Source organism: Bradyrhizobium sp. AZCC 1577 (genome assembly GCF_036924575.1).
GTDB lineage: Bacteria > Pseudomonadota > Alphaproteobacteria > Rhizobiales > Xanthobacteraceae > Bradyrhizobium.
The window spans coordinates 7103190-7159924 of record NZ_JAZHRQ010000001.1 but is presented as its reverse complement, the minus strand read 5'-3'; the positions used below and the strand labels follow the sequence as shown (position 1 = coordinate 7159924).

Genomic DNA, 56735 nt, shown 5'->3' with positions numbered 1-56735 from the left:
GGTGTCGCGGGCGATGTCGAGCAGCGCCTGCTTGACGAACCAGGATACCATGCCGGGATTGGCACCGCAGGTGGAGACGGCGGTCGTGCCGCCCGGACTCTTGTGCTTTGCGGCGAGCAAGGTCTCGCGCAGGGCGTAGTTGGAGCGCTTTTCGGGACCGATGTTCTTGTCGAAATAGAAACCCGCCCAGGGCTCCACCACGGTATCGATGTAGAGCGCGCCGATCTCCCGGCACATCGTCATGATGTCGACCGAGGAGGTGTCGACGGAGAGGTTGACGCAGAAGCCCTGGCCGCCGCCTTCGGTAAGCAGCGGGATCAGGAATTCGCGATAATTGTCGCGGGTCACGGCTTGCTTGATGAAGCGCACGCCGTGTTTCTTGGCGAGCTCGCCATCCTCATGCGGATCGATGATGACGAAGCGCGACTTGTCATAGTCGAAATGGCGCTCGATCAAGGGCAGCGTGCCCTTGCCGATCGAACCGAAGCCGATCATCACGATGGGGCCAGTGACTTTCGCGTGAATTTTTGCGAGGGCGTTCATCAGTTGGTCTCCGGAAACAGAAATTCGTGGGAATGGAGGGATCAGGCGGTGCGGCGTTTCGCGGTCACTTCGATCTCGATCTTCATCTCGGGCTTGTAGAGCCCCGCGACGACGAGGAGCGTTGTGGCCGGGCGGATCTCGCTAAAAACTTCGCCGCAGACCGCAAAGAAGGCGTCCGCATCGGCGAGGTCGGTGATGTAGTAGGTGGCGCGGACGATGTCGGCCATCGCGAAGCCGCCTTCCTTGAGCGCCGCCTCGATGTTCCTAAAGCAGTTGCGCGCCTGGCTTGTGACATCGGCGGGAATGACCATGGTCCTGTAGTCGTAGCCGGTGGTGCCGGCGACGAAGGCGAAATCGCCGTCGATGACGGCGCGGCTGTAGCCGGCGGTCTTCTCGAACGGCGAGCCGGTGGAAATCAGGCGGCGGGGCATGGGAACCTCGGTCTTGGGAACGATCCTGGGAATGGTCCGGCGGCGGGATGGGCGCGGTTTAAGGGCTTTTCCCCGGCGTGCGCAACCCCTGGCGATGTCACCGTGAATGCCAGGTGAAGTCGGAGGCCGGCGGCGCGCCGGCGCTCCAGCGACGCACGAGAATGTCCCTGACGATCATGACCGAGATGATGACCAGGAGGACCGTCGTGACAACGCTGCGCCAGCGCGGGCGCACGGCGGCGGGAGGGCACTCCGACATCGCTTTCAGGCCACGCGCGGCAGGAGCAAGGTCTTCGCCTTCCTGGTCCGCACTGCCTTTGTTTTCGGCGAGCGTGCACCGGTCGGAACGATCATCCCCGAGGCGCCATCGAGCGCGCCTTCGCAAAACTCCAGGCCGAGCAGCCGGTCGCGCTCGAAAGCGCCCGGCAGCGACAGCTCGCCGGTCTTCGCGGCCCAGAAGCCGAAGCGGGAGTAGTACGGCGCATCGCCCAGCAGGACTACCGCGCGATGGCCACGCGCCTTCGCCGCCGCGAGCGCGTGGTCCATCAGCGCAGCCCCGACCCCGAGCTGGCGGGAGGAAGCCTCCACCGCCAGCGGGCCGAGCATGAGCGCCGGGATGCCCCCGGCGCTGACGTGCCACAACCGCAACGTACCGACCAGCCGGCCCCTGCTCACAGTCGAAAGGCTAAGGCCTTCGGCGGGCGCGCGTCCGTCGCGCAGGCGCTGGCAGGCGCGCATATGGCGGTTGTCGCCAAAGCAGGCATCCAGCAGCGCCTCGCGCGCGGCGACGTCCGAGGCCCGCTCGCTGCGGATCGCAAACGGAGCGGCATCGGGGATGAGGGCAACGGTGGTCTTCCGCAAAGCAGTCATGGCACGTCAGTCCCCGCTCGCAACGGCAAACTTGCCGCGCAAAGCGTTGTCAAAAATTCGCAAATGACGGGGAGGGAGCCGGCGCACCGGCTCCCGCTATTCGAGCCTCAAAAAGAGGCAGCTCAGATGTGGTAGGTCCTGAGCGGCGGGATGCCGTTGAACGCCACCGACGAGTAGGTCGACGTGTAGGCCCCGGTGCCTTCGATCAACAGCTTGTCGCCGATCTCGAGCGTCACCGGAAGCGGGTACGGCATCTTCTCGTACAGCACGTCGGCGCTATCGCAGGTGGGACCTGCGAGCACGCACGGCGTCATCTCCGCACCGTCATGCGGCGTGCGGATGGCGTAGCGGATCGACTCGTCCATCGTCTCGGCGAGACCGCCGAACTTGCCGATGTCGAGATACACCCAGCGCACCTCGTCCTCGTCGCTCTTCCTGGAGATCAGGACGACTTCGGTCTCGATGATGCCGGCGTTGCCGACCATGCCGCGGCCCGGCTCGATGATGGTCTCCGGGATCTGGTTGCCGAAGTGCTTGCGCAGCGCACGGAAGATCGACCGGCCGTACTGCACGACCGGAGGAACGTCCTTGAGGTACTTGGTCGGGAAGCCGCCGCCCATGTTGACCATGGACAGGTTGATCCCTCGCTCCGCGCAGTCCCGAAACACCGTCGAGGCCATTGCCAGCGCGCGGTCCCACGCCTTCACCTTGCGCTGCTGCGAGCCGACATGAAACGAGATGCCGACCGGCTCCAGCCCCAGACGCTTGGCGAGGTCGAGCACCTCGACCGCCATCTCCGGGTCGCAGCCGAACTTCCGCGACAGCGGCCATTCGGCGCCGGCGCAGTCATAAAGGATGCGGCAGAACACCTTTGCGCCGGGAGCGGCACGCGCGATCTTCTCGACTTCGGCGGCGCAGTCGACTGCGAACAGGCGAATGCCGAGCGCGAAGGCGCGCGCGATGTCGCGCTCCTTCTTGATCGTGTTGCCAAAGGAGATACGGTCCGGCGTCGCACCGGCAGCCATCGCCATTTCGATTTCGGCAACGGTTGCGGTGTCGAAGCAGGAGCCCATGGAGGCGAGCAGCGACAGCACTTCGGGCGCAGGATTGGCCTTCACCGCGTAGAACACGCGGCTGTCGGGCAGCGCCTTGGCGAAGGTCTGGTAGTTGTCGCGCACGACTTCGAGGTCGACGACGAGGCACGGCTCGGTGTCCTGGCCCTCGCTGCGGCGGTTACGCAGGAATTCCTGAATACGTTCGGTCATAGCACCCCTCCAAACGGCCCAGCGACGGGTCCCGTTCAAATTTGATCTCGGACGTGAGTGCTTTGGCGTTGTCGCACGATGGAGACGCGACGAAGCCTCGAACTCAAGAACCGAATTGTGCTGCCGTGGATTGGTTGGGAATCTTCCCGCCCGCTCACCTGGCAATGAAGGACAAGCCTTTTCAGTAGCCCGCGCCGGCGGTGGAATGCCGGTAGAGACCAAAAAAGCCCGATCCGTCGTTGCTTTAAGTCGCGTCCCCCGTTGAGAGCGGGGTGCGCCGGTTCGCCTCCGGCTGCCAGTCACGGTTGCAAAGGATGGAGAGACCTTCAACGGCATCTCTTGAGAGAGATGCTGGCCGCTTCGAAAAACGACCCTCGGTTCTTCATCCCTTGGCGGCTGTCCGGCCTCTTGTCCGGATACCTACCGACTGACACACGACCACAGGCACGTGCGAAATTGGGCAAGGCTGGAAATAAGTCTTTTGAATCGGCTTCGCAAGAATTTTTTTAGGCTGGGGACAAATTTCCCCGACGTGTGCTTACGAAAGCGTTCGCAGCGCGCACGGCTCACGACAAACATGAATGGAAGTTAAGATTTTCTCAGGCAGGCGATGAATGCTTCAGCGCCTGTGCCGCAGCGCTTTCTTGAACGCGCGTCAGGCGCGCTTGGAGAACGGCTCGATGCGCTGCGCGCCGCGGATGAACGCCACCATGACCAGCACGCCGATGCCGAACAGCACCGCCTGGAGAATGTGCGCGCTGGTGTCGTTGAGATCGAACAGGATCGCGAGCGCCCAGCCGCCGGCAAACGCCGCGCCGAACACTTCCGCGCCGATCAGGATCGCAGCCGAAATGACGGTGATGACGCTCGGCCAGACGATCCGGCGGGAGGATGTGGAGGCGGGCTGTGGGCTCATGAAAAAGGTCCTGTTCAAGGGGCGCAATCTCTCCGAAAAGGCCCCATCTATCAAGCGCAAAAGGCCCAAAAATGCCGCATCGCGTGCTATAGATTGCCGCATCTTCTGGAGCGGTTTTCGAGCGAAATCGGTACCGGTTTCAGCTCGAGAAAACGAGCCACGAAAACGAGGCAAAAACGGGAATTGTGATGTCAGAAACCCTGCAGACGGCGGCCCCTTCGGAAGCTGGCGAAAACCCGCTGCTCCGGCCGTGGCAGACGCCATTCGAGACACCGCCCTTCAGCGAGATCCAGCCGGAACACTTCCTGCCCGCCTTCGAGCAGGCCTTTGCCGATCACGCCGCCGAGATCGCGGCGATCACCCATGATCCCTCGGTGCCGGACTTCGCCAACACCATCACGGCGCTGGAGCGCTCGGGCAAGCTGCTCGCGAAGGTCTCTGCCGTGTTCTACGACCTGGTCTCGGCGCACTCCAATCCGGCGATCCTGGAGATCGACAAGGAAGTCTCCTTGCGGATGGCGCGGCACTGGAACCCGATCATGATGAACGCGGTGCTGTTCGGCCGCATTGCGCTGCTGCACGAGAACCGCGCCACGCTCGGCCTGACCGGCGAACAGATGCGGCTCCTGGAGCGCACCTACACCAACTTCCACCGCGCCGGCGCCGGCCTCGACGAGGTCGCCAAGAAGCGCCGGGCCGAGATCAACGAGCGGCTGGCCCAGCTCGGCACCTCGTTCAGCCACCATCTGCTCGGCGACGAGCAGGACTGGTTCATGGAGCTCGGCGAGGACGATCGTGACGGCCTTCCCGAGGCCTTCGTCACCGCGGCCAAGGCCGCCGCTGAAGAGCGCGGCATGGCGGGCAAGGCGATTGTGACGCTGTCACGCTCTTCGGTCGAGCCGTTCCTGAAGAGCTCCTCCCGCCGCGACCTGCGCGAGAAGGTCTTCAAGGCCTTCACCGCGCGCGGCGACAATGGCAACGCCAACGACAACAACGCCACCATCGTCGAGATCCTCGCGCTCCGCGAGGAGGCCGCCAAGATCATGGGCTTTCCGACCTACGCCGCCTACCGGCTGGAGGATTCCATGGCCAAGACGCCGGAGGCGGTGCGCAGCCTCCTGGAGCGGGTCTGGAAGCCCGCCCGGGCCCAGGCGCTCGCCGACCGCGACGCGCTGCAGGCGCTGATCGCGGAGGAGGGCGGCAACTTCGCGCTGGCGCCGTGGGATTGGCGCTACTACGCCGAAAAGCTGCGGCAGCGGCGGGCCGATTTCGACGACGCGGCGATAAAGCCCTATCTGGTGCTCGACCACATGATCGAGGCCGCCTTCGACTGCGCCACCCGCCTGTTCGGGATCACCTTCTCCGAGCGCAAGGACATTCCGGTCTGGCATCCGGATGTCCGAGTCTGGGAGGTCAAGGACGCCGCCGGCAAGCACAAGGCGCTGTTCTATGGCGATTATTTCGCCAGACCCTCAAAGCGCTCCGGCGCCTGGATGACCTCGCTGCGGGACCAGCAGAAGCTCGACGTCGATATCGCCCCGCTGATCATCAATGTCTGCAATTTCGCCAAGGGCGCGGACGGCCAGCCGTCGCTGCTGTCGCCCGACGATGCGCGCACCCTGTTCCACGAGTTCGGCCACGGCCTGCACGGCATGCTGTCCAACGTCACTTATCCCTCGCTGTCGGGGACATCCGTGTTCACCGATTTCGTCGAGCTGCCCTCGCAGCTCTACGAGCATTGGCAGGAGCAGCCGCAGGTGCTGCGGCAGTTCGCCAAGCACTACCAAACCGGCGAGCCGCTGCCGGACGACCTGCTGCAGCGCTTCCTCGCCGCGCGAAAATTCAACCAGGGCTTTGCCACCGTGGAGTTCGTCTCCTCGGCGCTGGTCGATCTCGAATTCCACACCCAGCCGGCCGCTGCCAGCCGCGACGTGGCGGCGTTCGAAAAGGCGGAGCTGGAGAAGATCGGCATGCCCGCCGAAATCGCGCTGCGCCACCGGCCGACCCAATTCGGCCACATCTTCTCCGGCGATCATTACGCATCGGGCTATTACAGCTACATGTGGTCGGAAGTGATGGACGCCGACGCCTTCGGCGCGTTCGAGGAGGCCGGCGACATCTTCGATCCCGCGGTGGCAAAACGCCTGCACGATGACATCTATTCGTCGGGCGGCTCGCGCGACCCCGAGGACGCCTATGTCGCCTTCCGCGGCCGCGAGCCGGAGGCCGACGCGCTGTTGCGCCGTCGCGGCCTGCTCGAAGCAACGCCGGCGGCCTGATCAGCCGGCGCCGCTTCCACGAGTCGTCCCTGCGAACGCAGGGACCTATAACCTCTGATGTTCGTTGTGAAGGAATAGCCTTTGCCACATTGCCAAAATGAGACGACACGGCGTATCGGTCCCCGCCTTCGGAGGGATGACGTGTTACGTAGAATGTTCGGTTTGTTAGGCTTGATCGTCGCGTTGTCGCTCGGCTCTGCCGCGGCCGAGGCCCATCCCCATGTCTGGATCACCGCCAGGAGCGAGGTGGTCTACGCGCCCAACGGCGCGATGACGGGCGTGCGTCACGCCTGGACGTTCGATGACATGTTCTCGACCTATGCGCTGCAGGGTGTCGCGACCAAGACCAAGGGCGTCTACACCCGCGAGGAACTGGCGCCGCTGGCACAAACCAATGTCGAGTCGCTGAAGGACTTCGCCTATTTCACCTTCGCCAAAGCCGACGGCAAGAAGGCGAAGTTCGAGGAGCCGGTCGACTATTATCTCGAATACAAGGACAGCGCGCTGACGCTGCATTTCGTGCTGCCGCTGAAGGCGCCGGCGAGCTCGAAGCAGTTGGCGCTGGAAGTGTTCGACCCCTCCTACTTCATCGACTTCAAGTTCGACGACAAGGACCCGATCAAGCTGATCGGTGCGCCCGCCGCCTGCCAGATGCAGTTCCAGCGGCCGAACGACGAGACCGCCAACACCCAGCGCCTGAACGAGCAGAATTTCTTGAACGGCGACAATTCCAATTATGGCGCGATGTTCGCCAACAAGGTCACGGTGAACTGCCCATGAGGCGGATGCTCCCCACGAGCCTCGCGCGAGGTATCGCAATGACGGCCGCGGCGATCGCGGCCGTTGTGATTTTCGATGCTGCCTTGCATGCGCTGATGGCGCAGAATCCGTTCGGCGGTCCACGTCCCGCGGCCGAGCCGCAGGTCGGCGGCGTGATCGGATGGATTTTGGCCAAGCAATCCGAGTTCTACCGCGAAATGTCCGCCACCATCCGCGCGGCGAAATCGGACGGCAGCGCGGTCTGGACGCTGCTTGGAATCTCCTTTGCTTACGGCATTTTTCATGCCGCCGGCCCCGGCCACGGCAAGGCGGTGATCTCGTCCTATCTTGTCGCCAATGAGGAAACCGCGCGGCGCGGCATCGTGCTGTCGTTCGCCTCGGCGTTGTTGCAGGCGTTAGTGGCAGTCGCGATCGTGGCCGTCTTCGCCTGGCTGCTCTCTTCCACGGCCAAGACGATGTGCTCTGCGGAGAAGGCGATCGAGATCGTCAGCTACGCGCTGATCGCCGCGTTAGGCGCCCGGCTGGTCTGGACCAAGGGCGGCGGCTTTATGCGCGCGCTGCAGGCGAAGCCGGAGCTGGCGATGGCATCGGCCACGGCTCATCGTCACGATCATGACCACGCCCATCACCATCACCATGATCACGGCGATCATCACGGCCATGCCCATGTTCATGACGAGCATTGCGGCCATTCGCACGGGCCGACACCGGACCAACTCGCCGGTCCCGGCGGCTGGCGGCGCGGCTTGGGAACGATCTTTGCGGTAGGCATGCGGCCGTGCTCGGGTGCCATCCTGGTGCTGGTATTCTCGCTGGCGCAGGGCCTGTTCCTGGCCGGCATCGCCGCGACCTTCGTGATGGGCCTCGGGACTGCGATCACGGTCGCCACCATCGCCGTGATCGCCGTATCGGCGAAGGGTCTGGCAAAGCGGCTGAGCGCCGGGCGCGAGGGCGGCGGCGCACTGGTCATGCGCGGCATCGAATTCGGCGCCGCCGGCCTGGTGCTCTTGTTCGGCTTGGGCCTGTTGTTCGGCTATCTCGCCGCCGAACGCGCGACGTGTTTGTGATCCACGCTACGAACTGTCGTCCTTGCCTCCGTGCGCAATCGCGCACTCGGCGCATGGACCCATACCGCGTGATCTATCGAGGAAGCGCGGTGGCAGACACCTTATCACACAACAAAAGCCGGTGGTTATGGGGCCCCTGCTTTCGCAGGGGCGACAAGTTGAGAGGTTCTCGCCTCTATCCCGTCGTCCCTGCGAACGCGGGGACCCATAACCACAGGATCAAGTTGGTGGATGAAAGCCGTCGAACAGGATTTCTTAAAACTTGCGGCACGGCGTATGGACCACAATCTACCGCGTTAGATTCCGCAACTCTATTTCGGTAACGCAAGTTGCCGGCTTTATGAAATTGGTTCGCTGCGCTATTCAAGCGCCCGAACACGCAAAGCCGGGAACCCCATGTCACGCGAGCAATTCTGGTTCTTCCACCCGTTCCGGGTGCGCTACTCCGAGATCGACGGCCAGGGCGTCGTCTTCAACGCGCATTACCTGACCTATTTCGACACCACCATCACCGAATATTTTCGCGCGCTCGGCTATGACCAATATGCCGACGCCAAGAAATCCGGCGTCGATTTCCACGTCGTCAAATCCGTCATCGAATACAAGGCGCCGGTCCGGTTCGACTGGGAGCTCGACGTCGGCGCGCGGGTGGCGCGGATCGGCAATTCGAGCCTCACCTTCGAACTCGCGATCTTCCTGAAAGGTGCCGGTGATGCGCTCGTGACCGGCGAGAGCGTCTGGGTCAACACCGATCAGAAGACGCATCGCCCGGTCCCGATATCAAAGGAGATTCGGGATTTGATCGCGACGCGGGAGCGGCATCTGGGCTGAGCCAAGTCGTCCTCGACATCGTAGGGTGGGCAAAGGCGCGATAGCGCCGTGCCCACCATCTATCGGCGATCACTCTTCTCTGATGCCCCTGCGAACGCAGGGACCCATACGCCGCGGCGGATGTTGTCTTGCGGGGATGGTCGACGACTTTCCCGCAACGATCAGCAGCGGTGGTTATGGGTCCCTGCGTTCGCAGGGACGACGGGACGCCAACCTCATACCGGCAAATACTCCTTGATCGCCGGCAGAAAGAAGATCGCGATATTGATCGCGAAGCCGATGCTCCAGAGGATCGAGCGCAGCGTTGGGCGGTTGCCGAGATAGGTGAAGACATAGGCGATCCGCACGATCACGAACAGAATCGCGAGTTCGTCGATCAGGCGCTGCGGCCCGAGCCGAAATTCCGCCAGCAGCACGGCGACTGCGAAGAACGGAAACGCCTCGATGCCGTTTTGATGCGCGCCAAGTGCACGGGCGCGGATCGGGTCCTGGTAGAAGGCGGGATCGCGCGGCTTGGCATTGTCGAAACGGCCGTAGGCGGCCCATTTGACCGATGCGATCGTCAGCAGATACAGCAGCACCGTTCCGAAAACGCACCATTCGGCGATCGTCATGGTTCCTCCCCGCGCACGCGCGCCCCGCGGCCATTTGGCAAGCGTAGCGAACCGGCGGTTATCTTGACAAGGATAGTGCAACGCGCGAAGCCATCGAAATCATGACCGCGGTCGTCCCCCTTGGCAATGCAACGGCACCGGCAGCCCTAGAGCAACGCATCGGCGTGCTGCTGGTCAATCTCGGCACGCCTGATACCGCCGATGCCCAGGGGGTGCGGGTCTATCTGAAGGAATTCCTCTCCGACCCCCGCGTGATCGAGGATCAGGGCCTCGTCTGGAAAGCGATCCTCAACGGCATCATTCTGCGGGTGCGTCCGGCCAGAAAGGCGCGCGACTACCAGAAGATCTGGAACGCCGAGAGAGGCGAATCCCCGCTCAAGACCATCACCCGGTCGCAGGCCGAAAAGCTCGCGGCGGCGATCGCCGATCGCGAGCACGTCGTGGTCGATTGGGCGATGCGCTATGGCAATCCATCGATCCGCTCGCGGATCGATGCCCTGGCTGCGCAAGGCTGCGATCGCCTGCTGGTGGTGCCGCTCTATCCGCAATATTCTGCGGCGACCTCGGCGACGGTCTGCGACGAGGTGTTTCGCGCGCTCGCCGACATGCGCGCGCAGCCGACGCTGCGGGTGAGCCCGCCTTATTACGACAATCCCGAGTACATCGAAGCGCTCGCCGTCTCGATGTCAGAACATCTGGCGGCCCTGCCGTTCCAGCCCGAACTTATCGTGGCGTCGTTTCACGGTATGCCGCAGAAATATGTCGACAAGGGCGATCCTTACTACACGCAGTGCGTCGCAACGACGGAAAGCTTGCGCAAGCGGTTGGGCCTTGATGCCGCCAAGCTGATCCTGACATTTCAATCGCGCTTCGGCAGCGACGAGTGGCTGCAGCCCTACACCGACAAGACCATCGAAAAATTGGCGAAAGATGGCGTGAAACGCATTGTGGTGGTGACGCCCGGCTTCTCCGCCGATTGCCTGGAGACGCTGGAGGAGATCGCGCAGGAAAACGCCGAGATCTTCAGGCACAACGGCGGCGAGCAGTTTTCCGCAATTCCCTGTCTGAACGACAGCGAGCCCGGCATGGACGTCATCCGCCAACTCGTTTTGCGCGAGCTTCAAGGCTGGATTTAACCACATCAACAACCACTCGCCGTTCGGAGCCCAAGAACATCTGGTGGCCCGCAAACTATTCCCTAGCTATATAGCCATAAACTGAGAACCGCCGGCTGAACCGGCGCCGCGCCGTTGCAGACAAATGAGAGATCGCGCCGGGCAACGCACCTTGCCGGCTTTGGAGGGACTTTATGAGTGGCTTCGACATTTTCGCGATTGCCTTTGTTCTACTTGTCATTGCCACATTGTTCGCGGGCGTCAAAACGGTGCCGCAGGGCTATGATTGGACCATCGAGCGGTTCGGCAAATACACCCGCACGCTGTCGCCGGGGTTGAACCTCATCATTCCCTATTTCGACCGCGTCGGCCGCAAGATGAACATGATGGAGCAGGTGATCAACATTCCCGAGCAGGAGGTGATCACCAAGGACAACGCCACCGTGACGGTGGATGGCGTCGCGTTCTTCCAGGTGTTCGACGCCGCGAAAGCGAGCTACGAGGTCGCCAATCTCGAGCAGGCCATCATCGTGCTGACCATGACCAACATCCGCTCGGTGATGGGCTCGATGGACCTCGACCAGGTGCTGTCGCATCGCGACGAGATCAACGAGCGGCTGCTGCGCGTGGTCGACGCAGCCGTCTCGCCATGGGGGCTCAAGGTCAACCGCATCGAGATCAAGGACATCGTGCCGCCGGCCGACCTGGTGGAAGCGATGGGCCGGCAGATGAAGGCCGAGCGCGTCAAGCGCGCCGACATTCTGCAGGCCGAGGGCCAGCGCCAGTCGGAAATTTTGCGGGCGGAAGGCGCCAAACAGGGTCAGATTTTGCAGGCCGAAGGCCGCCGCGAAGCCGCCTTCCGCGACGCCGAAGCGCGCGAGCGCCTGGCGGAGGCGGAAGCCAAGGCGACGCAGATGGTCTCCGAGTCCATCGCCAAGGGCGATGTCGCAGCGTTGAACTATTTTATCGCCGACAAGTACATCAAGGCGTTCGGACAGTTCGCGGATTCGCCGAACCAGAAGATCCTGATGATCCCGCTGGAAGCAACCAGCGTGCTGTCCTCGCTCGCCGGCATCGGGGAGATCGCCAAGGCGACGTTTGGCGAGAGCGCAGCTTCCGCTGCGGCCGCCGCACGGCGGACATCGTCGGTGCCGAACACCGGTCCCACCCCACCGCCGGTCACGCCGCAGCGGTGAGAGCTTGATCTGGAAGATCGATTAGAGGTTCGTGTCATGACCGACATATTTTCGACGTTAGGCACCTGGAATTGGCTGATCTTCGGCTTCGTCCTGATGGCGCTGGAGTTGCTCGCGCCGGGAGTCTTCATGTTCTGGCTCGGGCTCGCGGCGCTATTGGTCGGGCTCGTGTCGTTTGCGATCAGCCCGTCCTGGCAGACGCAACTCCTGATGTTTGCCGTGTTCGCGGTTGCCGCGGTACCGGCATGGCGGCACTTTGCGCGCAGCGAGGGCAGCCGCAGCCTGAGCAACCCGTTTCTCAACAACCGGACCAAGGCGCTGATCGGCCGGGAATTCACGCTGGAAAAGCCGATCGTCGGCGGCACCGGCACCGTGCGGATCGACGACACGGTCTGGCGCGTCGCCGGCCCTGACGCGCCGGCCGGCAGCCGGGTCAGGGTGGTGCAGGCCGATGGCGCCAGCCTGACGGTGGCGGCTGCTTAGCGCTCCATCATCTCCTTGCATTATGCTACCAAAAGTGTAGCATTGCTACTGTATTAGTAGCAATGGAGGTTGGCCGTGTCACAATCCGTGCCGCGCATCGCGCCACTTGAGCCGCCTTATGCACCTGACATTGCCGAGCAGTTCGACCGCATCATGCGCGGCGCGCCGCCGCTGGTGCTGTTTCGCGTCATGGCGGGCAATGCGCGGGCCTGGGAGAAATTCCGCGCCGGCAGCCTGCTGGATCGCGGCCCGCTCAGTTTGCGGGAGCGCGAGATCGTCATCGACCGTACCTGCGCGCGAACAGGCTGCGAGTACGAATGGGGCGTGCATGTTACGACGTTCGCGGAGGCCGCGCATCTGACGGAAGCGCAGATCCGCGCCACCGTGCTCGGCGCCGCCACCGACGCATGCTGGTCGCCAGCGGAGCAGGCCCTGATCGCCGCGGTCGACGCGCTGCACGAGCGCGCCACGCTTGATGAAGCCGAATTCGCGGTGCTGTCGGCGCATTACGACGAGGCGAAAATATTCGAGACCATCCTGCTGTGCGGATTCTATCGCACCGTGTCGTATCTCGCGAACGGACTGGCACTGCCGCTGGAGGAGAACGCGGTGCGGTTTCCGAAGGCCTAACCCCGTCATTGCGAACCACCGGGTCGCGCGAATGCGCGCCCGATGACAGGCTCCGCGAAGCAATCCATCTCGCGGCATAACGGATAGGTGGATTGCTTCGTCGCTTGCGCTCCTCGCAATGACGTGGAGAGGTCGGGAGTTACGCCACTCCCGCGCGCAGGAAATCGTGCAGGTGCACGATGCCGATCGGCTTGCTGGCGTCGGTCACGATCAGCGTCGTGATCTTCGAGGAGTTGAGGATCTCCAGCGCCTCGCCGGCCAGCACGTCGCGGTCGATCGTCTTCGGATTCCTCGTCATTACCTCGTCGACGGTGGCCGACATGAGCTGCGGCCCCATATGGCGGCGCAGGTCACCGTCGGTGACAATGCCGACGATGTGTCCGCGTGCGTCGACAATACCGACACAGCCAAAGCCCTTGGACGTCATCTCGACCAGCGCCTCGGACATGCTGGTGCCGAGCGGCTTCAGCGGCACCGCGTCGCCGGTATGCATGAGGTCGCGGGTGTATTTCAGGAGCGCGCCGAGCTTGCCGCCGGGATGCAGCACGCTGAAATCGACCGAGGTAAAGCCGCGGCCTTCCAGCAATGCGATCGCCAGCGCGTCGCCGAGCGCCAGCATCATCAGGGAGGAGGTGGTCGGCGCGAGATTGTGCGGGCAGGCCTCACGGGCCTTCGGCAGCGTCAGCGCGATGCCGGCCGCCTTGGCGAGGGAAGATTCGCGCTCCGCCGTCATGGCGATCACGGGAATGCGGAAGCGCTTGGCATAGGTGATCAGATTCTTCATCTCCGGCTGCTCGCCGGACCACGATAGCGCTAGGATGACGTCGTCCGGCGTGATCATGCCGAGGTCGCCATGGCTCGCTTCGGCCGCATGGACAAAAAAGGCGGGCGTGCCGGTGGAGGCGAAGGTCGCGGCGATCTTGCGGCCGATATGGCCCGACTTGCCGAGCCCGGTGACGATCAGCCGTCCCTTGGCGTTCCGGATCAGATCGACGGCAGCGACAAAGGGTGCGCGAAGGTCGGACTGCAGCGCCGCCGCAATCGCGGCGATGCCGCTGCCCTCGGCATCGAGCGTGCGCAGCGCCGATTGGACGGCGGCATCAGCGGGTCCAGAGCCGGATGATTGTACCATCAGCGGATTCGGGTTGGCCATGTCTGTCCCAGGGAAGGAGGGGCTTCGCGCCCCGAACCCTGCATAGCATGGGCCGTCCGGCGAAGCGACGCGGGGCTGCCGCCCTCAACGGCTCATTAACCATAATTGTTTTAACTCCATTAACGACGTGTTCCGCGAGCGTTCGGCGTTCGTCCACCAAGTATCTGTTTTTGTTGGGGTATATTTTATCGTGATGGCGGGGCCAGCATCGGGCCGGAACGGCCGCGCGCGCCTCTTCCGCGCAGCCTTGCCGTGCCTTGCGCTGATCGTCCTGACCGGAACCGCAGCGCGAGCGCAAACCCTCACGCCGGACCTGTTCAGCTCAAGGCGGACCAGTCAGATGCTGCCGCCGGATTCGCCGCTGCACCGGACGGCGGCGGAGGTGAACGATCCCCTCAACAGCCCGAAGCTGCAAGAGAGCGACAAGCCCGCGCCGTCGCGGATCGGACAGATCCCGAAATACGGTCTGCCGGCCGCGAGCGGCGCCGCCGACATCGGCTACGATTCGCTGAACCGCAAGCGCAAGAAGCCGAAATATTATCCGGGGCAGGCGAAGCCGAAGCCGCCGGTCGGACCCGGTAGTCCGCCGTCGCCGATTGCGTCGAACACGCGGCTGCGGCTGTCGATTGCCCCATCGGAATCAGCGTACAAAACCCCCATCCCACCGGCGATGGCGGGCACGGTCGTGGGACAGCCGCCGCGCAAGCGTCTCAGGATCGATGACGATCCGTTTGGCGCAGTCGGCGATTACGCCGGCAGCTTCCTGATCAAGTCGGCGGTCGAATTCTCCGGCGGCTACGATACCAATCCCGGCCGGCTCGCCCCGGCGCAAGGCAAGCCGTTCTATGTGATCGCGCCGGAATTTTTGGTGATCTCCGACTGGGAGCGCCATGCGCTGGTGGCCGATCTCCGCGGCTCCTTCACTGGCTATACCAGCAACCTCACGCCGAACGCCGACGGCACGCCGCTGTCGGCGCCGCTCGATGTCGACCGGCCCAACTTCCTCGGCCATGTCGACGGCCGGCTCGACGTCAGCCAGAACACGAGGCTGACCGCGCAGGGACGCTTGTTCGTCTCGACCGACAATCCCGGCAGCCCGAACGTGCAGGCCGGTCTCGCCAGATATCCGATCCTCACCACGGTTGGCACGACTATCGGCGTCGACCAGAGCTTCAACCGGCTGCAGGTTTCCGCCGGCGCCACTGTCGACCGCACCGACTATACCAATTCAAAGCTCACCGACGGCACTTCAACGACCAACGACGACCGCAATTTCAGCCAGTACGGCGGCGTCGGCCGCGCCAGCTATGACTTGAAGCCGGGCATAAAGCCGTTCGTGGAAGTGCAGGGCGACAGCCGCGTGCATGACGTCAGGCTCGACCGCAGCGGATTTGCGCGCGATTCCAGTGGCGGCTATGTCAAGGGCGGCACCAGCGTCGAATTCTCGCGGCTATTGACCGGCGAAATCGCCGTCGGCTATGCCGCGCGCGACTATGTCGATCCGAGGCTCGATCGCCTGGAAGGCCTGCTCGTCTCGTCCTCGCTGGTCTGGACCGCGACGCCGCTGACGACGGCAAAATTCTATTCCGACACCACGATCACGGAGACCACGCTGCCAGGCACGTCGGGCGTCCTGACGCATGTCTACACCGTCGAAGTCGACCACGACTTCCGCCGCTGGCTGACCGCGATCGGCAAGTTCACCTGGGGCTCGCTCGACTATCAGGGCAATCCCAGGCGCGACAAGATCTACGCGGTGTCGGGCGAGGCCATCTACAAGATGAACCGCAACGTCTGGCTCAGGGGCACGCTGCGGCGCGACTGGCTGGATTCGAACCTGGTGGGGAATAGCACGGCGTCGACTGTGGTGATGCTGGGGGTGCGGCTGCAGAACTAGGCGCTCGGCTCTCCGCGTGCGTTCCCCGGATGCTGCGCAGCACGAAGTGATGCGCTGCTGATCCGGGGTCCATGCGAGCGGCGCCATGGGTCCCGGCTCTGCGGAGCAGCGTTACACGCTGCACCGCGTCCGGGGCACGAGGTAACACAAAAAAGCTTTGGGTGTTGTGCTACCGCGGCAGCGTCGTCGTCCCCATCAAATACTGATCGATCGCTCGCGCGCACAGACGCCCCTCACGGATTGCCCACACCACCAGCGATTGCCCGCGGCGCATGTCGCCGGCGGAGAAGACGTTCGGCAGCGAGGTCTTGTAGTCGGCCATGTTGGCGCGGACGTTGCCGCGCTGGTCGAGGTCGACGCCGAGCGTCTTCAGCATGCCTTCGTGCACCGGGTGCACGAAGCCCATGGCGAGCAGCACGAGCTGCGCTTCGAGCTCGAATTCGGTGCCCGCAATCGGCTTGAACTTGTCGTCGACCTTCACGCAGTGCAGCTTTTGCACCTTGCCGTCGACGCCCGAGAATTTTTGCGTCAGCACCGCGTATTCGCGGCTCGCGCCCTCGGCCTGGCTCGACGAGGTCCGCATCTTCAAGGGCCAGTTCGGCCAGGTCACGCCCTTGTTCTCGTGCTCGGGCGGCGCCGGCATGATCTCGAGCTGGGTCACGGACTTCGCACCCTGCCGGAACGAAGTTCCGATGCAGTCGGAACCGGTGTCGCCACCGCCGATCACGACGACATGCTTGCCGCCGGCCAGGATATCCTTGACGTCGCCGAGCGGCTCGGAGGAGACGCGGCGGTTCTGCTGCGGCAGGAAGTCCATCGCAAAATGGATGCCGTCGAGATCGCGGCCGGGGATCGGCAGATCGCGGCCGGCTTCGGCGCCGCCGGTCAAGGCTACCGCGTCATACTGGTTGAGCAGCTCGCGCGGATCGATCGCGCCTTGTGAAGTGCCGCCGATATGGACGCCGTAATGGAACGTCACGCCCTCGGCCTCCATCTGCGCCACGCGGCGGTCGATGATATGCTTTTCCATCTTGAAGTCGGGAATGCCGTAACGAAGCAATCCGCCGGCCTTGGCGAACTTCTCGTAGACATGGACGTCATGGCCGGCTCGCGCGAGTTGCTGCGCGGCCGCAAGGCCCGCAGGTCCGGAGCCGACGATCGCGACCTTCTTGCCGGTCTTGGCCTGCGCGACTTCCGGCTTCAGCCAGCCATTGTCCCAGGCGCGGTCGACGATCGCGCATTCGATCGTCTTGATGGTGACCGGGTTGTCGTCGATGTTGAGCGTGCAGGACGCCTCGCACGGCGCCGGGCAGATGCGGCCGGTGAACTCCGGGAAATTGTTGGTCGAGTGCAGGTTGCGCGAGGCTTCTTCCCAGTTGCCCTGATAAACGAGGTCGTTGAAATCGGGGATCTGGTTATTGACCGGGCAGCCCGGCGTGCCCGGCGCCACCGAGCCGGTGCCGTGGCAATAGGGGATGCCGCAGTTCATGCAGCGCGCGGCCTGGTCGCGGGTGTCCTTCTCGCTCAGGGGAATGACGAATTCGCGATAATGCTTCAACCGCTCGGCGACCGGCACATACTTGCGTTCGTTCCGGTCGATCTCGAGGAAACCTGTGATCTTGCCCATTAAACCTGATGCCCCTGCATCTCTCGTTCGCATCTATCTGTTTCCGTCACCCTCCGTCACTGCGAGGAGCGTGAGCCGCGAAGCAATCCATGGTTCGGCTCGTCGCGCTATGGATTGCTTCGCTGCGCTCGCAATGACGGGCTGGTGTAACTAAGCCCCGATCGCGATTTTCGGTTCGGCGTCGGCGTCGACCTTCAATTCCTTCAGCGCGCGGCGGTATTCCACCGGCATCACCTTGCGGAATTTAGGCAGCCAGGCCTTCCAGTTCGCGAGGATCTCGGCGGCCTTCTTCGACCCAGCCAGTTTGGCGTGGCGCGTGATCAGCACGTGCAGCCGCTCGATGTCGGAGTCGAGCAGGTTCTGGAACACGTCGACCCGGCCATGCTGCTCGAGATCGCCGGAATGGTGGTAGGTGTTCTGGTTGATCATCTCTTCCGAGAGCACCGGTTCCAGTTCGACCATCGCCATGTTGCAGAGCTTTGCGAAGTCGCCGGCCTCGTCGAGCACATAGGCGATGCCGCCGGACATGCCGGCTGCGAAGTTGCGGCCGGTCTTGCCCAGCACCACGACGATGCCGCCGGTCATATATTCGCAGCAATGATCGCCGGCGCCTTCGACGACCGCGATCGCGCCGGAGTTGCGCACCGCAAAGCGTTCGCCGGCGATGCCGCGGAAGTAGCATTCGCCCTCGATCGCGCCGTACATCACCGTATTGCCGACGATGATGGACTCCTCCGGCACGATGCCGGAATTCTTCGGCGGCTTGACGACGATGCGGCCGCCCGACAGGCCCTTGCCGACGTAATCGTTGCCTTCGCCTTCGAGCTCGAAGGTGACGCCCTTGGCCAGCCACGCGCCGAACGCCTGGCCTGCGGTGCCCTTCAGGCTAACATGAATGGTGTCATGCGGCAGCCCGGCATGGCCGTAGATCTTCGCCACGGCTCCGGACAGCATCGCACCGGCGGAGCGGTCGGTGTTGTTGATCTCTTCCTCGATTTTCACCGGCGCGCCGCGGTCGAGCGCGGCCTGCGCCTTCTCGATCAGGCGGCGGTCGAGCACCTTCTCCAGATGATGGTTCTGGGCTTCGGCGTGATAGATCTTCTGGCCCTTCTCTTCCTTCTGACGGACGAAGAGTTTTGAGAAATCGAGCCCCTTGGCCTTCCAGTGCGCCACCAGCGTGGACTGGTCGAGCATCTGGGTCTGGCCGACCATTTCGTCGAACTTCCTGTAGCCGAGCTGCGCCATGATCTCGCGCACTTCCTCGGCGACGAAGAAGAAATAGTTGATGACGTGCTCGGGCTGGCCGGTGAAGCGCTTGCGCAGCACCGGATCCTGGGTCGCGACGCCGACCGGGCAGGTGTTGAGATGGCACTTGCGCATCATGATGCAGCCGGCCGCGATCAGCGGCGCGGTGGCGAAGCCGAACTCGTCGGCGCCGAGAAGCGCGCCGATCACGACGTCGCGCCCGGTGCGGAAGCCGCCGTCGACCTGGACCACGATGCGGCTACGCAGCCGCTCGCGCACCAGCGTCTGGTGGGTCTCGGCAAGGCCGATCTCCCACGGGCTGCCGGCGTGCTTGATCGAGGTGAGGGGGGAGGCACCGGTGCCGCCCTCGAAGCCCGCAATGGTGACATGGTCGGCGCGTGCTTTCGCAACGCCCGCGGCCACCGTGCCGACGCCGATTTCGGAAACCAGCTTGACCGAGACCTGACCGTCCGGATTGACGTTCTTGAGATCGTAGATGAGCTGCGCCAGATCCTCGATCGAATAGATGTCGTGATGCGGCGGCGGCGAGATTAGGCCAACGCCGGGGGTCGAATGCCGCACGCGCGCGATCGTCGCGTCGACCTTGTGGCCAGGCAATTGGCCGCCTTCGCCGGGCTTGGCGCCCTGGGCCATCTTGATCTGCATCATGTCGGAGTTGACGAGATATTCCGTCGTCACGCCGAAGCGGCCCGAGGCGACCTGCTTGATCGCCGAGCGCATTGAATCGCCGTTCGGCATCGGCTTGAACCGATCGGCCTCTTCGCCGCCTTCGCCGGTGTTCGACTTGCCGCCGATCCGGTTCATCGCGATCGCCAGCGTGGTGTGCGCCTCGCGCGAGATCGAGCCGAAGCTCATCGCACCCGTGGCGAAACGCTTGACGATTTCGGAGGCTGGCTCGACCTGGTCGAGCTTCACCGGCTTGCGCTTCTCGTCCTCGGCGGTCTTGATCCGGAACAGGCCGCGCAGCGTCAACAGCCGCTCCGACTGCTCGTTGAGGATCTTCGCGAACGCGCGATAGCGCTCCTGCGAGTTGCCGCGCACGGCATGCTGCAGCGCTGAGACGGACTCGGCCGTCCAGGCGTGATCCTCGCCGCGGGTGCGGTAGGCGTATTCGCCGCCGACATCGAGCGCGGTCTTGTAGACCTGCGCGTCTCCGAATGCATCCGTATGGCGCCGCACCGTTTCCTCGGCGATTTCGACCAGGCCCACGCCCTCGATGCGGGTGTGGGTGCCGGCAAAATACTTCGCGACGAAATCGGCCTTCAGCCCGACGGCGTCAAAAATCTGCGCGCCGCAATAGGACTGGTAGGTCGAGATGCCCATCTTGGACATCACCTTGAGCAGGCCCTTGCCGATCGACTTGATGTAGCGCTTGACGATTTCATAGTCGTCGAGCGCGCCCGGCAGGCGGTCCTTCATCGCGATGATGGTTTCGAACGCCAGATACGGATTGATCGCCTCGGCGCCGTAGCCGGCCAGGCATGCGAAATGATGCACCTCGCGCGGCTCGCCGGATTCGACGACGATGCCGACCGAGGTGCGCAAGCCGGTGCGGATCAGATGATGATGCACGGCGGCGCAGGCGAGCAGCGAGGGGATCGGAATCCGGTCCGTGCCCGCCATGCGGTCGGACAGGATGATGATGTTGACGCCTTCGCGCACCGCGCCTTCGGCGCGCGCGCAGAGTTCGTCGAGCACCTGCTCCATCCCCGCCGCGCCGAAGCCGGCATGGAATGTGGTGTCGAGCGTGCGTGACTTGAAATGGGTGTCAGCGACATCGGAGATCGAGCGGATCTTCTCCAGGTCCGCATCGGTCAGGATCGGCTGGCGCACCTCGAGCCGCTTGGTCGAGGCCATGCCCTGCAGGTCGAACAGGTTCGGCCGCGGCCCGATGATCGAGACGAGGCTCATGACGAGTTCCTCGCGGATCGGGTCGATCGGCGGGTTGGTGACCTGCGCGAAGTTCTGCTTGAAATAGGTGAACAACGGCTTGGGCCGGTCCGACAGCGCCGAGATCGGCGTATCGTTGCCCATCGAGCCGGCGGCTTCCTCGCCGGTCGCCGCCATCGGCGTCATCAGGATGTTGATGTCTTCCTGCGAATAGCCGAACGCCTGCTGCCGGTCGAGCAACGGCAGGTTCGAACGCATGCCCTTGACGGGCGCATCGGGCAATTCCTCCAGCACGAGCTGGGTGCGATGCAGCCAGTCGCTGTAGGGGTGGCTCTTGGCCAGCGTCGCCTTGATCTCGGCGTCGGGAATGAGGCGTCCCTGTTCGAGGTCGACCAAAAGCATCTTGCCGGGTTGCAGCCGCCACTTGGTGACGATCTCATCCTCCGGGATCTTCAGTACGCCCATTTCGGACGCCATCACGATGCGGTCGTCCTTGGTGACGAGATAGCGCGCGGGACGGAGCCCGTTGCGGTCGAGCGTGGCGCCGATCTGGCGGCCGTCGGTGAACGCGATCGCGGCAGGGCCGTCCCACGGCTCCATCAGCGCGGCGTGATATTCGTAGAAAGCGCGGCGCTGCTCATCCATCAGGGGATTGCCAGCCCACGCTTCCGGAATCATCATCATGACGGCGTGCGGCAGCGAGTAACCGCCCTGCACCAGGAATTCGAGTGCATTGTCGAAGCAGGCGGTGTCGCTCTGGCCTTCGTAGGAGATCGGCCAGAGGCGGCTGATGTCCTTGCCGTAGAGCTCCGAGTGAACGGAAGCCTGCCGCGCCGCCATCCAGTTGACGTTGCCGCGCAGCGTGTTGATTTCGCCGTTGTGGGCGATCATCCGGTACGGATGCGCCAGCGACCAGGTCGGGAAGGTGTTGGTCGAGAAGCGCTGATGCACCAGCGCCAGCGCGCTCTCGAAATCCGCTTCGTGCAGATCGGGATAGTACTTGCCGAGCTGGTCGGCGAGGAACATGCCCTTATAGATCACGGTGCGGCATGACAGCGAGACCGGGTAATAGCCGGCGAGCCCGCGGTCGCGGCGCTGGTAGATCGCCTGCGAGATCGACTTGCGCAGGATGTAGAGCCTGCGCTCGAACTCGTCCTCGGTCTTTGCCGTGCCGTTGCGGCCGATGAAGACCTGCATGTGGTAGGGTTCGGTCGGCTTGACGGTTTCGCCGAGCGAAGCGTTGTCGGACGGCACATCGCGCCAGCCGAGCAGCACGAGGCCCTCTTCCTTGATCTGTTCGGCGATGATGCTCTGGATCACTTTTCGCCACGCCGTCTCCTTCGGCATGAACAGCGCGCCGATCGCGTAGTGGCCGGGCTCCGGCAGCTTGAAGCCGAGCTCGGCGGTCTTGCGCGAAAAGAACGCGTGCGGGATCTGCACCAGAATGCCGGCACCGTCGCCGGCGCGCGGATCGGCGCCGACCGCGCCGCGATGTTCGAGGTTGCAGAGAATGCTGATCGCGTCGGAGACGATCTGATGCGACTTGCGGCCCTTGATGTTGGCGATGAAGCCGACGCCGCAGGAATCCTTCTCCATGCCGAGGTCGTACAGGCCCTCGGCCGGCGGGCGCCAGTCATGCTCGCGCGCAATGTCGGCCGGTTTCGAAGCCGCGGTCGCCGACAGGGTTTCTGTCACGATGTTTTCGCGCTCGAATTCCGACCCGCTCATCTCATTCCTCTCAAAAAGGCTAAGGGCCTCACCGCATCGTCGGCGCACCTTGGACGCTTGCGGCACCCACCGGGCCACCGCTCGTCCGCCGCGAGCCGCAATTTCTTAAATTCAGGCTTGGGCGTTCAACGTCCCTGAGGAACGGCCTTGCCTGCACTGCCCTGGAGCTCGTGTCGCCACGGTTTCGTTGCAATCCCTGTGCCGGGACGGCTCCGCAATTGAGACAGTGATACTGTCCTAACTTCGACCATGCCAAATTTTTCTTTATCACACAAGCGCGTGAAAGTCCTCGCCCGCATGCGGATCGGCGTCTGGTGGCCCGGGGGAAAAGCCAGCCGCTGGAGTTTGCGGCAGCGGCGCCCCGATCCGGCCCAAGGACCGCCGGATTTCGCAATGAAATTCGCCCTGGGCCGTCGGTGAGTGAGCAAAATGCTCCGGTTACGGTCCGGAGGCTGCGGGGTTTACAGGAGCTTTCGGTGATGAAGTTGTTCACGGGATCTTTGGCGGCGGGACTGGTCCTTCTTGTGGGCGGCGCGCAGGCGCAGGTGCCCGGGCCTTATGAGATCGGGCGCTCGCCATACAGGGCGGCATCGGATTTCGACGCTCCCTATGCGGTGGCACCGCAACCGGTTCCCGGGCCGTACGACGAGCCCGGGCCGCGCTACGGAGCCGCGCCCCAGTATGGATACGGTCCGGGACTGATGCCGTCGACGGAAGTCTATTCCGTGCTGCGCGATAACGGATTCTCGCCGCTTGGTATCCCGAGGCTGCGCGGCATCGTTTACACGATTGCGGCGCTCGACCGCGGCGGCGAGGACGGCCGGCTGGTGATCGACGCACGCAACGGCCGGATCATCCGTTTCGTGCCGTCCTCCCGGATGGGCGACAATTTCTACGAAGAGCACAGCGCGCTTCCGGCAACTCAGGGGGCTCCGCCGCCGCAGGCCCATGCGCCGGCCACCCCGGCCAATGTCCAGGCCGCGCCGCGGCCGCAGCGGCCGGCTTCCCAGGCGTCAAGCCGCGCGGTGCCGATGCCGAAGGTCAGTCCGATTGCCGCCAAACCTGCATCGGCGCCGGTCAAGCAGGCCGCCGCGCCTGCGCCGAAGCCGACCGAAGCGCAGGCCGCAGCGTCGCCGGCGGTGACGGGTTCGGTCCCGGCCAAGCCCGCGCCGCAGATTGCGCCGACGCAGGCGATGCCTGACGTGCAGGGGCTGGAGTAACTCTCTGGAGTAACTCTATCGTCGTCCCTGCGAACGCAGGGACCCATAACCACCAGCGGTCGTTTTGCGAAGGGCGTCTGCCATATCGGCTAATTGATAGATCACACGGTATGGGTCCCTGCGTTCGCAGGCAATACAAAAACGCCCCGGTCTCCCCGGGGCGTTTTTCATTGCGATGCGCTATTCGTGCTGGCCGGCGGCGGCTAGGATCAGGTCGGCGACCTTGTCGGCCTGAGAGACTAGCGACAGGTGGCCGGCCTCCAGTTCGACCGTCGTGGCATTCATCCGCTTGGCGAGATACCGCTCGAGATCGGGATTGATAGTGTAGTCCTGCTTCGACACGGCGTACCAGCTCGGCTTGCTGCGCCAGGCGGCCGCGGTGGTGCGGCTGGCGAACAGGGATGCCGCGGTCGGCTCCTGCACGGCGTAGAGGACTTCCGCCGTCTTCCGGTCGACGCCGTTGGCGAAATATTTCAGGAACGCGTCCTCGGACAATTTGGTGAAGCCGTCATGCTCCTGAACGCCGGCCCGCGCCGGCCCCGTTGGAAATTTCTGCGAGAGCGCCACGAAGTCCTCGCCCGCATCGGGCGCGCGGGCCGCGATATAGACCAGCCCCGTGACCTTCGGGTCGGTGCCGACTTCACTGATCACGGTGCCGCCCCAGGAATGCGCCACCAGCACGGTCGGCCCGTCCTGCTGCGCCAGCGCGCGGCGCGTGGCGGCTACGGAATCTTCCAGTGACGTCAGCGGATTTTGGACGGCCGTAACGTGAAGTCCCGCTGCCTGCAGCCGCGGAATGACTTTCGACCAACTCGATCCGTCGGCCCAGGCGCCGTGCACCAGCACGACATTTTTCACTTTGACCGGTGCCGCGGCCTGCGCCGGCGCGGTGAGTACGCCAAACGATCCTGCAAACACACTGGCGGCGAGCGCCGCAACGATTCGTAACCTTGTCATCGATCTCTCCTGATTTGATACGTCTGTTGAAGCGCTGGGTGCAAAGGTGAATACGTCGTCGAACTGCAAACGTTACCCGTCTCGGTCCCGCCGGTGCCGGGGCACGCGGTCAAATAGTCGTTGCAGAAGCGGACATCAGTTAAATTCGCTGTTAATGAGCGGAGCCGGATTGCGCCGTCTTCGTTATGCGCGCACAAAAAAACGCCCCGGGTGCCCGGGGCGTTTTCGCGTTCAGCCAATACCGGCTGAACCTACCGTGTTACGCGGCGACGGAAGCGTCGACCACCTGCGGGGCCTGCGCGCCCGAATTGATCGGAATGCTGCGCGGCTTCTTGGCCTCGGGGATCTCGCGGACGAGATCGACGTGGAGCAGGCCGTTCTCCAGCGAGGCGTTCTTTACCTGCACGAAATCGGCAAGCTGGAAGACGCGCTCGAAGGCGCGCGCGGCGATGCCGCGGTAGAGCACTTCGGATTTGTCCTTGCCGTTCTCGTTGGCGGTTTTCTCGCCCTTGATCGTCAGCGTGTTTTCCTTCGCGACGATCGAAAGCTCGCCCTGCGAGAAGCCGGAAACCGCAACGCTGATGCGGTAGGCGTTCTCACCGGTGCGCTCGATGTTGTAGGGCGGATAACCGGGGCTGCCGTCGGAGGTCACCTGATCGAGCAGGTTGAAGAAGCGGTCGAAGCCGACGGTGGAACGATAAAACGGGGTAAGATCGTAGGTACGCATAGGATAGTCCTCCATTGAGCGACTGTTGCAATAACCCGCCCGCCATTGGGCCGGGCTTTAGTCCCGTGCAGCCTCAGTCTTTGGAGCCTTGGGCTTTGGTTCCGAAACACTGGCAGTGGCCTGCACAGAAGTGATATGGGAGGGGTGAAACGGCGTTCAAGAGGGGCGAAACAGGCCCTTTTTTACGCTCCCGCCTTGATTTTTAGCCCTTTTCACCTAGCCGGTTCCCGTCATGACGCTTGTCTCCATCCCCGCCAATCCGGTTCCGGAGGACGTCGTCTCGGGCATCATCAAGACGCCCGACGGCGCGGAACTGAGGTTCGCGCGCTGGGCGCCGCCGGCGGGGCGCAAGGGCACGGTCTGCGTCTTCACCGGGCGCAGCGAGCAGATCGAGAAATATTTCGAGACGGTGCGGGACTTGCGCGATCGCGGCTTTGCAGTGGCGATGATCGACTGGCGCGGCCAGGGGCATTCCTCGCGCCGCCTGCGTGATCCGCGCAAAGGCTATGTCCGCGACTTCTCCGATTTCGAAGTGGACGTCGAGACCTTCGTGCAGCAGGTGGTGCTGCCGGATTGTCCGCCGCCTTATTTCGCGCTGGCGCATTCGATGGGCGGCGCGGTCATGCTGCGGGTGGCGCATGCGGGAAAGCGCTGGTTCGACCGCATGGTGCTGTCGGCGCCGATGATCGATCTGCCGGGGCGCACGACGTCGTTTCCGACCCGGGCGCTGCTTCGGATCATGCGGCTGATGGGGCAAGGCGGCCGCTACGTGCCCGGCGGCAGCGATGCGCTGACCGGCACGGAATCCTTCATCAACAACCCCTTCACCAGCGATCCCGTGCGCTACGCCCGCAACGCCGCGATCCTGGAAGAAGACCCGACGCTGGGCATTGGCTCGCCGACGGTGGCCTGGGCCGATACCGCGTTCAGGGCAATGAATACCTTTCGCGGCGTGAACTACCCGTCCGAAATCCGCCAACCGATCCTGATGCTCGCCGCCAGCAACGACACCATCGTTTCAACGGCGGCGATCGAGGAATTCGCCTATCACTTACGCGCCGGCTCGCATTTGGTGATCGCAGGCTCCAAGCACGAGATCCTGCAGGAGCAGGACCGCTATCGCTCGCAATTCTGGGCGGCGTTCGATGCGTTCGTGCCGGGCACGCCGCTGTTCAAGTGATTGCGCAAGTACGCGCCGGCGTGCCCCGGATGCTGCGCAGCGCCATAAGCGCGTTCACGCGCGTCTTCAACGCGCTATGGCGAGCGGCGTGGTGCGCTGCCGATCCGGGGTCCATAAGTAGGTCCCGGCGCTGCGGAGCAGCGTTACACGCCGCACCGCGTCCGGGACACGAGAGCTCACATCTTGGCGGCCGCCGGCTTCGGCAGCCGTGCCGTGATCCGCTCGGGCAGCCGCTTCTCGACGAACAGCGTTCTGACCTCGGCGACGCTGAGGTAGCGCGCCTCGCCTTCGCCCTTGCCGAGGATTTTCAACAGGACCGGCCACTCGCCCTTCATCAGGATCGGGAAGTACCAGCGCGCTGCATCGCCGTCGCGCTTGATATTGTCTGCAATGAAGGCCTCGATCTCCTTCGCTGTCAGCCCGATCTCGATGCCTCCAGCGGGATCTTTGCAGTCCTTGCTGAAACTGGCGAGCCGTTCGATTTGGTCTTCGTGGACGTTCGCTTCGGCGTCGAGAATGCGTGAACCGCCGCCATGCTTGTCGAGCGGGCCGTTGCGCAACTCGTCGAGCACGGCGCCAGACGTTGCGCTCTTGAGTACGCGCAGCGGCCCGAGGCCGTTGGCAATGACGGCGACCATCCAGGCTTTCCGCCGCACCTCTTTTTGGGCCGAGCCGGTTTCGCCGCTGGCCAATCCGATCATTTCGGAGAGTTGCGAGAGCGGCACGACGTGGCCGTCGATATAGCCGTTGGCGACCAAGGCGCGCAGGAAGGGACAGGGATTATTGGGCGAAACGGGAGACTGCCCGGCAGGCGCAGCGCCCGGGGCGGTGGCAATGTGGTGGTCTGACATGGCTCAAATCCTCAAAGGCGCCGAATATGAAAAATGGCCTGTCACCGACGCGGAGCGGATGACGGTTTTGAAAAGAAAATTCGGCGGGGGCGCTACTTCAGGGTGTGGCAAGTTTTGGCGGAATTCGACGCTGTGTCAACCGACCGGCTCACACACGCTCAGGAATCTGCGGCAAGCTTTGGCGAGGATTCGACGAGGGTCAATCTGGTGAAGGGGATGCCGGCTTTCACAAGGCCGTCGCGGTAGTGCGCGACGTCGGCCGCCGACTTCCAATGAAAGTTCCGCAAGTACCGGTCGACGGTCAGGTTTGGATAGTTGCTCAGCAGAACCTTGGCCGCGCTCTCGGCTTCCGCGGTTCGTCCCAACTGCGCGAGCGCTGCCGCCCGTATCGCCAGCGCCTGGAGATGATTGGGATTGACATAAAGCTCTTCGCGCGACCAGGACAGCGAAGCGTCGTATTGCCCGAGCAGGTAATGGCTGAACGCGTTGACGGCGGCCCACTGATATCGAGGGTCGTTGTTGCCTTGCTGCGCCGCCATCGTAAACAGTTCGATGGCTTGCCGGTGTTCGCCACTCATCAGATGACAAAAGCCGAGCACGCCGCGAGCACCCATGTCGTACGGATTGAGCCCGACTGCGCGCTTTGCGGCATCCATTGCCGCCTCGTAGTGTCCTTCGACAGCGTGCAGATAGGCCAGAATCTGAAACGCGAAAGACGAGCGGGGATCGAGCCGGACGCTGCTCTCCGCAAGACACATCGCGGAGTCCCACAATTCGCGCGTGCTCTTGATCCATCCGAACTGAATGCCCTGGATCTGGATGGTAGCGAGATAGGCGCGTGCGATCGACAGCGTCGGATCGAGCGCGATGGCTTCCTTGAACAGGCTGATCGAGGTTTCGTAGTCTGCCTTGGTGTGCAGGTAGTAGTAGGACAGCCCCTTGAGGAAGCGATCCCAGGCGGTGATGTCGTTCGAAGAGGAGCGGGGCGGGGCGGACGCTTCCGCCCGGTAGATTTCGGCCGCGATCGCCGCCGACAGGCTGGTGGTGAGCTCGTCCTGCATCGCGAACAGATCGCCCATGTCGCGGTCGAACCGGCCGGTCCATAACTGCTCGCCGGTTTCGGGCGCGATCAAGTCGGCGGTGACGCGGATCTTGTTGGCGGCGCGGCGCACCGAGCCCTGGATCAGGTAGGTGGCATCGATCTCGCGCGCGATCAGGCGCGTGCTCACATTCTTGCCCTTGAACGAGAACGTCGAGTTGCGGCTCAGTACCCGATAGAACGATTGCAGTGATAGCGCGTGGATCAGGTCCTCGGTCAGCCCGTCGGAAAAATACTCGTCCGCGCTTTCGCTCAAGTTCGTGAACGGCAGCACGCCCACGATCGCGGTGCGATATTGGGCAGGCAGGTTGGTAGCCGATGTCTCGGACGCGGCCTTGGGTGCCGGGCCGACGGCATCGGCCCCCCCGGGCTGCCAGGTCCAGACATGGATCGGCTCCTCGATGTTCTTGAACCGGTAGGGACCGGCGTCGACGAATGTGACGCTGAGGCGCTTGCCCGCTTCATGGCAGGCCTTGCCCGAAACCGCCACGCCGCCGGGGGCGGCAACCGATTCGAGGCGGACCGCAATGTTGACGTCATCGCCGAACACCTCGTCCTCGTCGGCCATCACGTCGCCCATGTGGATGCCCATGCGAAACTGCATGGCGCGATCGGCGGGCAGGTGCTCGTTGCGTTCCGCCATCACCATCTGCATCGCGACCGCGGCCTCGATGGCGCCGACGATAGAGGGAAACTCCAGGAGGAAGCCGTCGCCGGTGTTCTTCACCAGACGGCCGCCGTGATTGAGGATGATCGGATAGATCGCGCTTCGATGGGCCTTGAACGTGGCGTGCGTCCCCGCCTCGTCGGCTCCCATCATTCGGGAGTAGCCGGCGACGTCAGCGCAGACGATGGCTGCCAGGCGTCTTTCCATATCCCCACTATATCCCCAATGACACCCGAACGGGCAGGATAACCACTACGCGGTCAGCCAACCAATTCCAATGTTTATAAAATATGCGCAATCTGGTGGAAGCCCGATTTGCTCATGATAGTACTGCAATCCCTAAGGGATTGGCATGTGCGCAACAGGGTTGCTGGCGCCAAGGGAACCGTCAAATGATGATAGAGATGCTCGGCATTCACCAACTCTGGCTATTCATCCTCTCGGGCCTGTTGCTCAATATCACCCCGGGGCCGGACACGGCCTACATTATCGGTCGCAGCATCCAGTTCGGATGGCGCGGCGGGGCGGCGGCAGCGACCGGAATCAGTGCCGGCTGCCTCGTTCACGTGTTCGGCGCCGCCATCGGCCTGTCGGCGCTGTTGATGGCGTCGTCCGCGGCCTTTGCGGTCCTGAAATGGGTCGGCGCCGCCTATCTGCTGTTTACGGGTGTCCAGATGCTGCTATCGCGTTCGCGCCCGCTGGCGGAGGCGGGACTGGCAGGCAATGGCTCGGCAGGCAGCGAGACATCGCTTGCCCGCGTGTTCTGGCAGGGCGCCCTGACCAACGTGCTCAATCCGAAGGTGGCGCTGTTCTTTCTGGCGTTCCTGCCGCAGTTCGTGGCGGCGGAGTCGGCCCACAAGACCTTGGCGTTTCTGGTGCTCGGTCTGATCTTCATCACCAGCGGCACGTTGTGGTGCTTTTGCATCGCCGCCTTCGCGGCCCGGGCCGCGGGCCGCATCCGGCAATCGGCCGGCGCGGTGGCGTGGATCAACCGCGCACTCGGCGGGCTGTTCGTCTATCTCGGTATCCGCGTGGCGATGCTGGAGGCGCGCTGATGCTTCAGCCGTGGATTTTCACGAAGGCGCTGCCGGCGAGATAGAGGCCGAGCAAGATCATCGCGATCAGGAACCAGCGGCGGAACACGTCCGGCTGCATGCGATTCCGCACCGCCTGTCCGATGAACATGCCGGCAAAGGACGCCACCATCGCGACCGCGCCGGGTAGCGCAGTTGCCGCCGTCAGCAAGCCCGCGGTGGTGAGATTGAAGGCGAGCGCCACCGTGGCGACGGTAAAGAACACGCCGAGCGCCTGCACCAGTTCGTCCTTTTCCATCCCGATCGCCTGCAGATAAGGCATCGACGGAATCACTTGAACGCCGGTTGCGGCCGACACCACGCCGGTGATCAGACCGACGATGCCGCCGATCCATTTCTCGTCGCGGCGTGCGACCTTGAAGTGAAGCTTGCTGAGACCGAGGATCGCGTAGATCACCAGCAGCGTGCCGAGAACGACGGTGCCATAGGGCGCGTACGGGCCGGTCAAAAGTCCAGCGTTCAGCCAGATACCGGCGACGGTGCCGGCCATCAGCGGCCATAGCCGCCGCATGATGTCGCGCAAATACGGGCCGCCAAAAGTCTGCCAGATATTGGTGACGATCGCCGGCACGATCACGATCGCAATCGCCTGCGCCGGCGGCATCGTCACCGCAAGCAGGCCCATCGATACCGTCGGCAGGCCGAGCCCGATCACGCCCTTGATGAAACCGGCCAGCAGGAAGGCCGTGGCGATGAGAATGAGCATGGAATCGAACATGGGTCGGACCTTGACCTGTTGGCGCATCGGGCACAATCTGGAGATTACGGAGACAGCCTTCGGGAAAAGCGAATGCTGTCTGGTCTCCGTCATTGCGAGGAGCGATAGCGACGAAGCAATCCATCCATCCCCGTGTGGAGAAGTGGATTGCTTCGCTCGCAATGACGGCTCCACAAGGAATCCCCATGCGTTTCGATCTGGTCGATCTTCAGCTCTTCATAGCGGTCGCCGAGACGCGAAGCATCACCAATGGCGCGCAACGGGTCCATCTCGCGCTGGCGTCGGCGAGTGAACGGATCAAGGGCCTGGAAGAAGCGCTCGGTGTTTCGCTGCTGAGGCGCGGCCGCCGCGGCGTCGAGTTGACGCCGGCCGGCGAAAGCCTGCTCGACCATGCCAGGATCGTGCTCCACAACATCGAGACCATGCGCGGCGATCTCGCCGACTTTGCCCGCGGCATGAAGGCCACCGTCCGCTTCCTCGCCAACACGTCGGGGCTTTCGGAATATCTGCCGAAGACGTTGGCGGGCTTTCTGGCTGCACATCCTCACATTTCGATCGATGTCGAGGAACGCGAAAGCAGCGAAATTGCACGCGCCATCGTCATCGGTGCCGCCGATCTCGGGCTTGCCGCCGAACACGCGCTTGCAGACAATATCGAGCGGATGCCGTTCAGCGAGGATCGGTTGGTGCTGGTTGCCGCGCGGAACGACGAACTGGCTAATCGGCGGCAGGTCGATTTCGCGGAAGTTGTCGAGCGCGATTTCGTCGGCTTGATCAGTTCGATCGCGCTGCACGCCCATGTCAGCGGACACGCCGCGCATCTCGGTGCGAGGCTGCGCTTTCGCGCGCGGCTCAACAGTTTCGATGCGATCGGCCAGATGGTCGCCGCCGGCATCGGGATTGGCGTGATGCCTGAAGTCGCGGCAAAGCGATGCGCGCGATCGATGAAGATCAATGTCATCAGGATCAGGGACTCCTGGGCCAACCGGCGGCTCGTGATCTGCGCCCGGAGCTTTCGGGCGCTGCCCAAGCCCGCGCAGCAATTGGCCGAGCACTTGCGCAAATCTGCGCCACGTTGAACTTGTGAGGGAGCGCGAATGCTGAAGGTCTGGGGAAGCTCGGCGTTACTTGCCGGTGGCGAGGCCGGCAGCCTTGATGACGCGCGCCCACTTTTGGGCCTCGGTTCCGATGTAGTCGCGAAAATGCCCCGGCGTGTTGCCGGCGACTGCCAGGCCTTGATCTGCAAGCTTCTGCTTCACCTGCGGATCATTCATCGCCTCATTGGCGACGCGGTTCAGGGTGGCGACGATCGCCTCTGGCACTCCGGCCGGCGCGATCATGCCGTACCAGTTTTCGATCAGGAGATCCGGCATGCCGACTTCCGCGGTGGTCGGCACCTCAGGTGAGGTGGACGCACGTTTCGGCGCGCCAAGGGCAATCGGGCGCAGGCTGCCCGCCTTGATATGCGGCAGCAGCACCGGCAGATCGAGGAACGCCATCTGCACCTGCTGGCCGAGCAGATCGTTGATGGCGGGCGCGGCGCCCCGGTAGGGCACGTGCACGATGTCGATTCCGGCTGTCTGCTTGAGCAGTTCACCGGCAAGGTGCGGCATGCCGCCGACACCGGCGGATGCAAAATTGAGTTTTCCAGGCTGTGCCTTGGCGAGCGCGATCAGTTCCTTCATGTCGCCGGCGGGCACGTTGCTGGCGACGACCAGCATCTCCGGCACCGTCGTCACCAGCGTGACCGGCGCAAAATCCTTCGCCACGTCGTAGGGCACCTTTTCCATCGCCGGGTTGATGACCAGCGCGCTCGCGCTCACGATGCCGATCGTGTAGCCGTCGCGCGCCGCCTTTGCGACCGCATCCGTGCCGAGCACGCCGCCCTGGCCGCCGCGATTGTCGATCACGATCGGCTGCTTTGTGATTTCCGACATGCGCTGGCCGACCAGCCGCGCGATGATGTCGTTGGGACCGCCGGCCGGGAACGGCACGATCAGCTTGATCGGTTTGCTCGGGAAATCCTGCGCTGAGGACAGCGTCGGCAACAGCAGCAGCAGCGCCAGTCCGGCAAGCAGCTTGCTCAGCGGTCTCATGAGTGCTCCCGATCCCGCATCTGACGTGCGTGTTCGGGGCATCGTACGCGATGAAGCGCTCAATACAAGGTCCCGTCGATTGCAGCGGGAGCAAAGCAGCAGTTCGTCGGTACGCGCGCGCCTTACCAAACGCTGGGTGGAGCCGTCTCTAGCTATTCAGCAACTTCAGCGTGGCCTCGTGCACCCGGGCGTCGCCGGCGGCGACGATGCGGCCGCCGCGCTGGGCGGGTCCGCCCTCCCAATTGGTGACGACGCCGCCGGCGCCGGTGACGATCGGGATCAATGCCGCGATGTCATAGGGCTTGAGTTCGGTCTCGACCACGAGGTCGAGATGGCCGGCCGCCAGCATGCAATAGGAGTAGCAGTCGCCGCCATAGCGCGACAGCTTCACCGCATTTTCGACCCGGCCGAAGATCTCGCGGTCGGCGGCGTTCATCAGCAGCGGACTGGTCGTGAAGGAGGTCGCCTCGTTCAGCGACCCGCAGCGGCGCACCGTCAGCCGGCGCTCGCCGGATGGCCCGGAATAATGCGCTGAGCCGCTATCGCCGGAAAAGCGCTCGCCGATATAGGGCTGGTGCATCATGCCGAACACCGGCGTGCCCTTGTGCAGCAGCGCGATCAGGGTGCCCCAGATCGGAAATCCCGCGATGAACGATTTGGTGCCGTCGATGGGATCGAGCACCCAGACATAGTCGGCATCCTCGCGCTCGTTGCCGAATTCCTCGCCGACGATGCCGTGCTGGGGGAAATTGGCTTTGATCAGGCGGCGCATGACCGCCTCGGCGGCGCGGTCGGCCTCGGTGACCGGATCGAAATCGCTGGCGCTCTTGTTGTCGATCGAGAGTGAGGTTCGGAAGAACGGCAGGATGGTCTCGCCCGAAGCGGTAGCAAGGCGCCCGATAAACGCTGTAAAATCGATGACCGTCACGGCTGTCCCTTACCGCACTAGAAATGCCGTCTCTTGCCTAGCCCAATCCGGGCTGCCGCGCATCGCCAACGGCACGTTATTCCCATTCGTCTTGCCAACGGACTTTCGAATCGGCTTTCGAAAAGGCTTCGTTTCAGGCGTGGATTTTTGGTTAGCGCGGCCATCACGAAGTTGCGATTTTTGGCATACCAGCACTGCAATAAGCACGGAACTGACGCGACCCTTGCCTTAAGTGCTTGATATTGTTTAGCTAAAAGACAATACTCGCCGGTGTTGCCGATTGGCCAGACTGACCCGGTTTGCACCGGAAGAGATCCGAAAACCCTTGCCTTTTGTGCAGCGCGGTCGCATATTGTTGCGGTGCGGTAGCGCCTCGCGCTATCGCTGCCCTCCTTGGGCGTTTCCTCCCTAGACTTGGGCCGCTTGTTCATTCAAGCGGCCCTTTTTTCTTTTGGGGTAGACGTCATTCCGGGGCGCGAAGCGAACTCAGATGCGCAATCGCGCATCCTGGAATCTCGAGATTCCCCGATGCGCAATTGCGCATCTGAGGCCTGGTCCTTTCGGACCATCCCGGAATGACAATCTGACTTCTACTCCGCCGCCGCCTGGAACGGGCCGAGGTCGCCGAGCGGCACCTGTGCCAGCGCGTCCGCCAACATCGCGAAATCAGTGACCACCTGGGCAAAGCGCGGGCTGCGCTCCCTGCGCCGCTCGTCCATGTAGATCGCACGGTTGAGTTCGAGCTGCACGGTGTGCAGGCCGCTCGCAGGGTTGCCGTAGTGCTCGGTAATGAAGCCGCCGGCATAGGGCTTGTTGCGGCCGATCGAATAGCCAAGCCCGCTCATGATGTGCTCGACGACATCGGGCAAAAGGCTCGCGCAACTGGTGCCATAGCGATCGCCGATCACGATATCGGGCCGCCGCGGCTCGTCTCTGGACACGCCGACCGACGGCATCGAGTGGCAATCGACCAGGATCACGGTCCCGAACGCCTGATGGGCCTTGTTGATCAGCCGCCGCAGCGCGCGGTGGTACGGCTTGTAGAGCGCCTCGATCCGCCTCAGCGCGTCATCGACGGAAAGCCGCTCGCGATAGATTTCCTGCCCGTCGCCGACCACGCGCGGGATGGTGCCGAGGCCGCCGGCCACCCGCATCGAGCGGGTATTGGCAAAGCTCGGCAGGCGGCCGGTGAACATCCGTGGATCGAGTTCATAGGGCTCGCGGTTCACGTCGACATAGGAGCGGGGGAAATTGACCCGCACCGTCGGAAAGCCCTGGTCGCTCAGACCACCGATCAATTCGTCCATGAACGAATCCTCGGAGCGGCGCAGCGCGGCGAGGTCGATTCGGGAGGCGTTGAGGAATTCGGACGGGTAGACCGAGCCGGAATGCGGCGAGTTGAAGATGATCGGCGCCCGCCAGCGCTCCGGCTCCACGATCTCGAAGGGAGGCGACAGTTCGCCATCAAACTGGGTCATCGTCGGGCGCCGTCCCTTGAATGTCCGCATTTCCCCTCGGCCGGCCGGTCATGCGACCAATTCTGCCGGAAGGGCGGGTATTGTAAGGATGCATTGTCCGTAATCGTAATCATTCTGCCAAGCGAAAAAAGCCACGGTTCTTCTGGAAGGTGTCGTAAACGCCTGAAAAGCGCCGCCTTGATCGATCCTGATGCGCGCCGCTACAAAAATAGCACCGCCCGCTGCCGCCAAGAAGCCGTTACCTTTCACCCGAAATTTACCCTCTGTCGGGCTTAGTGGGCGCAATGATCCTCCAAGCCAGGTTCGACGACTGACCGCCATGCACAAGATCCTCCTCGCCGAAGACGACAACGACATGCGACGTTTCCTGGTCAAGGCGCTGGAAAACGCCGGGTTTCAGGTCTCGCCCCACGATAACGGCATGTCGGCCTATCAGCGGCTGCGCGAGGAGCCGTTCGAGATGCTGCTGACCGATATCGTGATGCCCGAAATGGACGGCATCGAGCTGGCGCGCCGCGCCTCGGAACTCGACCCCGACATCAAAATCATGTTCATCACCGGCTTTGCCGCGGTCGCCCTGAATTCCGATTCGGAGGCACCCAAGAACGCCAAGGTGCTGGCCAAGCCGGTTCACCTCCGCGAACTGGTCAGCGAAGTGAACAAGATGCTGGCGGCCTGATTCGGCGGCTATTTCGTTCGAAAAGGCACCAGAAATTAGTCCCGAGCATCCTTGCCCGGGCGCTTTGGAGCCGATATACGGACCCCACCCAATACGAATAAAGCTGGAGCGGGATGACAGGTCATCCCATTCCGGGGCGCGTAGCTCAGCGGGAGAGCACTACCTTGACATGGTAGGGGTCACAGGTTCGATCCCTGTCGCGCCCACCAGCCTTCGCTTGCTTCGCAAGCTACGGCTCGGCAAGCCACGCGGAGACCGTCAGGTCGAAGCGTGTCGGGCGCAGCTTGAACAAAGTGAAAGCGAAGATGGACTGCTAGTCGCAACCTCACGCCGGTAATCCGGCCTTGAGCAGGCCCGCCTCGTGACGCGCCCGATCGGCCTCATGCTTGTAGTGCTGGGTCGCAAGATAGGCGGTCACCGAGAAGCCGGGCTCGAGCTTCACGACCTCTGCGGCATGCGCGCCGGCCGCAACGGCGTCGCCCATCTGCGCGAAGATGGCGGCGAGGAAGGCGTGATGGGTGAAGTCGGGCCGCGTGATCCGCGCGAATGCCTCTGCGGCTTCGGCAAATTTCTCCGCGCAATAATACGCGCGACCGAGGTGGCTCCAGAAACGCTCGGGGTGGAACGGGTTGAGGCGCATCGCCTTCTTGATCCAGTCGATCCCTTCTTCCGGCCGCCCCAGCCAGGTCAGAAACTCGCCCTGCTGCACCACGACGATATCGTAGTTGGGATTGAGCGCGAGTGCCCGCTCCTGATGGTAGGCCGCCCTGTCATGATCGTCGCGCGTCAAGTTCACGGCGGCCAGGATGCGGTGAACGTCGCTGTCATTGTCATCGAGCGCCAGCGCAATCTGCAACTCGTCAGCTACCTGCTGGAAGGTGGCGTCGCGATCCTCGCACCATCCGTAGACCCAGGTCTGGCCCAGCACGCACGCCTTCCAGGCGTGGGCGTGCGCATAATTCGGATCGAGCGCGATGGCGCGGTCGAGCAGGATCTGGGCCTGCGCATTGTCTTCACGCCGTGAGCGGTGGTGCAGGACTTTGGCGGCGAGCACGCATTCATAGGCTGCCATGTTGTCCGGCCGCTTGCGCTTCGCCCGTTCCTGCGTGGCGGCCTCGACGCGGCCGGGAAGCGTGGCAACGATCGCCCCGGTCACCTCATCCTGGATGGCGAAGATATCCTCGAGCTTGCGATCATAGCGTTCGGCCCAGACATGCCGGTCGGTTTGCGCGTCGATCAACTGCACGGTGACACGGACGCGATCGCCGACCTTGCGTACGCTGCCCTCCAGGACATATTCGACGTCGAGTTCGCGCGCGACCTCCTGCACCTTTACGGCTTTGCCCTTGTGCACGAAGGTCGAGTTCCGCGAGATGACGAGAAGGTCGCGGAAGCGCGACAGTTCGGTGATGATGTCCTCGGTGAGGCCGTCGGCAAAGAATTCCTGCTCCGGATCACCGCTCATGTTGACCAGCGGAAGCACAGCGATGGACGGCTTTCTGGTAACGGACGTCGCCGCCGAGCTATCCTTGCCACTCTCGGTCGCTGTGGTTGCTGGCTCAAGCCGCACCCGAAAGACGTGGATCGGGCGGCTGATATTCTTGACGCTCTGCTCGCCGAGATCCTCAAATGCGATCTCGTCGAGCCGATCACCGACTTGGTCGCGCACCGCCCCCGAGACGCATATGCCGCCCGGCTCGGCGAGCACCTCGAGCCGCGCCGCGACATTGACGCCGTCGCCAAAAATGTCGTTTTCCTCGATGATGACGTCGCCCAGATTGATGCCGATGCGGAACTGAATCCACCGTGCCGGCGACACGTCGGCATTGCGCCGCATCATCCTGCGCTGGACTTCGGCGGCGCACAGCACTGCGTCGGCAACACTATGGAATTCGACCAGCAGGCCATCGCCGGTAGTCTTGATAATGCGACCGCGATTCTTGGCGATGGCCGGATCAATCAGTTCAAGCCGGTGGGTCTTCAGGCGTGCGAGGGTCCCTGCCTCGTCGACCTCCATCAGCCGGCTAAAGCCGACCATGTCGGCGGCAAGGATTGCTGCGAGCCTTCGCTCGGGTCCAGGCGTTTCCATTTTTTCGCCTCGCTGGCGGGCAGTCTAGCAGATTTGCCGTGCCGGCCAAGACTGGACGGCCGCCAGCCTCATCCCGGTCGATCACCCACTCTAGATTGCAATGATGAGGGAAAACTTCGGAAGGAGTTCGTCTCACGCTCGATGATCGGGCAACGCCAACAAGCCTGTAAGAACCGCCGGCGCATTGAGCACCGCGAACTTCTCGCGCGGGCTCAGAAACCCCGCCGCCTCCTCGAACGTTTCGGCATCTTCGATCTTCGCGCGCGCGATCGCGAGATGCGGATCGACGTCGCCGCGCTTCCGCGGCTTTTGTCCGGAGAGGTTGTTCAGGTGTGCTTCGAGCAGGCGAGCATCGTCGAGCAATTCGCGCAGCGGGCAGGGGAGCGACGAATGCGGCGCGCCCGCGAGCTCATTGGCGCGCGCCAGCACCGGCGGCGGCGCCGTCTGCTCGGGGGTTCTGAACAATCCGGACCTGCGGTTTGCACCCGGCGACGACGACAGCATCGCGATCGGAATGGAAAGCAACAGCCCGAGGATCACCGGCGTCATCCACAGCAGCAACGAAAGCGACACGGCATAGGCGCTGATGGCCATGGCGATGCCAATCAATGTTGGCACCGAATAGGTGCTGATGATGTCGCGCTGCGCGACCGCGCCATCGTCCCGGCGCTGAACCTGCCATCCTGCGTCGCGCCCGAATAGGATTTCGCCGACAGCGGACGACTGGAAGATCATCATGACAGGCGCGGTCAAACCGGAAAGGATTGTCTCGGCCCCGATGCCGGCAAACACCAGCAGGCCGCCGCCGAACTTCCTGCGCGTGTCGCGATCGGCAAGGAGCACGATGAAGGCCAATAGCTTCGGCACGATCAGCATTCCCATCGTGCCGGCAAATACCCATGCTGCCAGGACCGGATCCTGCGCCGGCCATTGCGGAAACAACGAATATCCTTTCGGAAAATATTCGGGCCGTACGAACTGTGCTTGCAACGAGACCAGGATTCCGAAAACAAGAAAGATCAGCCAGAGCGGCGCGGTGAGATATGATCCTATCCCCGTCAGCAGATGAAGCCGCGAGACCCAGTGAAAGCCGCGGGTCGGCAGCAGCGCCAGATGCTGCAGATTGCCCTGGCACCAGCGACGGTCGCGCGCGGCAAAATCTGAAAGTGTGGGCGGAGATTCCTCGTAACTGCCGCGGAGCGTCGGTGCCATGTGGATGGCCCAGCCACCGCGCCGCATCAGCGCTGCCTCAATGAAGTCATGGCTCATGATATGGCCGCCGAACGGCTTGCGTCCGCTGAGTTCGGGCAGCCCTGCATGTTGCGCAAAGGCGCGGACGCGAATGATGGCGTTGTGGCCCCAGTAATTGCCTTCCGAGCCATGCCACCATGCGATCCCCGCGGCCAGCATCGGACCGTACAGGCGGCCTGCGAATTGCTGCCAGCGCGCGAACAGCGATCTTGCATTGACGATGACCGGTAGCGTCTGGATCAGCGCGGCCTTCGGATGCGCCTCCATCGCGGCAACGAGCCGAACGATGCTGTCGCCCGTCATCAAGCTGTCGGCGTCCAGGATCAGCATGCATTCATATTTGGAGCCGAACCGCCTGACCCACTCCTCGATATTGCCCGACTTGCGCGCGATGTTCTCAGGGCGGTGGCGATAGAAGATTGCTGCGGCGCTGCCGACGTCCTGCCGAAGCTTGAGAAAACATTTTTCCTCGGCGATCCAGATCGCGGTGTCGGTGGTGTCGCTCAGCACGAACCAGTCGAACTGCGCGCCGTGTCCGGTCTGCTCGACGGATTCGTAGATCGCCCGCAATCTCGCCAGCACGCGATAAGGATCCTCATTATAGGTCGGCAGCAGCATCGCGGTGCGGCTTTTGATCGCGGGCAGAGGCGCGCTGGCGTCGATGCCGAGCTCATCCTTCCTTCTCATCAGCAGCACGAAGAAACCGCCAAGCGCCGACATGAAGGAGAAAGCGATCCATGCAAACAGCAGCACGAACAGCGCAAGGATGATCGACTCAAGGACCGTGACACCGCCGACCCGGAGCACCCGGTACATCTCATAACAGCCTGCCGCGGTCAGGATCGCCGTGCCGGTCAGAACGAAGGCGCGCCGGATCCACAGCGGCGCAAAATCTGGCGCCGGCGGCGGCTCGAACCGCCGCAGCGCCTGCACCGTCATATCCGTCGGCGATTCCGGAGGAAGGAAATCGGTCAGCGGGATATCCCGCTTTCCAGGCGAACCGCCGGCTTTCGTCAGGGTGTCCATCGATAAACCCAGACCTCCGATACCGCCTCCTCGTTCTGCATGAGCGATGCGCGGAGTTCGACCGGGGTCTTTTCCTTCAACAACTCGAAGCTCAATCGCCAGCCGCCTGTCGCCGGATTTGGCTGGGTAACGATGTTCTGGATCTTCGCTTTCTCGGCCGTTACGGCACCGCGCAAGCTTTTCGGATCGACCGATTTCAGCCGCTCACCGGTTACGTCGAGCACGAAGAGCGCAGCGTTGCCGCCTCGTGTGCCGATCCCCGTCCGGGAAAATCGTGCCAGTGACGTCGACTTTGGCGCATCCGGCCCCCAGTGCAAACGATAGGTGTAGGTGTGCTCGCCCTTGGCCGGCAACGGCGTTTTGGGGCGCCAGAACAATGCGATGTTGTCGTGAATCTCTTCGTTGGTCGGGATTTCGAGCAGCTTCACCTCGCCTTCACCCCAATCGCCGATCGGCTCCGCCCACAGGCTTGGCCGGCGCTCGAAATTCGATTCCAGGTCCTGATAGGCGGAAAAATCCTTCTGACGCTGCATCAGGCCGAAGCCGCGCGGATTGAGGTCGGCAAACGAAGAGACCTGAAGGTCGCGCGGGTTGTGCAGCGGCCGCCAAAGCTCCTCGCCGCGGCCGTTGAAAACCGCCAGGCCGTCTGAATCATGGACCGACGGACGGAAGTCTTCGACGTCCTTGCGGTCGTTCGGCCCAAAGAAGAACATGCTGGTCATCGGCGCGAGGCCGGCTTGTTGCAGATCGACGCGCGGATAGATCGCCATTTCCACGTCGAACACGGTGGTGTCGCCCGGGCGGATGGTGAAACGATAGGCCGCGGCGGCGCTCTCGCTATCGAGCAACGCGTGCACGACGATGGAGTTGGCGCCCTGCGCCGGCTTCTCGATCCAGAACGTCTTGAAGAACGGGAATTCTTCGCCCTTGGCTTCGCCGGTGTTGATGGCGAGCCCCCGCGCCGAAAGGCCGTACAATTGTCCTTTGGCAACGGCGCGGAAATAGCTTGCGCCGAGAAAGACGCAGACTTCGTCGTAATAATCGGGCTTGTTGATCGGCGCATGAAGGCGAAAGCCGGCAAAGCCGAGATCGACTGCCGGACCGGGCGGCGCCAGCTCGCCGAATGAAAACAGGTCAGGCCGGTAGGCGATTGGTGTCGCCTGGCCGTCCTTCACCTCAAAGAGATCGACGCGGTTCTTGTAGAAAAATCCGCGATGAAAAAACTGCACCTCGAACGGCAATTTTTCGCCGCGCCACAGCGCGCGGTCCGGCAAAAACCGGATCGCCCGATAACGGTCGTAATCGAGATTGGTAAGATTGTCGGGCAACTTCTCGCTTGGCGCCGTGTAGGCTTTGCTTGCGAGGTCGCGCGCCATTTGCCGGACGATGGATCGATCGAACGGCGCAGGCTGGGCATGGGCGGTGGACAAAAGCCTGGATGCCGTGCTGGTTACCAATGGTAACGCAGAAACAGCGAGGAAATCCCTGCGATTCACGACAACAACCTCGCGGTTACTGATGCGGACCATCTGCAACGCAGCGCACACTGGACGGTTCCCCGCGCCGGAATAGATCTGCTGTTTTTCCCGATTGCCTAAGATCCGGTCACGGGCGCGCTAGCTTCGCAGCGTATGGCTTATCCGCGTAACCACGTCGTCCCACTGGCGTTTTTCGGAGACGGGATAATTGATCATCACGCAGTTCAGGGTGCTGTTGCCGCGGTTGCAGCGGTTGTACCAGATCCGGTCGTTGCGAATGCTGGACACAACGAAGAAATCAGAAGTGATCCGTCTGTAGATGATGCCGGCAGGCGGCCGCATCTTGGCCAGGAACGTGGCGGGCGAATCGTTGTCGGGGTTGGGAACGGACTGCACCGTCAGGTCGGCGCGGCGGTCGTCGGTGAAAAAGCGCCGTCCTGTGCCGCCTTCCGGCGGTCCGGCGTCGACGGTGAAGATCGAGACCGGCATGTCGACGCTGGTCCCGGTGCTCGCGATCACGTATCGCCGCCATTCGGCGTCGCCGGCAAAGGCGAGGACGGGAACGAAGCTCAAAGCGACGATGGCAGCGCAAAGGTGCAGCACACGCATGGAACGGTCTCCGGTTCGATTCGAGACAATCGATTCCATCGAGGTTCGTTCCAGCTCCGGACATTTCTAGCGCGCAGCCCCGCCCGCGAGATGCTTGCCCGCGATGTATCCAAACGTCAGCGCGGGGCCGAGCGTAATACCGGCGCCGGGATAGTTGCCGCCCATGATGCTCGCCATGTCGTTGCCGGCGGCGTAGAGGCCGGCGATCGGCTGGCCGTGTTCGTCGAGCGCGCGGGCATGCACATCGGTCTTGATGCCGGCATAGGTGCCGAGATCGCCGACCACCAGCTTGATCGCATAATACGGTCCGTCCTTGATCGGCGCGACGCAGGGGTTCGGCCCGTGCAGCGCATCGCCCTGGTAGCGGTTATAGGCGCGCGATCCCTTGCCAAACGCAGGATCGCGCCCCTCCGCGGCCGAGGCGTTGAACTCGGCAACCGTCGCTTCGAGCCCCTGTCGATCGATGCCGGTTCTATCAGCCAGTTCAGCCAGCGTTGCGCCGCGCTTGAGGTAGCCGGTGGCGAGATGATGGCGCAGCGGCATCGGAAACGGGGGCACGCAGCCCAGACCGTATTTTCGCAGCGCGCGGTGATCGCACAGCAGGAACGCAGTGATCTCCTCGCCAGGCTTTGCAGCCTTCACCATTGCCTGCACGAAGTCATGATACGAATTGCCTTCATTGGCAAAGCGCCGGCCGTCGCGCATCACCGCGATGACGCCCGGTTTCGCGCGATCGATGAAATGCGGCATCACGCCCTTGGAGCCGTCCTTGCGTTCGGTGATCGAGACCGGCACCCAGGCCGCCGCGTTCGGCAGCGTATCCTCGATGCGGCCGCCGGCGGTCTCCGCCAGGCGCAATCCGTCGCCGGTGTTGCCGACGGGGCCCGGCGAAAAATGCTCGGCGCCGGTGGGCGCGTGCGGAAACATGGTCTTGCGCCTCGCCGCATCATGCGGAAAGCCGCCGCAGGCGAGCACCACGCCGCGCTTGGCGATGATGCGCACCAGCTTGCCATGGCGCTCGACGATCGCGCCGCGCACCGCGCCGTCCTCGACGATCAGTTCGTGCACCGGCGAGGACAGCCACAACGGAATTTTCAGGTCGAACGCGGATTTCGCCAGCCGCCCGGCCAGCGCATTGCCGTTGGTCAAGGTCATGCCGCGGCCGTGGCGCATCACGTCCATCAGATGCTTCGACAGGCGTTTTGCGACGTAGATCGCCGAAGTCAGCGATTTGGTCGCCCGCATGAAATGGATGATCTCCTTGCCGGAGCCCAGCATCATGCCGAACACGGTGAGTTCGGGGAGGGGATTGCCGAGATCCTTGATATGCTCGCCCAGTTCGCGGCCATCGAACGGCCGCGTCACCATCGAGCGACCGCCCTGCGCGCCGCCCGGAGCTTCGGCGTGGTAATCCGGAAAGGTCAGCGGCATGTCGAACTGGACGGCCGTCTTCATGGTGAAGAAGTCCACCGCCGCGGGACCGGCCGAAAGAAACGCATCGACGCGCGCGGCATCAAAACTATTGCCGGCCTCGTGGCGCAGATAGGTCCGCGCCTGCTCCGGGCTTTCCTCGATGCCCCACGCCTTCGCCAGCGAAGTGCCGGGGATCCATAGCCAGCCGCCGGAGCGGGCAGTGGTGCCGCCGAAGCGCGGCTCCTTTTCAACGATGAGAACGTTGAGCCCGTGATGCCCCGCGGTGACCGCTGCTGACATTCCGGCACAGCCGGAGCCCACCACCAGCGCGTCGCATTCGTAATTCTCTTGTTCGTTGCCAGCCACGCGATCCGCCTCGTTTCCGTTTCTTGGGCAGACATTTGGGTTGGGATCGATTGGCCTGTCAATCGCGGGCGTTTCTTCCTTTACCTCGTAGCGCCGCCGTGCATCCAGGGAAGGGCGGCCCCTCAAGTTAAGCGCTTGCCCCGACCGAGCATCGGCGGCACATTTGTCGGTGCGACACCAAGATCGCCGTGACGAATATCCGAGGAACCCTGATGGCGGCCACGCGGATCGACTGCGACATCCATCCCGCCGTGGGCGGCACCCGCACCACGCTGTTGCCTTATCTCGACGATCACTGGAAAGAGCAGGTCGTCAGCCGCGCCATCGACGGCCTCGATCTCAACTCCTATCCCCCCAACATGCCGTTCACCGGCCGCGCCGACTGGCGGCCGGCCAATGGCAAGCCGGGCAGCGATCTCGAGATGGTGCAGCGCGGCGCGTTCGGCCAGCTCGGTTCAAGCCATGCGATCTGCAACGTGGTCTATGGCGCACAGGCGGTGTTCGATCCTTACATGGCGGCCGGTTTCTGCAAGGCGATCAACGACTGGATCGCAGCCGAATGGCTTTCGAAGGATTCAAGGCTGAGCGCCTCGATCGTGTTGCCCTTGCAGGCGCCGGATCTGGCGGTGGAAGAAATCGAGCGCAGAGCCAGCGACAATCGCTTCGTCTCCGTGCTGGTGCTGGCGCAGGGCGAAACGCTGCTCGGACGCCGGCATTACTGGCCGGTCTGGCAGGCCGCCGCAAAACACAAACTTCCGGTCGCGATCCACGCCGGCAGCGCCTATCGCACCGCGCCGAGTTCGATCGGCTGGCCGTCCTATCGCTACGAATATTATCTGGCCGAAGCGCAGGCATTCCAGGCCCAGGTGCTGAGCCTGATCTACGAAGGCGTGTTCGGCAAATTCCCCGATCTCAAGGTCGTGCTGATGGAGTCGGGCGTGAGCTGGCTGCCGGCCTTCATGTGGCGCGCCAACAAGACCTGGCGCGGCGTCCGCGTCGAGGTGCCCTGGGTCGAGCGCGAGCCGGCCGTGATCATCCGCGACCATGTCCGCGTTACCATGCAGCCGTTCGACGGTCCGCCCGATGCGGCCGGCGTTGCCGACGTCATCGAGCAGATCGGCTCCGACAAGATGTTCCTGTTCGCATCCGATTATCCGCACTGGCAGTTCGACGGCGACGATCCGATGCCGCCGCATCTGCCCGCCAGCATTGTCTCGCGTATGTGCGCCGACAATCCGCTGGAGACCTTTCCGCGGCTGAAGCTCGCCGCGTGAATACAGCATGATCCGGAAAAGTGGGCACCGGTTTTCCGAAAAGATCATGCTCAAACAAAGAGTCTACACACGGAGGATCGCATGAGTGACGTCATCGACCGTCCCATCCTCGCCGAGGAAGTCGCCGCGCAAAGCCGGCTGCGCATCATCGATTGCGATGTGCATCCGAGCATTCATGCGCATTCGGACATCGAACAGTTCATGCCGAAGCGCTGGCAGGAGCATCTGCGGACCTACGGCAGTCATCTGCGCACGCCCTATATCGGCACCACGCCCTATCCGCGTTCCTCGCCGCTGATCGCGCGCCGCGATGCCTGGCCGCCGACCGGCGGGCCGCCGGGCTCCGATCTCGATTTCATGCGCAAGCAGCATCTCGATCCGCTCGATATCGAGTACGGCATCTTGCAGGTGCTCGACCTCTTCATCTTCTCCCAGCAGAATCTGGAATTCGGCGCCGCGATCCAGCGTGCCATCAACGACTGGCAGCTCGCGTTCTGGTCCGATCGCGAGCCGCGGCTGAAAGCGTCGATCCTCGCGGGTCAGGACGATACAGAATTCGCGATCGCCGAGATCGAGCGCTGCGCCAAGATCGGCCGTTATGTGCAGATCAACGTCTGCCCGCGCGCCAACGAGCCGCTCGGCCGCCGCCGCTACTGGCCGATCTATGCCCGCGCGCAGGAGCTCGGCCTGCCGCTCGGCATTCATGTCGGCGGCTATGGCGGGCATGCGCCGACCGGCGGCGGTTGGCCGTCGTATTACGTCGAGGAGCACCAGTCGAACGCGCACACCATGGCCGCGCAGCTCACCAGCCTCGTGCTCGAAGGCGTGCCAGAGCGTTTCCCGAACTTGAAGATCGTCTTCATTGAAGGCGGCTTCGGCTGGATTCCATCCGCCACCTGGCGCATGGACCGGCACTTTGAGGCGTTCCGCAGCGAGGTGCCGCATCTCAAGCGCCGTCCGTCCGAATATGTGAAGGAGCATTTCTGGTTCACGACGCAGCCGATCGACGAGCCGGACGAAGCAAAACATCTGCGCTCGCTGATCGAATGGGTCGGCGCCGATCGCCTGCTGTTCTCGTCGGACTACCCGCACTGGGATTTCGACGATCCGCGTTATGCGTTCAAGACGCCGCTGACCGAAACCGAGCGCCGCAAGATTTTTAATGGCAATGCGCGCGCCCTCTACAAGCTCTGAGTAACGACAGGATCACATGGCCCGCCACATCGTCGCCCGCACGTCCGATATCCCGCCCGGCGGCAACAAGGTGTTCGGCGTCGAGGGCCGCGACATCGTCGTGTTCCACGTCAACGGCGAATTCTTCGCGCTGCTCAATCGCTGCCCGCACGAGGGCGCGCCGCTGGCAAAGGCCGCCTGCGTCGCGCGCCTGACCTCGCCGGAGCCCGGCGTGTATGAGCGCTCCCGCGTCGGCGAGCTCTTGCGCTGCCCGTGGCACGGCTGGGAATTCGATATGCGCAACGGCCAGTCCTGGTTCGATCCGAAGCGGGTGAAGGTGCGCTCCTATCCGGTCGCGGTCGAAAGCGGCGAGGAGCTGCAGAAGGGGCCTTATGTGGCCGAGACGTTTCCGGTGCATGTCGAGGACAGTTACGTGATTGTAGAGGTGTAGCCGATTGCGCTGCATCTTGAGCCGACCGCGGCGCGACATGCCGGCCTGCACCTTTGGCTCGACTCCTTTTCGAGGGAGGTGGATATGACCCATTACATCTTGTGCCGGTCGTCCTTGAAGGTTCTCGCGTGGCTTGTCGGCTTGCTGTGTCTGTCGGCGGCGGGAGCCGACATCGCGCATGCCTGCGCGTGCGATACAATCTCGCCTGCCCAGGGCTTCGCACGCACTCAATACGTCTTCACCGGCAGGGTGACGGAAGTGAAGGACCATACCTGGACCGTGGACGTCGATCGAGTTTGGAAAGGGGCCGACAAACTGGCCGCCCGCGTCAAGCTGCTGGATGTCTACAAGGACATGGATTGCGAATTTTACTTCGAACCGGGCCGCGCCTACCTCTTCTTCGCGATCGTGGCGAAGAGCAGTCGCTATGTGTACTATCAACCCGAGGTGTGCAACTGGACCAACGCATTGCGCTCGAAGCGCGTCGCCAGTCCGCACGGCGCGATCTGGCTCGAAGATTTGATCGTCGAGAACTACGGCCCTGGTGAGCCCCCGAGAGGCGAAGACCCCTGGAAACGCCTGCCGGAGCACGACCGCGACTGACCGTTACATTCTCTTCGAGATCTAACCAGGCTTGCCGGTCAGCCCATCGACCATCGCGCGCACGATGGTCGCAATTTCCTTGCGCAACGCCTCGACCGGCACCGCGATCAGTTTCTGCTCGAGCCCGAGCAGCACCATGCCGTGCACGGCGGAGAACAGACTGCGTGCCGTCACGCCCAATTCGCCCTGCGTTCGCGCTGGAAACAGCGTGGCAAGCGGCTGGTAGATATGGCGGAACAGGTCCATCTGTTCGCTGATCGCCCAATCCGGCACCGGCTTGCCCGGCGCCATCCGATGCTCGAACAGCGCGCGCCACAGTTCGAGATTCTCGGCGGCGAAATCGCAATAGGCGACCGCGATGCGGACCAGCGTTTCACGAGGGGAGGGCGGCCCATCGGCTTCGGCAGCCGTGAGCGTGGCGTCGAGCCGCGCCAACGTGCGCGACCCGACCCGCAGGATCAATTCGTCCACGTCTTCGACGAGATTGTAGACCGCGCCGTTGGCGATGCTGATGTCCCGCGCCAGATCGCGCGTTTTCAGCCCCGCCAGACCCCCTGCGGCAATCCGTCGCTCCGCCGCTTCGATTAGGGATTCCCGGAGTTTGGCTCGTCTTTCCAGTGCCTTAGACATCACTTTCCGATCCTGAGCGATGCTCAAAATAATTCTTGAGCAGCGCTCAAACTGTGCTATAACCTTTTCATGAGCAATGCTCATAGCACAGGGAGCCACCAATGTTCAAAACTGTTTTGACGCTTTTCCGGGGCAGCGTGGCTGCCGCGGGAGAAGAACTGGAAGACCGCGCGGCGCTGCTCATTCTCGACCAGCAGATGCGCGACGCCGCCGCGGCGGTCGAACGTTCCAAGCGCTCGCTGGCGCTGGCGATCGCGGGCGACCAGCAGGAGGGTCGCCGTCTCGACGCCACCAACGCCCGTATCGCCGACCTCGAAGTCCGCGCCACCGCCGCGCTCGATGGCGGAAGGGAAGACCTCGCCCGCGAAGCGGCGCAGGCAATCGCCAATCTCGAGGCCGACCGCGATGCCGCGATGACCGCGCGGACGCTGTTTGCGTCTGAAATCACGCGCATGAAGCGCCAAGTCGCCAACGCCGAGGCGCGAATTACCGAGCTTGATCGCGGCCGTCGCATCGCTCGCGCGTCGGAAGCAGTTCGCGCGCTGCGAAGGGGCGGCGTCGAAGCCGCGCGCCCTTACGAATCCACGCTGCCGGAAGCGGAGAACACGCTCAGGCGGCTGCGTGAGCGCCAGATCGAGGCCCAGGCCGCCGCCGATGCCTTGATCGAGCTCGATGCCGCCACCGGACCGCAGGCGACCGCCGAAAAGCTCGCCGAACAGGGCTTTGGGCCACGCCTGAAATCAACCGCGGACGACGTGCTCGCGCGGTTGAACGCCAAACGCACGCAAGCTGCCTGACACTGAACTCGATCGATTAAAACCCATACCAACAGGAGATTATCATGAACCAGAACGTCCAACCCCACAGCGGTGCCTGGGTTACCTTCACCTACATTTCGTTCGCTGCCTCGGCCTTCATGGTCGCCGTCGGCGTGTTCTTCCTGCCGCTCGATCTCTGGATCAAGGGCTATCTCGCAATGGGCATCGTCATGCTGGTGCAGTCCTGCGTCACCCTGACCAAAACCGTGCGCGACATGCACGAAAGCGGCAAGCTGGTGAACCGCATCGAAGATGCCAAGGCAGAGCGGCTGCTGATGGAAGTTTCCAAAGCCGCGTAACCTGTGGCGCGGTGCTGGCGAGGGCGGACGGCGGATGTTACGGCATCCGTCGTTCGCTTGTCCGCCTTCGCCCTCACCAGAAACAGCAACTCGCTACCGGACAAAGCAAACTGAAAGGGAATGTCCGTGCCTCCTCCTGAAAATGACGACGGCCGTGGGCGTCCGACTTCGCTGCAAAGAGCGCTCGTGTTCTTATTTCTGGGCCCCGTCCTCGGAGTGCTCATAGCGTTTTCAGTGGTGGCCATTGCGATCCGCGGATACGCCGCCGATCTTTTCGGCGTCTCGATAGCGTTTTTGTTCAGTCTGGTTGTATGTGCGATCACCGGTATCGTTGATGGAGTTCTGGCCTGGGCTGCGCCAATTTCCTTGAGGGCGCCCTTGACCGCGATCGTCGGGGCGGCCGTTGCCGTCGGTCTCGTCCTTTTCCTGGCAGCCCAATTGGGGGGCCAGATGACGCCGCCGCTGCACACGCTGATTCCAATCGCAGTCATCGGAGCGCTCAATACAGGTGCGTGCTCGCTGCTCACGTACTATTACCGTCGCAGGAAGGCTTGACCTGGTCAGCATCCCGCGCCGCCGTTTCCTGTCACGAATTATTTGATGCCGCCGTTCAATGCATCGTTTACCCTGCGGCAATCGCAACATATCGCGCTCATGGCTCCTTAACGGGCCCCGGCGCACAAATCCGCCCCCAAGCGGGGAAAGCGGCATGGCGTCTGTCTGGAGCGACAATTCGGCGATCCGTCACGCCTTGGGGCAGGTGCGCTCCGCCGCTACACGTCTGGGCGGATATGGCCTCTTTTGGCTGAAGGCACTGCGCCAGCCCACCATCGATCTCACCCTGCGCACCCATACCGGGCTGATCACGCGAATCGTCGAGGCCCCCGGCCTGTCGCTTTCCGAAGCCGAGCTCGACGAGCTGGTCTCGCAACTGCGCGTCGTGGCGGCCAAGACCCTGCCGAAGGAGAGCCTAACCTACGGCATCTTCTCCGGTGAGCGCGAACGGCTGTCGCGCGCCATCGTCACGCTGATCTCGGAGCAAGCAACGGGCCGGCCGATTGCCTTCAACGCGCTGTCGGTCATGAAGGTGGAACTCGACGGCGAGCCGGTGGAGGTCACGCATCTCGGCCTCGTCATGGTCGATCCCGATGAGCGGGGGCAGGGGCTCTCCTGGGTGCTGTACGGCCTGACGGCGCTCGTTCTGTTTGCCCGCGACGGCCTGCGTCCGAAATGGATATCGAACGTCACCCAGGTGCCGTCGGTCGTCGGCATGGTCAGCCAGACCTTTTCGGATGTCTTTCCGTCGCCCCATCCGGACTCACGCCAGAGCTTTGCGCATCTGCAACTGGCACGCGGCATCATGTCCCGTCATCGCGCCGTGTTCGGTGTGGGTGAGGATGCCGGGTTTGACGAGGCGCGGTTTGTCATCACCAATGCCTATACCGGTGGATCGGACGCGCTGAAGAAAACGTTCGAAGCCGCACCCAAACATCGCGACGAGCAATATAACGCCTGGTGCGCGCGTGAGCTCGATTATGCCAGGGGCGACGACGTCCTGCAGCTCGGCCGCATCGACCTTGCCGGTGCCCGCCGCTACGTCCAGCGGGATGTGCCGGCCGGTTCATTGCCGGCGCTGCTCGCGGCCTCCGCCGTGCTGGCGTTGCAGCGGCTGATACTGCCGGTGGTTTACTGGCTCGACGATACGCGTCCGTTCGGCAGCTTGCGGCCGTGGCGAGGGAACGGCCGATGACACCAGGTGAAATGTCATCTGGCATGATCGCCGATTCCATCGTCAATCTCTGCGGCGCGATCGGGCTTGGCGTCGCCATGATCACGCTGCACCGGCGCGATCCCAAGGGCCCGCTGACGCGGCGTCTCCTGGTCGCTCTTGGCATTATCGCGCTGCTGTTCCTGGTGCGGGGCACGGCTTGGTGGAGCGGCAGCGCGGGGCTCAACAACCTGTCGGCAATTCCGGCCGCGCTGATCCCGCTCGGCGCATTGATCGTTACTGAAGGTATCCTGCGGCGTCATGCCCCGCGCCTGGCCAAGATCGCGCTTCTGAGCGGCGGTATCGCGCTCGGTCTCGCCGGCGCTGCCGGGTTGGAAACCCTCGCGATGCCCGCCGCCATCCTGCTCGCGTTGTTTCAGCTTGGCGGCTTCGCCATCTGCGCCTGGTTGCTTGCGACCCGTGACCGGGCCACGCTGATGGTATCAGAGAATCGCATCGTTAGCCGTCTCGCCGTCGGCGCCATCCTGGTCATTCCCTTCATCGTCACCGATTTCAGGGTGCTGTTTCCGGATATCCCGGTCAGGCTCGGGGCATTGGGAGCATTGCTCGTCGTTACCGCGATATTGATCGCGGAACGCGGTGCGGAGACGCAGCGTCAGGCGTTGATGATGACGGCATTGCGGCTGTCGAGTTCGGCCCTTCTCGGTACTGCCGCGGCGTTTGTCGCGCCGGACGCCGATGCGGCGCAGGTCATGCGATTCTGTGCGATAGCGATCACGGGCGTTCTCACCATCGGGCTGATGGTGGACGCGCTGCGCGCCCACTTCGAATCCCAGGTGCCCGGTGTTCTCAACTCCGTCGCGGCCTCGCCAGCCAGAACGCGCGACGCGCTGATCGCGGAACTCGCGCGTCATCCGATCTTCGAGAGTGCCCGGCGTTATCGGGAGAGCGAACTCTCGAGCTTCGATCCGCAACTGCTGCGTGATTTTCTCTCGACCCGGCGTGTGCTGCGCCGGCCCGATGCGCCGTGGGGCCTGACATCGTCCGATCCGGCCGTCGAACGCGTGGTGTCGCTGCTAGCGGCCAACAGCGCAACGCACCTCATCGTGCTATCGCATGATCCGATCGACGTCATCACACTGGCAGTTCCCGTGATTTCGGCCGATCCGGCCACTGAAACCGCGCTGGCCCTGTTGCGGCGCCTGCTGGCGCTGACGCCGGAGGCGACGTGATATTCAGTCACGAGATTTTTCACGCGCGACGACGTACGAAATTCATCGTGACTGTGATAAGACGCCGCCGTAGCGATTTCATGATGGGGCAGGCCAATGTCGAAGCAAGCGATGCGTGAGGAGGCCGAGCGCCTGATCCGCGAGACGATGCAAAAGAAGACCATCGTCGTGAAGCAAGGACAGACCAGGATCGAGGCGGTCTGCGGCAAATGCGGCGCGCCGAACCGCGTCCAGGCCGAGAAGGGCGCGACCCGCGTCAAATACGTCTGCAAGCAATGCGGCGACAAGCAGGTAACGCTGTAGAGTTTTGCAGTTGTCCACACTATTGCCACGCAGACGGTCAGCTCCCTCCCCCGCAAGGGGGGGAGGGAACGCACCTTTGTTGAGGCGGCAGCATCGCGACGCTTATTATTCCTTCACAAATCTCGCGAACGCCTCCGCATAATCCGGATGCCAGCGCGACAGCGCGGGGCGGTTCTCCACGATATCGCCAATCGCCCACAGCATGCGCCGCTCGTCGAGTTGCCGCGGTACGTCGTTATCCGGACAGAGGATGTAGAAGTCGCCGGCGTCGATGCGTTCGATCATGAAATCGATCGTTTGCTCTGGCGTCCAGGCGCCGGGCGGCTTCTCGGTGCGGCCGCGCGCGGTCAGGGGCGTGAAGACGTGGCCGGGGATCATCAGATGCGCGCTGATCCTGCAGCCCGGCAGGTTCCGCAATTCGTGCTGCAGCGCTTCTGTCTGCGCTTTCACGCCGGCCTTCGAGACGTTGTAGGCGGGATTGCCGGGCGGCGTCGTGATGCCTTGCTTGGAGCCGGTGTTGATCACGAGGCCGGGCCGTCCGCGTTCGACCATGTGAGGTACGAAAGCCTGCGTGCCGTGAATGACGCCCCACAGGTTCACCGCGAGAATGCGCTGCCAGTTCTCCAGCGGACCAAAACTGTTGCTGTCGGGGCCAATGCCGGCATTGTTCATCAGGATGTCGATACCGCCGAACCGCTTTTGCACCGCGGCTTCCAGGCCCGCAACCTCATCGAAGCGGCTGACGTCGATCGATGCCGTCATGATGTCGGCCGCGCCGCCCCTGGCGACGGCTGCCAGTCTGACCGCGGCCTCGGCGAGGCGCTCGGTACCGATGTCGGCGATGCACACCTTCATGCCGAAGCCGGCGAAACGCATCGCGGCGGCGAGCCCAATGCCGGAGGCGCCCCCGGTGATCACGGCAACATGATTTGGCGACATCGCGGGATGGGGCATCGTCATTCTCCGGACAGATGAGCTATGTACTCGCAGGCAGACGCCTAGACTACCATGTACGAATGGGCATGGGAGGTTTTCGCATCGGCCGCTTTCCGCAATCCTTCGGCCGCATTACGGTTCATGCCACGGTCATAGATGTGCAAACATAGCGGCACAAAATTCCAACCGACTTCAAGGGAGTGTAGTCATGGCAGTCACGCAGGCGATTCCGATCACGCGCCATCCTTACGCGGATGGTTCCTACAAGAGGATGCTGATCGACGGCCAGTGGGTCGACGCCGCCTCCGGCAAACAGTTCGAGACCCACAATCCGGCGACCGGCGAATTGCTCGCGACCGTCGCCGAAGGTGACGCGGAGGACATCAACCGCGCCGTGGCGGCGGCCCGCCGCGCCTTCGAGGGACCGTGGAGCAAGGTGAAGCCGTATGAGCGGCAGGGCCTGTTGCTGAAGCTCGCCGATCTCGTCGAGAAGAATTTCGAGGAGCTGTCGCAGCTCGACACGATGGACATGGGCGCGCCGATCAGCCGCACCCGCGGCAACAAGCTGCGCGTGCTCGGCATGCTCCGCTATTACGCCGGGCAGGCGACGGCGCTGCACGGCGAGACCATCGAGAACTCGTTGCCCGGCGATATCTTTTCTTACACGCTGAAGGAGCCGGTCGGGGTGGTCGGGGCGATCATCCCCTGGAACGGCCCGCTCGCTGCAACCGTCTGGAAGATCGGTCCTGCGATCGCAACCGGCTGCACCGTCGTGTTGAAGCCCGCCGAGGAAGCGCCGCTGACCTCGCTGCGGCTCGCCGAACTCTGCATGGAAGCCGGCGTCCCGCCTGGCGTCGTCAACGTCGTGCCCGGCTATGGCGAGACCGCCGGCGCGGCGCTGGCGTCGCATCCCGATGTCGACAAGGTCGCCTTCACCGGCTCGCACGTCACGGGGCAGTCGATCATCCGCGCCTCCGCCGGCAACCTCAAGCGCGTGTCGCTCGAACTCGGCGGCAAGTCGCCCGACATCGTGTTCGCCGATGCCGATCTTGACGCGGCGGTGCCGGGCGCCGCGATGGCGGTGTTTGCCAATTCCGGGCAGATCTGCAGCGCGGGTACGCGGTTGTTCGTCGAAGAGAACGTCTATGACGAATTCGTCGGCCGCGTCGCCGAGTTCGGCAAGAAGCTGCAGGTCGGTAACGGCCTCGATCCGGGCACGCAGATCGGGCCGTTGGTCTCGCAGCAGCAGATGGACCGCGTCGCTGGTTACCTCGACATCGGCCAGAAGGAAGGCGCCAAAGCGGTGGCCGGCGGCGGCCGCCTGACCGAAGGCGCGCTCTCGAAGGGCTTCTTCGTGCAGCCGACCGTGTTCGCCAACGTGCAGGACAATATGCGGATCGCGCAGGAGGAAATCTTCGGCCCGGTGATCTCGACGATCTCCTTCAAGGATACCGACGAGCTGGTCAAGCGCGCCAATGCCACCACCTTCGGCTTGGGCAGCGGCGTCTGGACCACCAATGTCAGCAAGGCGCACCAGGTCGCGAAGGCGCTGCGCGCCGGCTCGGTCTGGGTCAACTGCTATCAGGCGATGGATCCGGCCGTGCCGTTCGGCGGCTACAAGATGAGCGGCTACGGCCGCGAGTCCGGCAAGCAGCACGTCGAGGAATATCTCAACGTCAAGGCAGTCTGGATCAAGACGGCCTGAGACGCTTCAGATCGGTGGATGCGATGGCGGCGGCTTCGGCCGCCGTTATCCTGAACCTGTTACGAACAAGCTGAAGCGGTTACATAACCGTATCAACACGGAGTTCTGGAAGAGACATGAATTATCCATCGTTGTTTTCGCCGCTCAAGGTCGGCCCCTACAGGCTCAATCATCGTCTCGCGTTGGCGCCGTTGACGCGGATGCGGGCGGCGAAGCCGAGCCTCGCGCCGCGGCCACTGAATGCGGAATATTATGCGCAGCGCGCGACGCCGGGCGGATTGCTCATCGCCGAAGCCTCGCCCGTGATGGCGACGGGCTTCGGCAGCCCCGGCGTTCCCGGCATCTATACGGAAGCGCAGATCGAAGGCTGGCGCGAGGTGGTCGATGCCGTTCACGCCAAGGGCGGAATCATCTTCCTGCAGCTCTGGCATGTCGGGCGCGTCTCGCATTCCTCCTTCCAGCCGGGCGGCGTGTTGCCGGTCGCGCCATCGGCGGTGCCGATCGCCGACCTGAAGACGGGCACGGCAGACGGCAAGGCAGTGCCCTACGAGACGCCGCGCGCGCTTGAGACGTCGGAAATTCCTGGCGTGATCGACGCCTATCGTCAGGCCGCGAAGAACGCGCTTGCCGCCGGCTTCGACGGCGTCGAGGTGCACGGCGCCAACGGCTATCTGATCGAGCAGTTCCTGCAGTCGCACACCAACCTGCGCACCGATCAGTATGGCGGCTCGATTTCGAACCGCGTGCGCTTCCTGATGGAGGTGACCAGGGCCGTGGTCGAAGTGTGGGGGGCCGACCGCGTCGGCGTGCGGCTGTCGCCCTATGGTGTCGCCAACGGCAGCGGCGAGCCGGACCCGATGCCGCTCTACACATATGCCGTCGAACAGCTCAATCAGCTTGGCCTTGCCTACCTGCATTTCATCGAGCCGCGCTCCTCCGGCGCCGGCCGCGCCGAGGTCAACCACCAGAACGTGCCGTCGGCGATGGTGCTGTTCCGCCCGATCTGGAAGGGCGTGCTGATCGCGGCCGGCGGCTTCACCGGCGAGACCGCCGATGCGGCGATCAGGGATGGCCA

At 63.4% G+C, this 56735-nt stretch carries 52 protein-coding genes and 1 tRNA gene (2 of these 53 cut by a window edge); 27 read left to right on the top strand and 26 right to left on the bottom strand.

The window, feature by feature from the left end:
* From V1278_RS33915 to V1278_RS33890, 6 genes are all read right to left on the bottom strand, one after another.
* On the bottom strand, positions 1-543 hold the beginning of the coding sequence (locus tag V1278_RS33915; RefSeq protein ID WP_334366612.1) for a homospermidine synthase. Its footprint begins 888 nt before the window's first position; only the first 543 of its 1431 coding nucleotides appear in the window; it begins with the start codon at positions 541-543; its stop codon lies off the left edge, out of view.
* Positions 544-584: 41 nt separating this feature from the next.
* Entirely contained in the window at positions 585-974 is a 390-nt protein-coding gene (locus V1278_RS33910; protein ID WP_334366613.1) for a RidA family protein, read from the bottom strand.
* Between the two features lie 97 nt (positions 975-1071).
* A complete protein-coding gene (locus tag V1278_RS33905) occupies positions 1072-1233 on the bottom strand; it encodes a hypothetical protein (RefSeq protein WP_334366614.1) in 162 nt (53 codons plus the stop codon).
* 5 nt (positions 1234-1238) lie between these two features.
* Complete coding sequence (locus V1278_RS33900; protein WP_334383714.1) at positions 1239-1844, bottom strand: GNAT family N-acetyltransferase; 606 nt, start codon at positions 1842-1844, stop codon at positions 1239-1241.
* 122 nt (positions 1845-1966) lie between these two features.
* Entirely contained in the window at positions 1967-3109 is a 1143-nt protein-coding gene (locus tag V1278_RS33895; RefSeq protein WP_334366616.1) for a type III PLP-dependent enzyme, read from the bottom strand.
* Between the two features lie 655 nt (positions 3110-3764).
* Positions 3765-4025: a hypothetical protein gene (locus V1278_RS33890; protein WP_334366617.1), complete on the bottom strand. Its 261-nt coding sequence runs from the start codon at positions 4023-4025 to the stop codon at positions 3765-3767.
* A 188-nt stretch (positions 4026-4213) separates the two neighbouring features.
* On the opposite strand from V1278_RS33890, the gene V1278_RS33885 reads away from it, so the two are divergent.
* The 4 genes from V1278_RS33885 to V1278_RS33870 all read left to right on the top strand — a co-directional run bounded on the left by V1278_RS33885 (position 4214) and on the right by V1278_RS33870 (position 8982).
* Positions 4214-6304 (top strand): M3 family metallopeptidase, encoded by a 2091-nt coding sequence (locus tag V1278_RS33885; protein WP_334383713.1) that lies wholly within the window; start codon positions 4214-4216, stop codon positions 6302-6304.
* 153 nt (positions 6305-6457) lie between these two features.
* Positions 6458-7084: a DUF1007 family protein gene (locus V1278_RS33880; protein WP_334384315.1), complete on the top strand. Its 627-nt coding sequence runs from the start codon at positions 6458-6460 to the stop codon at positions 7082-7084.
* Positions 7081-8151 carry a nickel/cobalt transporter gene (locus V1278_RS33875; RefSeq protein ID WP_334383712.1) on the top strand — a complete coding sequence of 357 codons (1071 nt, stop codon included), beginning with the start codon at positions 7081-7083 and terminating at the stop codon, positions 8149-8151. The genes V1278_RS33880 and V1278_RS33875 overlap by 4 nt, the downstream gene beginning before the upstream one ends.
* Positions 8152-8547: 396 nt before the next feature.
* Positions 8548-8982: an acyl-CoA thioesterase gene (locus V1278_RS33870; RefSeq protein ID WP_334366620.1), complete on the top strand. Its 435-nt coding sequence runs from the start codon at positions 8548-8550 to the stop codon at positions 8980-8982.
* Positions 8983-9197: 215 nt separating this feature from the next.
* Here V1278_RS33870 and V1278_RS33865 read toward each other — a convergent pair whose 3' ends face one another.
* Positions 9198-9596 carry an MAPEG family protein gene (locus V1278_RS33865; protein ID WP_334366621.1) on the bottom strand — a complete coding sequence of 133 codons (399 nt, stop codon included), beginning with the start codon at positions 9594-9596 and terminating at the stop codon, positions 9198-9200.
* A 101-nt stretch (positions 9597-9697) separates the two neighbouring features.
* Here V1278_RS33865 and hemH point away from each other — a divergent pair, with 101 nt between their 5' ends.
* The 4 genes from hemH (at position 9698) to V1278_RS33845 (ending at position 13020) form a co-directional block, all read left to right on the top strand.
* Entirely contained in the window at positions 9698-10732 is a 1035-nt protein-coding gene (gene hemH / locus V1278_RS33860; RefSeq protein ID WP_334366622.1) for a ferrochelatase, read from the top strand.
* 173 nt (positions 10733-10905) lie between these two features.
* Positions 10906-11907, top strand: a complete 1002-nt coding sequence (locus V1278_RS33855; protein ID WP_065743724.1) for an SPFH domain-containing protein — start codon at positions 10906-10908, stop codon at positions 11905-11907.
* Positions 11908-11943: 36 nt separating this feature from the next.
* Complete coding sequence (locus V1278_RS33850; RefSeq protein ID WP_334366623.1) at positions 11944-12390, top strand: NfeD family protein; 447 nt, start codon at positions 11944-11946, stop codon at positions 12388-12390.
* Positions 12391-12465: 75 nt separating this feature from the next.
* On the top strand, positions 12466-13020 hold the full coding sequence (locus V1278_RS33845) for a carboxymuconolactone decarboxylase family protein (RefSeq protein WP_334383711.1): 555 nt from the start codon (positions 12466-12468) through the stop codon (positions 13018-13020).
* A gap of 139 nt (positions 13021-13159) precedes the next feature.
* Here V1278_RS33845 and V1278_RS33840 read toward each other — a convergent pair whose 3' ends face one another.
* Complete coding sequence (locus V1278_RS33840; protein WP_334383710.1) at positions 13160-14173, bottom strand: KpsF/GutQ family sugar-phosphate isomerase; 1014 nt, start codon at positions 14171-14173, stop codon at positions 13160-13162.
* A 193-nt stretch (positions 14174-14366) separates the two neighbouring features.
* Here V1278_RS33840 and V1278_RS33835 point away from each other — a divergent pair, with 193 nt between their 5' ends.
* Positions 14367-16070, top strand: a complete 1704-nt coding sequence (locus V1278_RS33835; RefSeq protein WP_334384314.1) for an outer membrane beta-barrel protein — start codon at positions 14367-14369, stop codon at positions 16068-16070.
* 169 nt (positions 16071-16239) lie between these two features.
* Here V1278_RS33835 and V1278_RS33830 read toward each other — a convergent pair whose 3' ends face one another.
* Entirely contained in the window at positions 16240-17697 is a 1458-nt protein-coding gene (locus V1278_RS33830; RefSeq protein ID WP_334383709.1) for a glutamate synthase subunit beta, read from the bottom strand.
* Between the two features lie 150 nt (positions 17698-17847).
* Positions 17848-22581 carry a glutamate synthase large subunit gene (gene gltB / locus V1278_RS33825; RefSeq protein WP_334383708.1) on the bottom strand — a complete coding sequence of 1578 codons (4734 nt, stop codon included), beginning with the start codon at positions 22579-22581 and terminating at the stop codon, positions 17848-17850.
* A gap of 479 nt (positions 22582-23060) precedes the next feature.
* Here gltB and V1278_RS33820 point away from each other — a divergent pair, with 479 nt between their 5' ends.
* Positions 23061-23801 carry a hypothetical protein gene (locus V1278_RS33820; RefSeq protein ID WP_334383707.1) on the top strand — a complete coding sequence of 247 codons (741 nt, stop codon included), beginning with the start codon at positions 23061-23063 and terminating at the stop codon, positions 23799-23801.
* Positions 23802-23981: 180 nt separating this feature from the next.
* Here the strand turns inward: V1278_RS33820 and V1278_RS33815 are convergent, their stop codons facing one another.
* Positions 23982-24758, bottom strand: coding sequence for an alpha/beta fold hydrolase (locus V1278_RS33815; protein WP_334383706.1), 777 nt, complete (start codon positions 24756-24758; stop codon positions 23982-23984).
* 259 nt (positions 24759-25017) lie between these two features.
* Positions 25018-25485 carry an Hsp20 family protein gene (locus V1278_RS33810; RefSeq protein ID WP_028350462.1) on the bottom strand — a complete coding sequence of 156 codons (468 nt, stop codon included), beginning with the start codon at positions 25483-25485 and terminating at the stop codon, positions 25018-25020.
* A gap of 232 nt (positions 25486-25717) precedes the next feature.
* On the opposite strand from V1278_RS33810, the gene V1278_RS33805 reads away from it, so the two are divergent.
* A complete protein-coding gene (locus V1278_RS33805) occupies positions 25718-26665 on the top strand; it encodes an alpha/beta hydrolase (RefSeq protein WP_334383705.1) in 948 nt (315 codons plus the stop codon).
* Positions 26666-26841: 176 nt separating this feature from the next.
* Here the strand turns inward: V1278_RS33805 and V1278_RS33800 are convergent, their stop codons facing one another.
* Positions 26842-27516, bottom strand: a complete 675-nt coding sequence (locus V1278_RS33800; protein WP_334383704.1) for a hypothetical protein — start codon at positions 27514-27516, stop codon at positions 26842-26844.
* A gap of 158 nt (positions 27517-27674) precedes the next feature.
* Positions 27675-29489 (bottom strand): tetratricopeptide repeat protein, encoded by a 1815-nt coding sequence (locus tag V1278_RS33795; protein ID WP_334366632.1) that lies wholly within the window; start codon positions 29487-29489, stop codon positions 27675-27677.
* Positions 29490-29686: 197 nt separating this feature from the next.
* Between V1278_RS33795 and V1278_RS33790 the strand changes: the two genes are divergently transcribed.
* On the top strand, positions 29687-30337 hold the full coding sequence (locus V1278_RS33790; protein ID WP_334384312.1) for a LysE family translocator: 651 nt from the start codon (positions 29687-29689) through the stop codon (positions 30335-30337).
* Between the two features lie 4 nt (positions 30338-30341).
* On the opposite strand, the gene V1278_RS33785 is transcribed toward V1278_RS33790, so the two are convergent.
* Positions 30342-31094 carry a sulfite exporter TauE/SafE family protein gene (locus V1278_RS33785; protein ID WP_334383703.1) on the bottom strand — a complete coding sequence of 251 codons (753 nt, stop codon included), beginning with the start codon at positions 31092-31094 and terminating at the stop codon, positions 30342-30344.
* A 185-nt stretch (positions 31095-31279) separates the two neighbouring features.
* Here V1278_RS33785 and V1278_RS33780 point away from each other — a divergent pair, with 185 nt between their 5' ends.
* Complete coding sequence (locus tag V1278_RS33780) at positions 31280-32173, top strand: LysR substrate-binding domain-containing protein (RefSeq protein WP_334383702.1); 894 nt, start codon at positions 31280-31282, stop codon at positions 32171-32173.
* Positions 32174-32218: 45 nt separating this feature from the next.
* Here V1278_RS33780 and V1278_RS33775 read toward each other — a convergent pair whose 3' ends face one another.
* The 4 genes from V1278_RS33775 to V1278_RS33760 all read right to left on the bottom strand — a co-directional run bounded on the left by V1278_RS33775 (position 32219) and on the right by V1278_RS33760 (position 35917).
* Positions 32219-33190, bottom strand: coding sequence for a Bug family tripartite tricarboxylate transporter substrate binding protein (locus V1278_RS33775; RefSeq protein ID WP_334383701.1), 972 nt, complete (start codon positions 33188-33190; stop codon positions 32219-32221).
* Between the two features lie 148 nt (positions 33191-33338).
* A complete protein-coding gene (gene hisN / locus V1278_RS33770; RefSeq protein ID WP_334383700.1) occupies positions 33339-34118 on the bottom strand; it encodes a histidinol-phosphatase in 780 nt (259 codons plus the stop codon).
* A 590-nt stretch (positions 34119-34708) separates the two neighbouring features.
* The gene (locus V1278_RS33765) at positions 34709-35596 is read right to left on the bottom strand and encodes an N-formylglutamate amidohydrolase (RefSeq protein WP_334383699.1); all 888 of its coding nucleotides are present in this window, start codon (positions 35594-35596) and stop codon (positions 34709-34711) included.
* Positions 35597-35644: 48 nt separating this feature from the next.
* Positions 35645-35917, bottom strand: a complete 273-nt coding sequence (locus V1278_RS33760) for a hypothetical protein (protein ID WP_334383698.1) — start codon at positions 35915-35917, stop codon at positions 35645-35647.
* Between V1278_RS33760 and cpdR the strand changes: the two genes are divergently transcribed.
* Together cpdR and V1278_RS33750 are read left to right on the top strand one after the other, a co-directional pair.
* Positions 35916-36275: a cell cycle two-component system response regulator CpdR gene (cpdR, locus tag V1278_RS33755; RefSeq protein ID WP_027539837.1), complete on the top strand. Its 360-nt coding sequence runs from the start codon at positions 35916-35918 to the stop codon at positions 36273-36275. The genes V1278_RS33760 and cpdR overlap by 2 nt on opposite strands.
* Before the next feature lie 134 nt (positions 36276-36409).
* A tRNA-Val gene (locus tag V1278_RS33750) sits at positions 36410-36484 on the top strand.
* 116 nt (positions 36485-36600) lie between these two features.
* On the opposite strand, the gene V1278_RS33745 is transcribed toward V1278_RS33750, so the two are convergent.
* The 5 genes from V1278_RS33745 to V1278_RS33725 all read right to left on the bottom strand — a co-directional run bounded on the left by V1278_RS33745 (position 36601) and on the right by V1278_RS33725 (position 44507).
* Positions 36601-38364, bottom strand: coding sequence for an adenylate/guanylate cyclase domain-containing protein (locus V1278_RS33745; protein WP_334383697.1), 1764 nt, complete (start codon positions 38362-38364; stop codon positions 36601-36603).
* A 132-nt stretch (positions 38365-38496) separates the two neighbouring features.
* Positions 38497-40641 carry a glucans biosynthesis glucosyltransferase MdoH gene (gene mdoH / locus V1278_RS33740; RefSeq protein WP_334383696.1) on the bottom strand — a complete coding sequence of 715 codons (2145 nt, stop codon included), beginning with the start codon at positions 40639-40641 and terminating at the stop codon, positions 38497-38499.
* The gene (locus tag V1278_RS33735) at positions 40629-42137 is read right to left on the bottom strand and encodes a glucan biosynthesis protein G (protein ID WP_334476068.1); all 1509 of its coding nucleotides are present in this window, start codon (positions 42135-42137) and stop codon (positions 40629-40631) included. The genes mdoH and V1278_RS33735 overlap by 13 nt, the downstream gene beginning before the upstream one ends.
* A gap of 120 nt (positions 42138-42257) precedes the next feature.
* Positions 42258-42728: a hypothetical protein gene (locus V1278_RS33730; protein WP_334383695.1), complete on the bottom strand. Its 471-nt coding sequence runs from the start codon at positions 42726-42728 to the stop codon at positions 42258-42260.
* Positions 42729-42794: 66 nt separating this feature from the next.
* Positions 42795-44507, bottom strand: a complete 1713-nt coding sequence (locus V1278_RS33725; protein WP_334383694.1) for an FAD-dependent oxidoreductase — start codon at positions 44505-44507, stop codon at positions 42795-42797.
* A 212-nt stretch (positions 44508-44719) separates the two neighbouring features.
* Between V1278_RS33725 and V1278_RS33720 the strand changes: the two genes are divergently transcribed.
* The 4 genes from V1278_RS33720 to V1278_RS33705 all read left to right on the top strand — a co-directional run bounded on the left by V1278_RS33720 (position 44720) and on the right by V1278_RS33705 (position 48008).
* A complete protein-coding gene (locus tag V1278_RS33720; protein WP_334383693.1) occupies positions 44720-45781 on the top strand; it encodes an amidohydrolase family protein in 1062 nt (353 codons plus the stop codon).
* An 81-nt stretch (positions 45782-45862) separates the two neighbouring features.
* Positions 45863-46975, top strand: coding sequence for an amidohydrolase family protein (locus V1278_RS33715; RefSeq protein ID WP_334383692.1), 1113 nt, complete (start codon positions 45863-45865; stop codon positions 46973-46975).
* 16 nt (positions 46976-46991) lie between these two features.
* On the top strand, positions 46992-47405 hold the full coding sequence (locus V1278_RS33710) for a Rieske (2Fe-2S) protein (protein ID WP_334383691.1): 414 nt from the start codon (positions 46992-46994) through the stop codon (positions 47403-47405).
* 84 nt (positions 47406-47489) lie between these two features.
* The gene (locus tag V1278_RS33705; protein WP_334383690.1) at positions 47490-48008 is read left to right on the top strand and encodes a hypothetical protein; all 519 of its coding nucleotides are present in this window, start codon (positions 47490-47492) and stop codon (positions 48006-48008) included.
* 21 nt (positions 48009-48029) lie between these two features.
* Here the strand turns inward: V1278_RS33705 and V1278_RS33700 are convergent, their stop codons facing one another.
* On the bottom strand, positions 48030-48638 hold the full coding sequence (locus V1278_RS33700; protein WP_334383689.1) for a TetR/AcrR family transcriptional regulator: 609 nt from the start codon (positions 48636-48638) through the stop codon (positions 48030-48032).
* A gap of 101 nt (positions 48639-48739) precedes the next feature.
* Between V1278_RS33700 and V1278_RS33695 the strand changes: the two genes are divergently transcribed.
* The 6 genes from V1278_RS33695 to V1278_RS33670 all read left to right on the top strand — a co-directional run bounded on the left by V1278_RS33695 (position 48740) and on the right by V1278_RS33670 (position 53019).
* Entirely contained in the window at positions 48740-49435 is a 696-nt protein-coding gene (locus V1278_RS33695; RefSeq protein WP_334383688.1) for a PspA/IM30 family protein, read from the top strand.
* Positions 49436-49479: 44 nt separating this feature from the next.
* On the top strand, positions 49480-49755 hold the full coding sequence (locus tag V1278_RS33690; RefSeq protein ID WP_028350439.1) for a YiaA/YiaB family inner membrane protein: 276 nt from the start codon (positions 49480-49482) through the stop codon (positions 49753-49755).
* Positions 49756-49941: 186 nt separating this feature from the next.
* Positions 49942-50310, top strand: coding sequence for a hypothetical protein (locus V1278_RS33685; protein ID WP_334383687.1), 369 nt, complete (start codon positions 49942-49944; stop codon positions 50308-50310).
* A gap of 154 nt (positions 50311-50464) precedes the next feature.
* The gene (locus tag V1278_RS33680; RefSeq protein WP_334383686.1) at positions 50465-51505 is read left to right on the top strand and encodes a hypothetical protein; all 1041 of its coding nucleotides are present in this window, start codon (positions 50465-50467) and stop codon (positions 51503-51505) included.
* An 11-nt stretch (positions 51506-51516) separates the two neighbouring features.
* Positions 51517-52716 (top strand): hypothetical protein, encoded by a 1200-nt coding sequence (locus tag V1278_RS33675; protein ID WP_334384310.1) that lies wholly within the window; start codon positions 51517-51519, stop codon positions 52714-52716.
* A gap of 96 nt (positions 52717-52812) precedes the next feature.
* Positions 52813-53019, top strand: a complete 207-nt coding sequence (locus tag V1278_RS33670) for a hypothetical protein (RefSeq protein ID WP_334366651.1) — start codon at positions 52813-52815, stop codon at positions 53017-53019.
* Between the two features lie 105 nt (positions 53020-53124).
* On the opposite strand, the gene V1278_RS33665 is transcribed toward V1278_RS33670, so the two are convergent.
* Complete coding sequence (locus V1278_RS33665; RefSeq protein ID WP_334383685.1) at positions 53125-53973, bottom strand: SDR family NAD(P)-dependent oxidoreductase; 849 nt, start codon at positions 53971-53973, stop codon at positions 53125-53127.
* A 190-nt stretch (positions 53974-54163) separates the two neighbouring features.
* Here V1278_RS33665 and V1278_RS33660 point away from each other — a divergent pair, with 190 nt between their 5' ends.
* Both V1278_RS33660 and V1278_RS33655 read left to right on the top strand, forming a co-directional pair.
* Complete coding sequence (locus tag V1278_RS33660) at positions 54164-55660, top strand: aldehyde dehydrogenase family protein (protein WP_334383684.1); 1497 nt, start codon at positions 54164-54166, stop codon at positions 55658-55660.
* A 116-nt stretch (positions 55661-55776) separates the two neighbouring features.
* Positions 55777-56735: the 5' portion of an alkene reductase gene (locus V1278_RS33655; protein ID WP_334383683.1), read on the top strand. The gene runs 166 nt beyond the window's last position; the window shows 959 of its 1125 coding nt (coding positions 1-959); the start codon lies at positions 55777-55779; the stop codon falls past the right edge of the window.

Excerpts from the sequence above, each read along its gene's own strand:
- V1278_RS33910 (WP_334366613.1), bottom strand. The coding sequence starts at position 974 with ATGCCCCGCCGCCTGATTTCCACCGGCTCGCCGTTCGAGAAGACCGCC.
- V1278_RS33905 (WP_334366614.1), bottom strand. The coding sequence starts at position 1,233 with ATGTCGGAGTGCCCTCCCGCCGCCGTGCGCCCGCGCTGGCGCAGCGTT.
- V1278_RS33900 (WP_334383714.1), bottom strand. The coding sequence starts at position 1,844 with ATGACTGCTTTGCGGAAGACCACCGTTGCCCTCATCCCCGATGCCGCT.
- V1278_RS33895 (WP_334366616.1), bottom strand. The coding sequence starts at position 3,109 with ATGACCGAACGTATTCAGGAATTCCTGCGTAACCGCCGCAGCGAGGGC.
- V1278_RS33890 (WP_334366617.1), bottom strand. The coding sequence starts at position 4,025 with ATGAGCCCACAGCCCGCCTCCACATCCTCCCGCCGGATCGTCTGGCCG.
- V1278_RS33885 (WP_334383713.1), top strand. The coding sequence starts at position 4,214 with ATGTCAGAAACCCTGCAGACGGCGGCCCCTTCGGAAGCTGGCGAAAAC.
- V1278_RS33880 (WP_334384315.1), top strand. The coding sequence starts at position 6,458 with ATGTTCGGTTTGTTAGGCTTGATCGTCGCGTTGTCGCTCGGCTCTGCC.
- V1278_RS33875 (WP_334383712.1), top strand. The coding sequence starts at position 7,081 with ATGAGGCGGATGCTCCCCACGAGCCTCGCGCGAGGTATCGCAATGACG.
- V1278_RS33870 (WP_334366620.1), top strand. The coding sequence starts at position 8,548 with ATGTCACGCGAGCAATTCTGGTTCTTCCACCCGTTCCGGGTGCGCTAC.
- V1278_RS33865 (WP_334366621.1), bottom strand. The coding sequence starts at position 9,596 with ATGACGATCGCCGAATGGTGCGTTTTCGGAACGGTGCTGCTGTATCTG.
- hemH (WP_334366622.1), top strand. The coding sequence starts at position 9,698 with ATGACCGCGGTCGTCCCCCTTGGCAATGCAACGGCACCGGCAGCCCTA.
- V1278_RS33855 (WP_065743724.1), top strand. The coding sequence starts at position 10,906 with ATGAGTGGCTTCGACATTTTCGCGATTGCCTTTGTTCTACTTGTCATT.
- V1278_RS33850 (WP_334366623.1), top strand. The coding sequence starts at position 11,944 with ATGACCGACATATTTTCGACGTTAGGCACCTGGAATTGGCTGATCTTC.
- V1278_RS33840 (WP_334383710.1), bottom strand. The coding sequence starts at position 14,173 with ATGGCCAACCCGAATCCGCTGATGGTACAATCATCCGGCTCTGGACCC.
- V1278_RS33835 (WP_334384314.1), top strand. The coding sequence starts at position 14,367 with ATGGCGGGGCCAGCATCGGGCCGGAACGGCCGCGCGCGCCTCTTCCGC.
- V1278_RS33830 (WP_334383709.1), bottom strand. The coding sequence starts at position 17,697 with ATGGGCAAGATCACAGGTTTCCTCGAGATCGACCGGAACGAACGCAAG.
- gltB (WP_334383708.1), bottom strand. The coding sequence starts at position 22,581 with ATGAGCGGGTCGGAATTCGAGCGCGAAAACATCGTGACAGAAACCCTG.
- V1278_RS33820 (WP_334383707.1), top strand. The coding sequence starts at position 23,061 with ATGAAGTTGTTCACGGGATCTTTGGCGGCGGGACTGGTCCTTCTTGTG.
- V1278_RS33815 (WP_334383706.1), bottom strand. The coding sequence starts at position 24,758 with ATGACAAGGTTACGAATCGTTGCGGCGCTCGCCGCCAGTGTGTTTGCA.
- V1278_RS33810 (WP_028350462.1), bottom strand. The coding sequence starts at position 25,485 with ATGCGTACCTACGATCTTACCCCGTTTTATCGTTCCACCGTCGGCTTC.
- V1278_RS33805 (WP_334383705.1), top strand. The coding sequence starts at position 25,718 with ATGACGCTTGTCTCCATCCCCGCCAATCCGGTTCCGGAGGACGTCGTC.
- V1278_RS33800 (WP_334383704.1), bottom strand. The coding sequence starts at position 27,516 with ATGTCAGACCACCACATTGCCACCGCCCCGGGCGCTGCGCCTGCCGGG.
- V1278_RS33795 (WP_334366632.1), bottom strand. The coding sequence starts at position 29,489 with ATGGAAAGACGCCTGGCAGCCATCGTCTGCGCTGACGTCGCCGGCTAC.
- V1278_RS33790 (WP_334384312.1), top strand. The coding sequence starts at position 29,687 with ATGCTCGGCATTCACCAACTCTGGCTATTCATCCTCTCGGGCCTGTTG.
- V1278_RS33785 (WP_334383703.1), bottom strand. The coding sequence starts at position 31,094 with ATGTTCGATTCCATGCTCATTCTCATCGCCACGGCCTTCCTGCTGGCC.
- V1278_RS33780 (WP_334383702.1), top strand. The coding sequence starts at position 31,280 with ATGCGTTTCGATCTGGTCGATCTTCAGCTCTTCATAGCGGTCGCCGAG.
- V1278_RS33775 (WP_334383701.1), bottom strand. The coding sequence starts at position 33,190 with ATGAGACCGCTGAGCAAGCTGCTTGCCGGACTGGCGCTGCTGCTGCTG.
- V1278_RS33765 (WP_334383699.1), bottom strand. The coding sequence starts at position 35,596 with ATGACCCAGTTTGATGGCGAACTGTCGCCTCCCTTCGAGATCGTGGAG.
- cpdR (WP_027539837.1), top strand. The coding sequence starts at position 35,916 with ATGCACAAGATCCTCCTCGCCGAAGACGACAACGACATGCGACGTTTC.
- V1278_RS33760 (WP_334383698.1), bottom strand. The coding sequence starts at position 35,917 with ATGGCGGTCAGTCGTCGAACCTGGCTTGGAGGATCATTGCGCCCACTA.
- V1278_RS33745 (WP_334383697.1), bottom strand. The coding sequence starts at position 38,364 with ATGGAAACGCCTGGACCCGAGCGAAGGCTCGCAGCAATCCTTGCCGCC.
- mdoH (WP_334383696.1), bottom strand. The coding sequence starts at position 40,641 with ATGGACACCCTGACGAAAGCCGGCGGTTCGCCTGGAAAGCGGGATATC.
- V1278_RS33730 (WP_334383695.1), bottom strand. The coding sequence starts at position 42,728 with ATGCGTGTGCTGCACCTTTGCGCTGCCATCGTCGCTTTGAGCTTCGTT.
- V1278_RS33720 (WP_334383693.1), top strand. The coding sequence starts at position 44,720 with ATGGCGGCCACGCGGATCGACTGCGACATCCATCCCGCCGTGGGCGGC.
- V1278_RS33715 (WP_334383692.1), top strand. The coding sequence starts at position 45,863 with ATGAGTGACGTCATCGACCGTCCCATCCTCGCCGAGGAAGTCGCCGCG.
- V1278_RS33710 (WP_334383691.1), top strand. The coding sequence starts at position 46,992 with ATGGCCCGCCACATCGTCGCCCGCACGTCCGATATCCCGCCCGGCGGC.
- V1278_RS33705 (WP_334383690.1), top strand. The coding sequence starts at position 47,490 with ATGACCCATTACATCTTGTGCCGGTCGTCCTTGAAGGTTCTCGCGTGG.
- V1278_RS33700 (WP_334383689.1), bottom strand. The coding sequence starts at position 48,638 with ATGTCTAAGGCACTGGAAAGACGAGCCAAACTCCGGGAATCCCTAATC.
- V1278_RS33695 (WP_334383688.1), top strand. The coding sequence starts at position 48,740 with ATGTTCAAAACTGTTTTGACGCTTTTCCGGGGCAGCGTGGCTGCCGCG.
- V1278_RS33690 (WP_028350439.1), top strand. The coding sequence starts at position 49,480 with ATGAACCAGAACGTCCAACCCCACAGCGGTGCCTGGGTTACCTTCACC.
- V1278_RS33680 (WP_334383686.1), top strand. The coding sequence starts at position 50,465 with ATGGCGTCTGTCTGGAGCGACAATTCGGCGATCCGTCACGCCTTGGGG.
- V1278_RS33675 (WP_334384310.1), top strand. The coding sequence starts at position 51,517 with ATGTCATCTGGCATGATCGCCGATTCCATCGTCAATCTCTGCGGCGCG.
- V1278_RS33670 (WP_334366651.1), top strand. The coding sequence starts at position 52,813 with ATGTCGAAGCAAGCGATGCGTGAGGAGGCCGAGCGCCTGATCCGCGAG.
- V1278_RS33665 (WP_334383685.1), bottom strand. The coding sequence starts at position 53,973 with ATGCCCCATCCCGCGATGTCGCCAAATCATGTTGCCGTGATCACCGGG.
- V1278_RS33660 (WP_334383684.1), top strand. The coding sequence starts at position 54,164 with ATGGCAGTCACGCAGGCGATTCCGATCACGCGCCATCCTTACGCGGAT.